This window comes from Sulfitobacter sp. R18_1, from assembly GCF_017743915.1.
GTDB classification, from domain to species: domain Bacteria; phylum Pseudomonadota; class Alphaproteobacteria; order Rhodobacterales; family Rhodobacteraceae; genus Sulfitobacter; species Sulfitobacter faviae.
In genome coordinates this window covers 55,832-109,446 of the sequence record NZ_JAGHRG010000004.1, presented here as the reverse complement: position 1 = coordinate 109,446, position 53,615 = coordinate 55,832, and the positions used below count along the sequence as shown (strand labels likewise).

General features: G+C 64.3%; 61 protein-coding genes and 1 riboswitch (2 of these 62 running past the window's edge). Of the genes, 26 read left to right on the top strand and 35 right to left on the bottom strand.

The annotated features are described in order from the left end of the window. The 4 genes from J7392_RS09885 to J7392_RS09870 all read right to left on the bottom strand — a co-directional run. Positions 1-397, bottom strand: the 5' portion of a protein-coding gene (locus J7392_RS09885; protein ID WP_209217399.1) for a class II glutamine amidotransferase. It extends 539 nt beyond the left edge of the window; 397 of the gene's 936 nt are visible here — the first part of the coding sequence; its start codon is at positions 395-397; its stop codon lies beyond the left edge, outside the window. A gap of 164 nt (positions 398-561) precedes the next feature. Continuing rightward, on the bottom strand, positions 562-849 hold the full coding sequence (locus J7392_RS09880) for an SH3 domain-containing protein (protein ID WP_209217398.1): 288 nt from the start codon (positions 847-849) through the stop codon (positions 562-564). 60 nt (positions 850-909) lie between these two features. Then, positions 910-3,306 (bottom strand): PAS domain S-box protein, encoded by a 2,397-nt coding sequence (locus tag J7392_RS09875; protein ID WP_247744532.1) that lies wholly within the window; start codon positions 3,304-3,306, stop codon positions 910-912. 211 nt (positions 3,307-3,517) lie between these two features. Continuing rightward, positions 3,518-4,666: an alpha-D-ribose 1-methylphosphonate 5-triphosphate diphosphatase gene (locus J7392_RS09870; RefSeq protein ID WP_209217396.1), complete on the bottom strand. Its 1,149-nt coding sequence runs from the start codon at positions 4,664-4,666 to the stop codon at positions 3,518-3,520. Between the two features lie 47 nt (positions 4,667-4,713). Here J7392_RS09870 and J7392_RS09865 point away from each other — a divergent pair, with 47 nt between their 5' ends. After that, positions 4,714-5,391: a DUF1045 domain-containing protein gene (locus tag J7392_RS09865; protein WP_209217395.1), complete on the top strand. Its 678-nt coding sequence runs from the start codon at positions 4,714-4,716 to the stop codon at positions 5,389-5,391. On the opposite strand, the gene phnN is transcribed toward J7392_RS09865, so the two are convergent. Genes phnN through phnG form a run of 7 tightly spaced genes read right to left on the bottom strand, consistent with a single transcriptional unit; the run spans position 5,367 to position 10,453 of the window. After that, positions 5,367-5,915, bottom strand: a complete 549-nt coding sequence (gene phnN, locus J7392_RS09860) for a phosphonate metabolism protein/1,5-bisphosphokinase (PRPP-forming) PhnN (RefSeq protein WP_209217394.1) — start codon at positions 5,913-5,915, stop codon at positions 5,367-5,369. The genes J7392_RS09865 and phnN overlap by 25 nt on opposite strands. Continuing rightward, positions 5,912-6,595, bottom strand: coding sequence for a phosphonate C-P lyase system protein PhnL (gene phnL / locus J7392_RS09855; protein WP_209217393.1), 684 nt, complete (start codon positions 6,593-6,595; stop codon positions 5,912-5,914). The genes phnN and phnL overlap by 4 nt, the downstream gene beginning before the upstream one ends. A gap of 52 nt (positions 6,596-6,647) precedes the next feature. Further along, the gene (gene phnK, locus J7392_RS09850; RefSeq protein WP_007117460.1) at positions 6,648-7,418 is read right to left on the bottom strand and encodes a phosphonate C-P lyase system protein PhnK; all 771 of its coding nucleotides are present in this window, start codon (positions 7,416-7,418) and stop codon (positions 6,648-6,650) included. Further along, positions 7,415-8,284 carry an alpha-D-ribose 1-methylphosphonate 5-phosphate C-P-lyase PhnJ gene (locus J7392_RS09845; protein ID WP_209217597.1) on the bottom strand — a complete coding sequence of 290 codons (870 nt, stop codon included), beginning with the start codon at positions 8,282-8,284 and terminating at the stop codon, positions 7,415-7,417. Before J7392_RS09845 ends, phnK begins: the two co-directional genes overlap by 4 nt. Positions 8,285-8,331: 47 nt before the next feature. Next, positions 8,332-9,435 carry a carbon-phosphorus lyase complex subunit PhnI gene (locus J7392_RS09840; protein ID WP_209217392.1) on the bottom strand — a complete coding sequence of 368 codons (1,104 nt, stop codon included), beginning with the start codon at positions 9,433-9,435 and terminating at the stop codon, positions 8,332-8,334. After that, positions 9,435-9,995 carry a phosphonate C-P lyase system protein PhnH gene (gene phnH / locus J7392_RS09835; RefSeq protein WP_209217391.1) on the bottom strand — a complete coding sequence of 187 codons (561 nt, stop codon included), beginning with the start codon at positions 9,993-9,995 and terminating at the stop codon, positions 9,435-9,437. Before phnH ends, J7392_RS09840 begins: the two co-directional genes overlap by 1 nt. Beyond that, a complete protein-coding gene (phnG, locus tag J7392_RS09830; RefSeq protein WP_209217390.1) occupies positions 9,995-10,453 on the bottom strand; it encodes a phosphonate C-P lyase system protein PhnG in 459 nt (152 codons plus the stop codon). Before phnG ends, phnH begins: the two co-directional genes overlap by 1 nt. A gap of 101 nt (positions 10,454-10,554) precedes the next feature. Here phnG and phnF point away from each other — a divergent pair, with 101 nt between their 5' ends. After that, positions 10,555-11,268 carry a phosphonate metabolism transcriptional regulator PhnF gene (gene phnF / locus J7392_RS09825; RefSeq protein ID WP_209217389.1) on the top strand — a complete coding sequence of 238 codons (714 nt, stop codon included), beginning with the start codon at positions 10,555-10,557 and terminating at the stop codon, positions 11,266-11,268. Here the strand turns inward: phnF and J7392_RS09820 are convergent. The 5 genes from J7392_RS09820 to phnC form a co-directional block, all read right to left on the bottom strand. After that, positions 11,265-11,879, bottom strand: a complete 615-nt coding sequence (locus J7392_RS09820) for a chloramphenicol acetyltransferase (RefSeq protein ID WP_209217388.1) — start codon at positions 11,877-11,879, stop codon at positions 11,265-11,267. The genes phnF and J7392_RS09820 overlap by 4 nt on opposite strands. Continuing rightward, the gene (phnE, locus tag J7392_RS09815) at positions 11,879-13,114 is read right to left on the bottom strand and encodes a phosphonate ABC transporter, permease protein PhnE (protein WP_247744545.1); all 1,236 of its coding nucleotides are present in this window, start codon (positions 13,112-13,114) and stop codon (positions 11,879-11,881) included. Before phnE (J7392_RS09815) ends, J7392_RS09820 begins: the two co-directional genes overlap by 1 nt. Before the next feature lie 65 nt (positions 13,115-13,179). Further along, positions 13,180-14,058 (bottom strand): phosphonate ABC transporter, permease protein PhnE, encoded by an 879-nt coding sequence (gene phnE / locus J7392_RS09810; RefSeq protein ID WP_209217386.1) that lies wholly within the window; start codon positions 14,056-14,058, stop codon positions 13,180-13,182. Between the two features lie 73 nt (positions 14,059-14,131). Continuing rightward, entirely contained in the window at positions 14,132-15,040 is a 909-nt protein-coding gene (gene phnD, locus J7392_RS09805; RefSeq protein WP_209217385.1) for a phosphonate ABC transporter substrate-binding protein, read from the bottom strand. Between the two features lie 45 nt (positions 15,041-15,085). Further along, complete coding sequence (phnC, locus tag J7392_RS09800; RefSeq protein ID WP_209217384.1) at positions 15,086-15,880, bottom strand: phosphonate ABC transporter ATP-binding protein; 795 nt, start codon at positions 15,878-15,880, stop codon at positions 15,086-15,088. 431 nt (positions 15,881-16,311) lie between these two features. Between phnC and J7392_RS09795 the strand changes: the two genes are divergently transcribed. The 6 genes from J7392_RS09795 to J7392_RS09770 all read left to right on the top strand — a co-directional run bounded on the left by J7392_RS09795 (position 16,312) and on the right by J7392_RS09770 (position 18,685). Beyond that, a complete protein-coding gene (locus tag J7392_RS09795; RefSeq protein ID WP_209217383.1) occupies positions 16,312-16,566 on the top strand; it encodes a hypothetical protein in 255 nt (84 codons plus the stop codon). Continuing rightward, on the top strand, positions 16,563-17,324 hold the full coding sequence (locus J7392_RS09790) for a ChaN family lipoprotein (RefSeq protein ID WP_209217382.1): 762 nt from the start codon (positions 16,563-16,565) through the stop codon (positions 17,322-17,324). The genes J7392_RS09795 and J7392_RS09790 overlap by 4 nt, the downstream gene beginning before the upstream one ends. Positions 17,325-17,335: 11 nt before the next feature. Further along, positions 17,336-17,653, top strand: coding sequence for an antibiotic biosynthesis monooxygenase (locus J7392_RS09785; protein WP_209217381.1), 318 nt, complete (start codon positions 17,336-17,338; stop codon positions 17,651-17,653). Positions 17,654-17,813: 160 nt separating this feature from the next. Next, positions 17,814-17,990: a hypothetical protein gene (locus tag J7392_RS09780; protein WP_209217380.1), complete on the top strand. Its 177-nt coding sequence runs from the start codon at positions 17,814-17,816 to the stop codon at positions 17,988-17,990. A 5-nt stretch (positions 17,991-17,995) separates the two neighbouring features. Beyond that, a complete protein-coding gene (locus J7392_RS09775; protein ID WP_082851946.1) occupies positions 17,996-18,160 on the top strand; it encodes a hemin uptake protein HemP in 165 nt (54 codons plus the stop codon). Between the two features lie 96 nt (positions 18,161-18,256). After that, positions 18,257-18,685 carry a YqaA family protein gene (locus tag J7392_RS09770; protein ID WP_209217596.1) on the top strand — a complete coding sequence of 143 codons (429 nt, stop codon included), beginning with the start codon at positions 18,257-18,259 and terminating at the stop codon, positions 18,683-18,685. A gap of 3 nt (positions 18,686-18,688) precedes the next feature. On the opposite strand, the gene J7392_RS09765 is transcribed toward J7392_RS09770, so the two are convergent. Next, positions 18,689-19,210, bottom strand: a complete 522-nt coding sequence (locus J7392_RS09765) for a cell wall hydrolase (protein WP_209217379.1) — start codon at positions 19,208-19,210, stop codon at positions 18,689-18,691. A 181-nt stretch (positions 19,211-19,391) separates the two neighbouring features. On the opposite strand from J7392_RS09765, the gene J7392_RS09760 reads away from it, so the two are divergent. Next, the gene (locus J7392_RS09760; RefSeq protein WP_209217378.1) at positions 19,392-20,081 is read left to right on the top strand and encodes a UTRA domain-containing protein; all 690 of its coding nucleotides are present in this window, start codon (positions 19,392-19,394) and stop codon (positions 20,079-20,081) included. A 33-nt stretch (positions 20,082-20,114) separates the two neighbouring features. On the opposite strand, the gene hutU is transcribed toward J7392_RS09760, so the two are convergent. Genes hutU through hutI form a run of 4 tightly spaced genes read right to left on the bottom strand, consistent with a single transcriptional unit; the run spans position 20,115 to position 25,334 of the window. Beyond that, entirely contained in the window at positions 20,115-21,782 is a 1,668-nt protein-coding gene (hutU, locus tag J7392_RS09755) for a urocanate hydratase (protein WP_209217377.1), read from the bottom strand. Then, on the bottom strand, positions 21,779-22,579 hold the full coding sequence (gene hutG / locus J7392_RS09750; RefSeq protein WP_209217595.1) for an N-formylglutamate deformylase: 801 nt from the start codon (positions 22,577-22,579) through the stop codon (positions 21,779-21,781). Before hutG ends, hutU begins: the two co-directional genes overlap by 4 nt. 11 nt (positions 22,580-22,590) lie before the next feature. Continuing rightward, entirely contained in the window at positions 22,591-24,129 is a 1,539-nt protein-coding gene (gene hutH, locus J7392_RS09745; RefSeq protein ID WP_209217376.1) for a histidine ammonia-lyase, read from the bottom strand. Continuing rightward, positions 24,126-25,334: an imidazolonepropionase gene (gene hutI, locus J7392_RS09740; RefSeq protein WP_209217375.1), complete on the bottom strand. Its 1,209-nt coding sequence runs from the start codon at positions 25,332-25,334 to the stop codon at positions 24,126-24,128. Before hutI ends, hutH begins: the two co-directional genes overlap by 4 nt. A gap of 85 nt (positions 25,335-25,419) precedes the next feature. Between hutI and J7392_RS09735 the strand changes: the two genes are divergently transcribed. The 4 genes from J7392_RS09735 to J7392_RS09720 all read left to right on the top strand — a co-directional run bounded on the left by J7392_RS09735 (position 25,420) and on the right by J7392_RS09720 (position 29,535). Beyond that, the gene (locus J7392_RS09735; RefSeq protein ID WP_209217374.1) at positions 25,420-26,778 is read left to right on the top strand and encodes a formimidoylglutamate deiminase; all 1,359 of its coding nucleotides are present in this window, start codon (positions 25,420-25,422) and stop codon (positions 26,776-26,778) included. A 109-nt stretch (positions 26,779-26,887) separates the two neighbouring features. Beyond that, on the top strand, positions 26,888-27,106 hold the full coding sequence (locus J7392_RS09730) for a hypothetical protein (RefSeq protein WP_209217373.1): 219 nt from the start codon (positions 26,888-26,890) through the stop codon (positions 27,104-27,106). A 120-nt stretch (positions 27,107-27,226) separates the two neighbouring features. Beyond that, positions 27,227-28,216: an ROK family protein gene (locus J7392_RS09725; RefSeq protein ID WP_209217372.1), complete on the top strand. Its 990-nt coding sequence runs from the start codon at positions 27,227-27,229 to the stop codon at positions 28,214-28,216. Between the two features lie 47 nt (positions 28,217-28,263). After that, positions 28,264-29,535, top strand: a complete 1,272-nt coding sequence (locus J7392_RS09720) for a glycerate kinase (RefSeq protein ID WP_209217371.1) — start codon at positions 28,264-28,266, stop codon at positions 29,533-29,535. Positions 29,536-29,558: 23 nt separating this feature from the next. Here the strand turns inward: J7392_RS09720 and J7392_RS09715 are convergent, their stop codons facing one another. From J7392_RS09715 to J7392_RS09690, 6 genes are all read right to left on the bottom strand, one after another. After that, on the bottom strand, positions 29,559-30,647 hold the full coding sequence (locus J7392_RS09715; protein WP_209217370.1) for a Zn-dependent alcohol dehydrogenase: 1,089 nt from the start codon (positions 30,645-30,647) through the stop codon (positions 29,559-29,561). A gap of 72 nt (positions 30,648-30,719) precedes the next feature. After that, positions 30,720-31,940, bottom strand: coding sequence for a TCR/Tet family MFS transporter (locus J7392_RS09710; protein WP_209217369.1), 1,221 nt, complete (start codon positions 31,938-31,940; stop codon positions 30,720-30,722). A gap of 120 nt (positions 31,941-32,060) precedes the next feature. Beyond that, positions 32,061-32,864 carry a 3-oxoadipate enol-lactonase gene (pcaD, locus tag J7392_RS09705; RefSeq protein ID WP_209217368.1) on the bottom strand — a complete coding sequence of 268 codons (804 nt, stop codon included), beginning with the start codon at positions 32,862-32,864 and terminating at the stop codon, positions 32,061-32,063. Between the two features lie 169 nt (positions 32,865-33,033). Beyond that, positions 33,034-34,005, bottom strand: coding sequence for a threonine/serine dehydratase (locus tag J7392_RS09700; RefSeq protein WP_209217367.1), 972 nt, complete (start codon positions 34,003-34,005; stop codon positions 33,034-33,036). Continuing rightward, positions 34,002-34,823 (bottom strand): alpha/beta hydrolase, encoded by an 822-nt coding sequence (locus J7392_RS09695; protein ID WP_209217366.1) that lies wholly within the window; start codon positions 34,821-34,823, stop codon positions 34,002-34,004. The genes J7392_RS09700 and J7392_RS09695 overlap by 4 nt, the downstream gene beginning before the upstream one ends. Further along, positions 34,823-35,509, bottom strand: a complete 687-nt coding sequence (locus J7392_RS09690) for a haloacid dehalogenase type II (RefSeq protein WP_209217365.1) — start codon at positions 35,507-35,509, stop codon at positions 34,823-34,825. The genes J7392_RS09695 and J7392_RS09690 overlap by 1 nt, the downstream gene beginning before the upstream one ends. A gap of 194 nt (positions 35,510-35,703) precedes the next feature. Here J7392_RS09690 and J7392_RS09685 point away from each other — a divergent pair, with 194 nt between their 5' ends. After that, complete coding sequence (locus J7392_RS09685) at positions 35,704-36,141, top strand: peptidylprolyl isomerase (RefSeq protein ID WP_209217364.1); 438 nt, start codon at positions 35,704-35,706, stop codon at positions 36,139-36,141. 97 nt (positions 36,142-36,238) lie between these two features. Further along, complete coding sequence (locus tag J7392_RS09680) at positions 36,239-37,354, top strand: class I SAM-dependent RNA methyltransferase (RefSeq protein ID WP_209217363.1); 1,116 nt, start codon at positions 36,239-36,241, stop codon at positions 37,352-37,354. A gap of 184 nt (positions 37,355-37,538) precedes the next feature. Here J7392_RS09680 and J7392_RS09675 read toward each other — a convergent pair whose 3' ends face one another. Together J7392_RS09675 and fabB are read right to left on the bottom strand one after the other, a co-directional pair. Then, positions 37,539-38,330 carry an enoyl-ACP reductase gene (locus J7392_RS09675; RefSeq protein WP_209217362.1) on the bottom strand — a complete coding sequence of 264 codons (792 nt, stop codon included), beginning with the start codon at positions 38,328-38,330 and terminating at the stop codon, positions 37,539-37,541. Between the two features lie 9 nt (positions 38,331-38,339). Continuing rightward, complete coding sequence (gene fabB / locus J7392_RS09670; protein WP_067261394.1) at positions 38,340-39,569, bottom strand: beta-ketoacyl-ACP synthase I; 1,230 nt, start codon at positions 39,567-39,569, stop codon at positions 38,340-38,342. Between the two features lie 163 nt (positions 39,570-39,732). Here fabB and J7392_RS09665 point away from each other — a divergent pair, with 163 nt between their 5' ends. Both J7392_RS09665 and J7392_RS09660 read left to right on the top strand, forming a co-directional pair. Beyond that, complete coding sequence (locus J7392_RS09665) at positions 39,733-41,112, top strand: NAD-dependent succinate-semialdehyde dehydrogenase (protein ID WP_209217361.1); 1,380 nt, start codon at positions 39,733-39,735, stop codon at positions 41,110-41,112. Positions 41,113-41,178: 66 nt separating this feature from the next. Continuing rightward, entirely contained in the window at positions 41,179-41,781 is a 603-nt protein-coding gene (locus J7392_RS09660) for an SDR family oxidoreductase (RefSeq protein WP_247744530.1), read from the top strand. Positions 41,782-41,840: 59 nt separating this feature from the next. Here the strand turns inward: J7392_RS09660 and fabA are convergent, their stop codons facing one another. Next, positions 41,841-42,350 carry a bifunctional 3-hydroxydecanoyl-ACP dehydratase/trans-2-decenoyl-ACP isomerase gene (gene fabA / locus J7392_RS09655; RefSeq protein ID WP_067261401.1) on the bottom strand — a complete coding sequence of 170 codons (510 nt, stop codon included), beginning with the start codon at positions 42,348-42,350 and terminating at the stop codon, positions 41,841-41,843. 163 nt (positions 42,351-42,513) lie between these two features. Here fabA and irrA point away from each other — a divergent pair, with 163 nt between their 5' ends. Further along, the gene (gene irrA / locus J7392_RS09650) at positions 42,514-42,933 is read left to right on the top strand and encodes an iron response transcriptional regulator IrrA (protein WP_209217360.1); all 420 of its coding nucleotides are present in this window, start codon (positions 42,514-42,516) and stop codon (positions 42,931-42,933) included. 31 nt (positions 42,934-42,964) lie between these two features. On the opposite strand, the gene J7392_RS09645 is transcribed toward irrA, so the two are convergent. The 4 genes from J7392_RS09645 to J7392_RS09630 form a co-directional block, all read right to left on the bottom strand. Next, positions 42,965-43,582: a class I SAM-dependent methyltransferase gene (locus J7392_RS09645; protein ID WP_209217359.1), complete on the bottom strand. Its 618-nt coding sequence runs from the start codon at positions 43,580-43,582 to the stop codon at positions 42,965-42,967. A gap of 1 nt (position 43,583) precedes the next feature. Then, a complete protein-coding gene (pssA, locus tag J7392_RS09640) occupies positions 43,584-44,363 on the bottom strand; it encodes a CDP-diacylglycerol--serine O-phosphatidyltransferase (protein WP_067261404.1) in 780 nt (259 codons plus the stop codon). 10 nt (positions 44,364-44,373) lie between these two features. Beyond that, the gene (locus tag J7392_RS09635) at positions 44,374-45,066 is read right to left on the bottom strand and encodes a phosphatidylserine decarboxylase (protein ID WP_209217358.1); all 693 of its coding nucleotides are present in this window, start codon (positions 45,064-45,066) and stop codon (positions 44,374-44,376) included. Positions 45,067-45,397: 331 nt separating this feature from the next. Further along, complete coding sequence (locus tag J7392_RS09630) at positions 45,398-46,267, bottom strand: hypothetical protein (protein WP_209217357.1); 870 nt, start codon at positions 46,265-46,267, stop codon at positions 45,398-45,400. Between the two features lie 122 nt (positions 46,268-46,389). Here J7392_RS09630 and miaB point away from each other — a divergent pair, with 122 nt between their 5' ends. Further along, positions 46,390-47,694, top strand: coding sequence for a tRNA (N6-isopentenyl adenosine(37)-C2)-methylthiotransferase MiaB (gene miaB / locus J7392_RS09625; RefSeq protein WP_067261470.1), 1,305 nt, complete (start codon positions 46,390-46,392; stop codon positions 47,692-47,694). A 55-nt stretch (positions 47,695-47,749) separates the two neighbouring features. Here the strand turns inward: miaB and J7392_RS09620 are convergent, their stop codons facing one another. Continuing rightward, entirely contained in the window at positions 47,750-48,094 is a 345-nt protein-coding gene (locus J7392_RS09620; protein WP_209217356.1) for a hypothetical protein, read from the bottom strand. Between the two features lie 424 nt (positions 48,095-48,518). Here J7392_RS09620 and J7392_RS09615 point away from each other — a divergent pair, with 424 nt between their 5' ends. From J7392_RS09615 to metK, 7 genes are all read left to right on the top strand, one after another. Continuing rightward, complete coding sequence (locus tag J7392_RS09615) at positions 48,519-49,094, top strand: OmpA family protein (RefSeq protein WP_209217355.1); 576 nt, start codon at positions 48,519-48,521, stop codon at positions 49,092-49,094. Between the two features lie 13 nt (positions 49,095-49,107). Beyond that, a complete protein-coding gene (locus tag J7392_RS09610) occupies positions 49,108-49,431 on the top strand; it encodes a hypothetical protein (protein ID WP_197470808.1) in 324 nt (107 codons plus the stop codon). A 147-nt stretch (positions 49,432-49,578) separates the two neighbouring features. After that, positions 49,579-50,568 carry a PhoH family protein gene (locus J7392_RS09605; protein ID WP_209217593.1) on the top strand — a complete coding sequence of 330 codons (990 nt, stop codon included), beginning with the start codon at positions 49,579-49,581 and terminating at the stop codon, positions 50,566-50,568. Further along, positions 50,543-51,088 carry an rRNA maturation RNase YbeY gene (gene ybeY, locus J7392_RS09600; protein ID WP_209217354.1) on the top strand — a complete coding sequence of 182 codons (546 nt, stop codon included), beginning with the start codon at positions 50,543-50,545 and terminating at the stop codon, positions 51,086-51,088. Before J7392_RS09605 ends, ybeY begins: the two co-directional genes overlap by 26 nt. 27 nt (positions 51,089-51,115) lie before the next feature. After that, positions 51,116-52,018 (top strand): hemolysin family protein, encoded by a 903-nt coding sequence (locus tag J7392_RS09595; protein ID WP_067261410.1) that lies wholly within the window; start codon positions 51,116-51,118, stop codon positions 52,016-52,018. Continuing rightward, positions 52,015-53,514 carry an apolipoprotein N-acyltransferase gene (gene lnt, locus J7392_RS09590; RefSeq protein ID WP_209217353.1) on the top strand — a complete coding sequence of 500 codons (1,500 nt, stop codon included), beginning with the start codon at positions 52,015-52,017 and terminating at the stop codon, positions 53,512-53,514. Before J7392_RS09595 ends, lnt begins: the two co-directional genes overlap by 4 nt. A 31-nt stretch (positions 53,515-53,545) precedes the next feature. Continuing rightward, positions 53,546-53,594, top strand: a riboswitch (SAM-SAH riboswitch). A 4-nt stretch (positions 53,595-53,598) separates the two neighbouring features. Further along, positions 53,599-53,615, top strand: the 5' end (the start) of a protein-coding gene (metK, locus tag J7392_RS09585) for a methionine adenosyltransferase (RefSeq protein WP_209217352.1). The gene runs 1,165 nt beyond the window's last position; the window shows 17 of its 1,182 coding nt (coding positions 1-17); it begins with the start codon at positions 53,599-53,601; its stop codon lies off the right edge, out of view.

Genomic DNA, 53,615 nt, shown 5'->3' with positions numbered 1-53,615 from the left:
GTTCGCGCTGCAATTGCCGCCAATGGGGCAGGGCGCCGTTCTGGGCGATGATCCACGGCGTATGGTCAAAGGAGAACGGGTGGCAGTTCTCATCGGCCTGCACTACGCTGGCGTCATAAGAGGCCGCTCGGATATGCGACAGTAGCGTGTGCGCCTGCAAGCTGGGGATCACCGATTTGGCGTTGTCGTCGTGAAAGGCGGCCTTGGGCCGGTGGTAGCGCAGCGGCGCTTCGGGATGCAGAAGATGGTCGCTCCAGGCGGCGAAACCCCATCCAGCCAATTGCAGGCTTGGGTGCAGTTCCGGGTCGAGGCTTTGGTTCAGCAGGCTGTTCTCAGGCGCAAGGAGCAGCGACTCGATTGGCAGTTCAGGTCCGATATAGGCGAGGAAGCGGCACATGGTTTTCCTTACTCTTGAGATATTTCAGCGACTTCGAAAAAGGGTGTGAAGGGCTGAGATAGAGCAAGGCGCGAGAAAATCGACTTAGGACGCGGCAGCGCGGTCAGGGCGATGCGCCCGTCGGCTGGGGGCGGCCCTGCAAACGGGCCACCCGAGGTCATAAATCAGATGTCAGAGATATAATCCGCCGAGACATAGCCCTGCACCTCAGGCGCATCGGCGAGTGAGACGCGGCACCACAATTGTCCGATCTCGGTCACGCAGTCGCGGCGGTTCAGGACGGTGCCGTCGGGCAGCCCCATGATGATCCCGAAGTCCAAGCCCGGCCCGGACCGCAGTTTCAAAAGCTCATCCGGCCCGGTGCGGTGGACCATGACGCGGTCACTGGCCACGCCCGCGCAACCAGCGATGAACATAGCGGTGGAAACGGCTGCGAATGTAATGCTGCGCATGATCTGCCTCTCTTTTGTTTTCTTTCTCATAGATCGAAAACCGGGCTGATCCTAGCCGCCTTATTCCGCCGCCGCCTTGCACTGCTCCAACGCCCGTTTTAACGAATGTTCGTCATAGGGTTTCATCAAGCTGACATAGCGCGCCGCCTCTGAATCGCCTTCGGCATATTCCCGCGGATCGGCACCCGAGGCGATGATCACGGCGATCTCGGGGCGCAGCTGCGTCACATGCTGCACCAGTTCCATGCCGGAGCCATCGGGCAGGCCAAGATCGGTGAACATGACATCAAACCGCTCTGCCTGAAGGCTGCGTTCCGCGGCGGCGACGCTGTCGGCCTCGGTCACGGCATAGCCCAGATCAGAGAGCATATCCGCCGTGGCCATGCAGATCAGCGCATCGTCTTCGACCAACAGCACCTTCGGCGCGTCATCGGCGCTCGGCGCGGTCTCCGCCACTGTCGGGGCGGTGTCGGCGCTGGTTTGGCGCGAGAGGATCTCATGGATTTTCAGCGCCAGCCGTTCGCGGGTGTAGGGTTTGCTCAGCAGATCGACCCCTTCGTCGAGCCTTCCGGCATGAACGATGGCGTTTTGCGTGTAGCCCGAGGTAAAGAGCACGCCGACATTCGGCAGATGCGCCTTGGCCTCGCGGGCAAGCTCGGGGCTGCGGATTTTGCCGGGCATGACCACATCGGTGAACAATAGGTTGATCTGCACCCCGCTTTTGACGATCGCCAGCGCGCTGTCCGCATTCTCGGCGGTAAGCACGCCGTAGCCAAGATCGCGCAGTTGATCGACAGCAGTCTCACGCACGGCGGCATCGTCTTCGACCACGAGGATCACCTCGCCACTGCCGGTGGGCGTGTCGGTGGTGGCGGGCAGCGGGGCGCTTTCCTCCTTGCGCTGTGTGCGCGGCAGGTAGACCCGCACGGTCGTGCCTTGGTTCTCTTCGCTGTAGAGTTTGATATGACCGCCGGACTGTTTGATGAAGCCGTAAACCATGCTGAGGCCAAGCCCCGTGCCTTCGCCCGTGTCTTTGGTGGTGAAGAAGGGGTCAAAGACCTTCTCCATGATCTCCGGTGCGATGCCTGCGCCGGTATCAGTGATCGCCAGCATGACATATTGGCCGGGGGCCACATTCGGGTGGCTTTGGGCATAGGCGTCGTCAAGTGCGGCGTTGCCCACTTCGATTGTCAGCTTGCCATGGTGGGCCATCGCGTCGCGCGCGTTGATCGCAAGGTTCAGGATCACGTTTTCCAACTGCGCCGGATCGACAAGACAGTTCCACAGTCCGCCCGAGATCACCGTCTCGACCTCGATCCCTTCGCCAAGGGTGCGGCGCAGCATGTCGTCCATGCCCCGCACCAATCGGCCAAGGTTTTGCGGCTTCGGCTCCAAGGGCTGCTGCCGCCCAAAGGCGAGCAGTTGCGCGGTCAGCTTTGCGCCGCGCGACACCCCCGCCATGGCGTTGTCGACAAACCGCCGCTTGGCGTCGCTCTCGGCCAGTTCCTTTGACAAAAGCTGAAGGTTGCTGCCCACCACCTGAAGCAGGTTGTTGAAGTCATGCGCAATGCCGCCAGTGAGTTGGCCCACGGCTTCCATCTTTTGCGCCTGTACCAACTGCGCCTCAAGCCGGTCCCGTTCGGCCATGGCCTCTTCGACCTTGGTTTTCAGCGCGTTGTTGAACTCAATCTCGGCATTGCGTGCGCGCAGTTCTTCGCGCAGGTCGCGGACCTCGATCACGGTGCCCACGGTCTTGCCCGTCTCATCCTTCATCGGCGAGGCGGTGAAGCCCACGGGGTAGAAACTGCCGTCCTTATGGACAAAGGTTTCCTCACCCTGCGTTTGGTGGTTTTCCGGAAAAGCGCGGTCGATGGCGCAGTCTTCGATCGGGAAATGCCGCCCGTCGGGGTGGGTGTGGTGGATCACGTCATGCAGCGGTCTGCCGACGGTTTCCTCGAATTTATAGCCGGTCAACTCTTCGGCTGCGCGGTTCATGAAGACGCATTGCTGTTTGTCGTCCATCATGAAGATGGCCATCGTGGTGTTGCTCAGGATCGCGTCCAGCCGGGCCGAGACTTTGGTCAGCGCCGCGTTGGTCTCTTTCTGTTTGGTGATGTCCTGAATGGCCGCGTAGAGGACCGTGTCATTCTCAGTCACGATCAATTGCAGATGGGTCAGCACGCTATAGCGCGACCCGTCCTTGCGCTGGTGGATCGTCTCATATTCCAGCGTCGCCTTCTCACCGCTCAGCAGCGGTTGTACGAGTTCCAGAAACGCCTCGCGCGAGAGTTCGGGCTTGATGTCCCAAGCCGCCATGCCGCGCAGCTCTTCCATCGAATAGCCAAGGTTCTCCCGCGCGCCGCGATTGGCGAGGGTGAATGTGAAATCTTCGACTGAAAACAGGTAAACTTCGCTGGCCGCATCTTCGACGATCTGGCCAAGGCGATCACTCGCCAATCTGAATGCTTCTCGCACCATTTTCCTCAAACTTGTCGGCCATGATGACCGGCTAAATTGTTACTGCAAGATGCAGGTTTGTTTAACCTAGCCTTATGGAGCGACAAGACGAGGGCAAAAAGCCACATTCGTACAAGGGGCGGGTTTTTGCGCAGATCAAAGGGAGGGGCACCCGCCGCGACCGGCGGATGCGCAGGGGGGCAGGGCGCGGTCACGCCACGCGGTTGCCCATGGCATAGACCGAAGCCAGGATCGGCGCGTCTTTCATGATGTCAAAGAGGATCAGATCGGCCCGCGCGCCCAGAGCGATCTCGCCCCGGTCGGTCAGCCCTACATGATGCGCGGGCGTGCGGGTCACGGTGGCGAGCCCGCGGGCCATATCGCCCCATAGGTTGCCCAGTTGCACTGCGCCCAGCAAAAGGGCTGCGGGTACATAGTCGGACGACAGGATATCGAGCAGGTCCAGTTCCGCCAGTTCCTTGGCCGCAACATTGCCCGAATGCGAGCCGCCGCGCACGAGGTTGGGCGCGCCCATGATCGTGGCGATGCCTTGGGCATGGCACGCCTCTGCCGCTTCGCGGGTGGTGGGGAATTCGGCCAGCCGCACGCCATGGGCATGGCTGGTCGCGACCTGTTCGGCGGTGGTGTCATCATGGCTGGCCAGCGCCGCACCATAGCGCGCCGCCGCTGCCACCGCAGCCGCTTCATGTTTCGCCCCCAGCCGGTCCTGCAACCCATGTAGGAAGGTGACGTAATCGCCGAAATCCTCCCGCGGCAGGCCGTTCTTGCCGCAGACGTAATCCTCGAACTTTTGCACGTCGCGGAATTGCCGCTGGCCGGGGGTGTGATCCATCAGGCTGACGATGCCGACCTTGTCGTCGGGGCCAAACTCGGCCAGTTCCTCTTCCAGCGTTTCCGAACAGATCTCGGCGCGCAGGTGGATATGGTGGCTGATCGCCAGCGCCCCGCTGTCGCGCATCATCAAGATCTCATCGGCCATGTCGCGGGCGTATTTTCCGTAACGTTTGCGCCCTTCGTCCGAGAGGATCGATCCCACCCGGATCGCGTCGAAAACCGTGGTGATCCCGGTGCCCGCCAGTTCGCGGTCATGGGCGATGATTGCGGCACGGTGCGGCCAGTCGACCTTGGGCCGCGGCTTTATGTGGCGCTCTAGGTTGTCGGTATGCAGCTCCACCAGACCGGGGGCGACGTAGCGGCCCTCGCAATCGATCGCCCCTTTGGGCAGGGCGGTGCCTTCGGCGATATCGGCGATCACCCCGTCGCGCAGCACCACGCTGCCGGGGATCACCGCATCGGGCAGGATGATTTTAGCATTGGCGAGAATGGTTTCTTTTGTCATGTGAAGGTCACGCTTGTTGCGCATCTATGGATGCAGGGAGAAGATGAATGAAGTTCGACCGCTACGCGATCTATTACACGCCCAAGGGCGCATTGGCCGAGGCTGGGGCCGCTTGGCTGGGGTGGGATTTGGCGCGCGGGCGTGCCGTGGCGCATCCTGAGGTCGCGGGGCTGGACGTGGCCGCGCTGACCCAGACGCCGCGCAAATACGGGCTGCATGCGACGATCAAACCGCCGTTCGTACTGGCCGAAGGCGCATCGGCTGACGGGGTGCTGTCCGAGTTCGAGGCGCTTTGCACGCGGCTCGCGCCCGTCACGCTGGATGGGCTGGCGCTCACCCCGCTGGGCCGGTTTCTGGCGCTGACGCCCGCGGGGGACACCGCCGCGCTCAACGCCATGGCCGCCGAGGTGGTGCGCGGCCTCGATACTTTCCGCGCGCCGCCGACCGAAGCCGAACTGGCCCGCAGGCGTCAGGCCAATCTGACCCCGGTGCAAGAGGCCAACCTCAGCCAATGGGGCTATCCTTATGTGATGGAGGCGTTCCGCTTTCACATCACCTTGACCGGCAAGCTGCCCAAGGCCGATCTGCCGCAGGTCACCGCAGCGCTCGCCCCCTATATCACGCCGCATCTGCCGCAGCCCTTCGTGCTGGACAGCCTGACGCTGGTGGGGCAGGCCGAAGACGGTATGTTCCACGAGGTTCACCGCGCGGCCCTTTCGGGATAAAACGCCGCCAGCGCCTGCGCCACGGTCTGCTTCAGCGGGCCGGAGTTGTCGATCTCGATGGCGGCGATATGGTCGGGCAAGTCCCGCTCGGCCCGGGCCAGCCGGGCGGTGATTTCCGCTTCGCTTTCGCGCCCACGGCCCCGCAGCCGCGCGGCCAGCACTTCGGGCGCGGCGGTGAGCGACAGCACCTCGAACCGGTCAAACCTGAGCTTCGCTTCGGTCAGCACCGCGCGCGAGAGATTGGCCAGCACGTCGCGCCCCTCGACCAGCGCCATATCGACCGCGATGGGAATGCCATAGCGCAGCCCATGCGCGGCCCAGCTGAGGGCAAAGGCGCCTTCCGTCTCCAGTCGCAGGAACGTGTCCTCGTCGATCCCGTCGAAGTCTTCGCTGCCTGCTTCGCTGGGCCGGGTGATGGCGCGGCGGGCGAGGAAGAGGTCGGGCTGCGCCTCGGCCAGCGCTGCCATCACGCTGTCCTTGCCCACGCCCGATGGCCCCACCACCGCGATGAAACGCCCGCTCATGCGGCCAGCCCGGGGGTGAAGCGGGTCACGTCCACTTCGCGGTCGCAGATTTGGTCGCGGGCGGCTTCGTCATGGAAGATGCCCAAGATCGCCGTGCCGCGGGCCTTGGCCTCTTCGATCAGCGCCAGCACCGTGGCGCGGTTGGTGGCATCAAGGCTCGCCGTCGGCTCGTCCAGCAGCAGGACGGGGTAGGGATGCGCAAAGCCGCGCGCGATGTTCACCCGCTGCTGCTCCCCGCCGGAAAAGGTCGTGGGGCTGAGCTGCCAAAGCCGTTCGGGGATGTTGAGTTGTGCGAGCAATTCTCCGGCCCGCGCCCGTGCCTCGGCCTCACTGCTGCCCACCGCGCGCAGCGGCTCGGCCACGACATCCAGCGTTGCCACCCGTGGCACGACGCGTAGGAACTGGCTGACATAGCCCAGCACATGACGGCGCAGCTCCAGTATCTCGCGTGGGGCGGCTTGAGCGACATCCAGATCGCCCACCATGATCCGGCCCGAGGCGGTCAGGTAGTTGCCATAGATCATCCGCATCAGCGTCGATTTCCCGGCGCCCGAAGCCCCGGTCAGCGCCACGCATTCGCCGCGCGCCACGGTCAACTCACCACCGCGCATCACCGGGATCACCGCAGCGCCCTGATTATGCAGGGTGAAGGATTTGCTTACATTTTCCACGCGTATCATGGTTTAGCCTTGCTCGGTATAATTCTGAAATTGAATGGTTTTCTTTGCATGTTCACACCTGTAGCACGCTCGAGACCAAAAGCTGCGTATAGCCGTGCTGCGGGTCGTCGAGCACCTGATCGGTCAGGCCGGTTTCCACCACATGGCCATCCTTCATCACCATCAACCGATCAGCCAAAAGCCGCACCACCGCCAGATCATGGGTCACGATGATGGCGCTCAGCCCCATCTCGCGCACAAGCCCGCGCAGCAGGTCGAGCAGCCGCGCCTGAACGCTCACGTCCAGCCCGCCTGTGGGTTCATCCATGAAGACCAGCCGCGGCCCGGTCACGAGGTTGCGGGCGATCTGCAAACGCTGCTGCATCCCGCCAGAGAAGGCCGAGGGCCGGTCGTCGATCCGGTCCTCGTTGATCTCCACCCGGCCCAGCCAATCGGTGGCGCTGGCGCGGATGTCGCCGTAGTGTCGCGCGCCCACGGCCATCAGCCGCTCACCCACATTGCCGCCTGCGCTGACGTTCATGCGCAGCCCGTCGCGGGCGTGCTGGTGGACAAAGGCCCAATCGGTGCGCGACAGCATTCGGCGCTCCGGCTCGCTCATCGTCACCGTGTCGCGCAGCCCATCGGCACGGGTGTCGAAACGCACCGCCCCGCGATCCGGCGTCAGATGCCCCGCCAGCGTGTTCAGCAGCGTCGACTTGCCCGAGCCGCTTTCCCCGACGATCCCCATGACTTCACCGGGGTAGAGGTCAAAGCTGACATCGGTGCAGCCGATCCGCGCGCCATAGAATTTCGCGATGTTTTCAACTTGCAACAAGGGGGTCATGCCATGCCCTCCACCACAGGTGCCGCATCCGCGCCGCGATGCCCGGCGGCCTGACGGGCCGCGCAATAATCGGTGTCGGAACACATGAACAGACGCCCGCCTGCGTCATCGACGATCAACTCATCCAGATAGCTGTCTTCGGCCCCGCAGAGGCCGCAGGGATGGTCGGCCTTGCTCGCCTCGAAGGGGTGGTCCTCGAAATCCAGCGACACGACCTGCGTATAGGGCGGCAGCGCATAGATCCGCTGCTCGCGCCCCGCGCCGAAGAGTTGGATCGCGGCCATTTCCAGTTTCGGATTGTCGAATTTCGGGATCGGCGAAGGGTCCATCACATAGCGCCCCTCGACCTTGACCGGATAGGCATAGGCCGTGGCAATCGCGCCGTGTTGGGCGATGTCTTCGTAAAGCTTCACATGCATCAGCCCGTATTCCTCCAGCTCGTGCATTTTGCGGGTCTCGACCTCCGAAGGCTCAAGAAAGCGCAGCGGTTCGGGGATCGGCACCTGATAGACCAGCACCTGATCCTCGCGCAGCGCGGCTTCGGGGATGCGGTGCCGGGTTTGGATGACGCTGGCCTCGGTCGTGGCTTCGGTCACCGCGACGCCAGCGGTCTTTTGGAAAAAGCGGCGGATCGAGACGGCGTTGGTCGTGTCATCCGCCCCTTGGTCGATCACCTTGAAGGTATCCTCGGGCGTCAGCACCGCGGCAGAGACTTGTACCCCGCCGGTGCCCCAGCCGTAAGGCATCGGCATCTCGCGGCTGGCAAAGGGCACCTGATAGCCCGGGATCGCCAGCCCTTTCAGGATCGCGCGGCGGATCATCCGTTTGGTCTGCTCGTCCAGATAGGCAAAATTGTAGTCGTTCATGCCCCGGTCCTCATGCCTGTCTTGGTCACTCTGTGTCATGGCAGGGTTCATTCCGCGGCCTCCCGTGGTGCGTCTTGCGCCGCCGCTGTCGCCTCGCGGCGCAGTTTGCGGATCAGTTCGAGTTCGGATTGGAAATCGACGTAATGGGGCAGTTTAATATGCTCCAAGAACCCTGTCGCCTGAATGTTGTCGGCGTGATAAAGCACGAATTCCGCGTCCTGCGCCGGCGCGCCGAGGTTGTCTTCGCCCAACTCCTCCCAACGCAGGGCCCTGTCCACCAGCGCCATCGAGATCGCCTTGCGCTCGGACATGCCGAAGACCAGCCCATAGCCGCGGGTGAACTGCGGCGGCTCGGTCTTGGAGCCTGCAAATTGGTTCACCGTCTCGCATTCGGTCAGCTCGACCTCGCCGATCTCAATGGCGAAGCCCAGTTCGGGAATGTCCATTTCGACCGCGACTTTGCCGATGCGCAGTTCCGCGACGAAAGCGTGGTTGCGCGCATAGCCGCGTTGCGTGGAGTAGGCCATGCCGAGGACGAAGCCTTCGTCGCCGCGGGTCAGCGCTTGCAGGCGCAGGTCGCGGGTGGCGGGCAGTTCCAAGGGCTCGCGGGTCAGGTCGCGCGGCGGGGTCTTGCTGTCCGTGTCGCGCTGCATCAGCCCTTCGCGGTCGAGGAATTCCATGATGTGCGGCGTCTCCGCGGGCGGTTCGGCCTCGGACGCTTCGGGGGCCGGGGGCACCTCACCATCGGCGGCGAGTTTGAAATCCAGCAGCCGGTGCGTGTAGTCGAAGGTCGGCCCCAAGACCTGCCCGCCCGGCGCATCCTTGAAGGTGGCCGAGACGCGGCGGTCGCAGGCCATGCTGCCGGTGTCCATCGGACGCGAGGCCCCGAAACGCGGCAGGGTGGTGCGATAGGCGCGGATCAGAAACACCGCTTCGATCAGATCGCCCCGCGCCTGTTTGATCGCCAGCGCAGCGAGGTCAGGATCATAGAGCGAGCCTTCGGCCATCACCCGGTTCACCGCCAGCGTCATCTGTTCGCGAATTTGCGCGACGCTGAGTTCCGGCACCTTTGCGTCACCGCGCCGCTCTTCGGCAAGCCATGCGTGGGCGTTGTCGATCGCCCGCTCGCCGCCTTTTACCGCTACATACATCAGGACACCTTTGTGCTTCGGGGCAGCGCCGCCAGACGGTCGCCGCAGGTGAAAATGAAATCCAACCCACGCGGGAAGAACGCCGCGTTTTGTTGGAAGGCGGCGCGCTCGGGCAGAGACAATGCCGCGCAGTCTTTGATGCCGGGGCCGGAGAGGGTCGCGCCATCGCCGCGCAGATCATCCACCTCGACGATCAGCGTGGCAGAGCGGTCGGGGTAGGCGGCGGTCCCGAGGGGGAAGTCGCCGCGGGGCAGGTCGTCCCAGGCGCCCAAGGCGAAATGCGCCGCAGTTGCGGGGGCGAAGGGCGCGCCGGTGTGGAAGGTGATCCAGTCGCGCAATTCGGGCCGGTCGAAGCCGGGGGCAAGGTAGAGCGGCGTTTCGGGGTCGCAGAGCGTCAGCAGGACGACCCCGGCGGCGGTGGAGAGACCCGCAGGCGGTTCGGCCCCGGTCACGCTGTTGATCTCACCCGGTTTGGCCATGGCGTTCATCACGGCGCGAAAGGCAAAAGCGGCGTCTTTGGGCGCGTCGCGAAACCCACCTGTCAGCGATAGGCTCTGCATCAGTCTTCTCCTCTGACCATGGTGAAAAAGTCGACCTTGGTGGCGGCGGCCTTGGCGGCACGGCTGGCGCGGCGCTGGCCCTCGATCTCGGCCAGCGGGTCGAGCAGTTTGGCGCGGACCTCATCCGCCGCATCGCCCTGCATCAGCGCGTCGGTAAGGGCTGCTTGCAGCGCCTTGTCGCGGCTGCGGCCCTGCACATAGGCGTGGCCGTCTGCCCCATCCGTCAGCCGGACCGAACAGCGCGTGACCGACATCTCGCCCATGTTGAAGGCATCGCCCACAGCCCCCATTCGGCCCCGCAGCATGACGCCGCCGATCTCGGGCGCGCGAAGCATCTCATGAGCGGGCAGGGGGCCGAAGCCCTCCCATAGCCGGGCGAGATCGCGGGCCTCGGCCCGTGCGAGCAGGCCCATCCACGCCTGCCTGTCGCGGGTTTTTTCCTTGGTTTCAACCGTCATCTAGACACCTTGTGCATTTGTCTAATTTACTATACAACTAGACAAGTATTAGCCGCTGGCCTTCCGCTGGCGCAAGCTTGGATATGTGAAACTTCTGCGACATGGCCCGTACTGCGATCTGGAAAACCATCACCGCCGCCCTGACCCATGACATCGCCGCGGGGAAATACGCCCCCGGCGACCGGCTCCCGACCGAGGCGCAGTTGGCGGCGCGCTTTGGGGTCAACCGCCACACGGTGCGCCGCGCGATCAGCGACATGAACGAGAGCGGGCTGACCTATAGCCGCCGGGGGGCGGGGGTCTTCGTGGCGCAGCGGCCCACGGATTATCCCATCGGCAAACGGGTGCGCTTTCACCAGAACCTCGCGGCGGCGGGGCGGGTGCCAGCCAAGGAGGTTTTGACCTTGGAGACCCGCGCCGCCTCGGCCCATGAGGCCGCGCAGTTGGGGCTGGAGGGCGAGGCGCAGGTGCATGTCTATGAGGGTTTGTCGCTGGCCGATGAGCAGCCCATCGCGATCTTTCGCAGCATCTTCCCCGCCGCGCGGTTTCCCGATCTGTTGGCGGCGCTTGAGGCCAGCCGTTCCGTTACCACCGCCTTGGCGCAGGGCGGGGTGGCGGATTACACCCGCGCCTCGACCCGGCTGACGGCGAAACTTGCCACTGCCACGCAGGCGCTGCATCTGCGGCTGTCCGAAGGCGCGCCGATCCTGCGCTCGGCGGGGATCAATGTGGACCCCGAGGGCGTGCCGGTGGAATACGGGGTGACTTGGTTCGCGGGTGACCGGGTGACGCTGACGCTCAACCCCGGCGACTAACCGTATTTCTCCAAAAACGCCTCGGCGGGGAGGGTTTGAAAGTCCTTGAGCGATGCTTGCAGCCGGTCATGGGGCCAATCCCACCACGCCAATTCCTCCATCCGCGCGGCGATGCTTTCGGAAAAGCGGCGGCGCAGCGGTTTGGCCGGAATGCCGGCGACGATCATATAGGGGGCGACATCGCGGGTGACGATGGCCCCGCCCGCTACCACCGCGCCGTGGCCGATGGTTACCTCGGGCCGGACCTGCGCGCCGTGGCCCAACCATGTGTCATGGCCAATCACCGTGCGGCGGCTGCGGCGCAGGGCAAACCAGTCGGCGTCATCCTCGGCCCCGTCGAAGTAATCCCCGGCGCGGTAGTGGAAGTGGTGCAGGCTGGCCTTTTCCATCGGGTGATCGGTAGCCCCGATGCGCACGCTGGCGGCGATATTGCTGAACTTGCCGACTTGCGTGTTGGCGATGTCGCACCAGCGGTCGCAATAGGAGTAATCCCCGATCTTGGAATGGGCGAGGCGCGTGGCGCGCCCGATCTCGACATAGCGCCCGAACTGCGTGTCAGTCACTTCGCAGTCCGGGTGAAGGAAGGGCGCATCCGCTTTGAGACGCGCCATCAGTGGCCCGCCTCATTGCCCGCAATCAGCTTGCGGCGCAGCCAGCCCGAGAAGCTGTCCATCGCCACGACCATCAGAATGATCAGCACGATGTAATAGCTCACCTCTTCCCAGTCTTTCTGGGTGATGATGGCTTGGGTCAGCAAAAGGCCGATGCCGCCGCCGGTGATCGCGCCGATGATGGTGGCAGAGCGGGTGTTGGACTCCAGATAGTAAAGCACTTGGCTCAGCAGAACCGGGGTGATCTGCGGGATAACGCCAAAGCGGTAGCGCTGTACGGGAGTGGCCCCGGTAGAGGCGATGCCCTCGATCTGCTTGTCGTCCACATTCTCCAGCGCCTCGGAAAAGATTTTGCCGAAGGTGCCGGTATCTGTCAGCAGGATCGCCAGCGAGCCGGTGAGCGGGCCGGGGCCAAAGGCACGGGACAGCACGATGGTCCAGATCAGCCCGTCGACCCCGCGCAGGAAGTCAAAGAGCCGCCGCGCGGCAAAGCGCAGCGCGCCAAGCGGAGAGAAGTTCTTGGCCGCCAAAAACCCCAGCGGCAGGGCGATCATCGCCGCGCCAAAGGTGCCGAGGAAGGCCATGAGAACGGTCTCGACCAGTGCCCAAGCCACATCGCCGTGACGCCACATCTTATTGGTCCAGAAGTCCTGCCAGATCGCGCCATATTCACCGCTGCGCAGCAGCTCAAGCGGGGACATGCCGTGATAGGGGCTGTCGAGCGTGAAGAAGAACAGCTCCCACCCATTGAAATAGCGGAACACTTCGGCCCGGTTGCGGGTGATCGTCAGACGGCCTGCCTCCGTGGTCACGGCAAGACGGTTTTTCGAGGCGTTGACCCACGCGGGCAAGGGGCCATCGGGCAGGGTGGCGTTGACGCCGCTGCGCCCCGGCGTGGCGGTGATCAGCCCGTAGCCCGGCACGTCATAGCGCACCTCTGGCCCCAGTTCGACGGTATGGCCGTTGCCCAACTCGACGCGGGTCGTCTCGCCCAAGGTGACCCAATCGGGGGCGGTGCCGGGGGCATAGCGGCCCTTGCGCTCCCCTTCAATGGCGATTTCCATCTCGCCGTTGCGGTTGTCGCGGGCGACATGGGTTTTGTAGCTATAGCTGTCGGCCACCAGCGTCTTCATGTTCGACACGTTGATGCGATCGCCCAGCCCTGCCACGTCGAAGGCAAAGAAGACGTAAGTGAGATAGGCAAGGATCAGCCCCGGCGCGGCAAGGCTCGCCATGCGTTTGCGCCGGAAGCTGCGGCTGGCGACCTGCTGAGCGGGGAGGGTGGAAGCGGTAAGGTCGGTCACAGGATGGCTCCCTTGTCCTTATAGGCGCGGCCATGGGTCAGCCGATCGCGGAAATGGCTTGAGACTTGGTCGACGATGATGATGGTGCCGAAGAGCAGCAGAAAGATCGCCGCCGCCTCGTCGAATTTGCCTTGGCCCCAAGACATCGTGTTGCGCAGGTCATAGCCGATGCCGCCTGCGCCGACGAAGCCGAGGATGGCCGAGGCGCGGATATTGATCTCGAACCGCAGCAGCGCATAGGAGAGGTAGTTGGGCGCGACCTGCGGCACGACGCCAAGCACCATGCGTTGCAGCCAGCCCGCCCCGACAGAGGCAAGGCCGTCGACAGGTTTAAGAGAGGCGTTCTCGTTCACCTCGGAAAAAAGCTTGCCGAGCGCGCCCACGGTATGCAGCGCGATGGCGATCATCGCGGGCACCGGGCCGCCGCCCAGAAGGAAGATCAGCACCAGCGCGACGACGATCTCAGGCACCGCGCGCAGCACGTCCAGCAGGCGGCGCAGGGGCGCCACGAGCCACGGGGCCGGGGCAAGGCCGCGGGTGGCCAGAAGGGCAGCAAAGAAGGCCAGCAGCGCGCCGATCAGCGTGGCGGCCCCGGCGATGTTCACCGTCTCGATCAGAGAGGGGAGGTATTTTACGAAATAGCCGGGCAGCAGATGGATACGCTCCCAAGCTTCGCCCAGTACATCGGCGGGGAAGTCAAAGATATTGGGCAGCCCGTTCCAGAACCCGCCTGCGTTGCGGGCATTGGCGGTGCCGAAACCGCCGATCAGCAGAGCCAGGAAAACGACCAGCAGGATCATGTTCATGACCCGTTTTTGTCGGGTCTGGGCAAGGTAATCCGCCGTGATCTGCGGTGCGGTGGTGGTCTGGTGCATCTGTCGTCCCCCTATGACGACAGGCCCCGACAATCGTTGTCGGGACCTGCCAGATGTCTTGTAATCGCTGCGATCAGTTGGATTTCGCCTTGCGCGCTTCGACGATCGAGACATAGGCGTCATGCGCGATCGGATCGAAGCCAAGGCTCTCGCCCGCGGCCACGCCATAGGCGCAGTCGGCGTCCATCTCGTGCAGCTCATCCACCAGTGCGGTCATGGTCGTTTTGACCTCTTCGGGCAGGGCCTTGCGCAGCACGACCGGGCCTTCGGGGATCGGCTTGGAGCGCCAGATTTCCACCAGATCGTTCATGTCGACGAGGCCCGCGTCCACGGCTTTGCGCAGCGCGCCGGAGTTGTAGCCGTCTTCCCAGTTGCCCTGACCGTCGGCCCATGTCACGCCGCCGTCGACGTCACCGTTGTTGACCGCCACGATGGTCTGCTCATGGCCGCCGGTGAATTTCACTTCGCCGAAGTAATCGCCGGATTCCATCGTGGCACCAGTGGTCTGGGGGATTTCGATGGAAGGGATCAGGTAGCCGGAGGTGGAGTTCGGATCGCCAAAGCCAAAGACTTTGCCCTGCATGTCTTCGAGGCTCTCGATGCCCGCGTCTTTGCGCGCAAAGCCGATGGAGTGATAGCCGTAGGAGCCATCGAGGTTGATCTTGACCAGCACCGGCTCGACCGCTTCGGGGTCTTGCAGATGCACGGCGGCATAGGCCGAGGCACCGAGCCATGCCATGTCGAGCGTGCCGCCCAGCAGACCTTGGATCACGCCGTTATAGTCGGCAGGGGCAAAGAGTTTGGCCGGAACGCCAAGGCGCTCTTCGGTGTAGCCGCGCAGACATTCGTAGGAGTTCATCCGGTCCTGCGCGTTTTCCCCGCCGAGGATGCCGATGCGGAATTCGTCGATCTCGGCACTTTGGGCCATGGCGGTGCCTGTGAGGGCCGTGGTTGCCAAGGCGGCGGCGATGAGCTTTTTCATTGTGTCGTCTCCGTTTGCAAAAAATGCCCTTTGGGGCGGGTCGTGTCAGGCTGGCACTTTGTCCAGCGTTTCGATCTCGGTTGAGGTGGCGGCTTCGGAAAAGCTGCTGTCCGCACCGTAGATTTCGCGGGCCATGCCGGTGGTCAGCTGCTCGGGCGTGCCGTCAAAGACGATCTTGCCGTCGCGCATCCCGACCACGCGGTCGCAGTAGCGGCGCGCGGTATCCAGCGTGTGAAGGTTGGCGATGACCATGCGGCCGTCTTCCTCGTGAATGCGGCGCAGCGATTGCATCACCACCTGCGCGTTCATCGGGTCGAGGCTGGCGATGGGTTCATCCGCCAGAATGATCTGCGGGTCCTGCATTAGGGCGCGGGCGATGGCCACGCGCTGTTGCTGCCCGCCGGAAAGCGCCTCGGCCCGTTTGGGCGCGTGCTGCGCGATGCCCAGCCGGTCGAGGATTTCGATGGCGCGGGTGATGTCGGCATCGGGGTAGAGGTTGAAGATGCTGCTCAGCGTCGAGCGACGGTTGAGCGTGCCGTGCAGCACGTTCGATACCACATCCATCCGCGGGACGAGGTTGAACTGCTGAAAGATCATCGCGCATTCCGCCTGCCAGCCACGCCGGGCCGCGCCGCGCAGGGCGGTCACATCGCGCCCTTGAAACAGGATTTGTCCCGAGGAGGCATCGGTCAGCCGGTTGAGCATCCGCAGCAGGGTGGATTTCCCCGCGCCGGAGCGCCCGATGATTCCGATCATCTGCGGCTTGTCGACCTTTAGGTTGGCGCGGGCCACCGCTGTGTTCGCGCCGAATGTTTTGGTCAGTTCAGAAATGACGAGCATAAGTCCCCCGGGGTTTGCGGGGCGAGCTATCGCAGTGGTGAGTGTCACGAATGTTTAAGTTTGACGAAGCTTTTGTAACGCGTCCCTTTTTGCGGAACGGCTGCCTAAGCCTGCGCGTTTGTGCTGGTTTCATAGGCGCTTGTGCGATGCCGCCGCCGCTGCGCAGGGCGCAAAAGAGGGGGCGTGCGGGGGTCAAAGAGTCGGTGGAACGCAATAAAACAAGGGCCTGCGAAATAGAGCTTGCGGAACAAACTGCGCGGATTAATGCTTTCTCTCTTAAGGCGGTTCAGATAGGGCCGCATCTGGTCAGGCCGCGCAATTGGCGCAGCCACCGGTACGATCTCTGGCCGGATCACCGCGCGCGCAGTGTCCTCCACCCGCGCCCCCTATGGTGAGACAGGCCCCCGACAAGCATTCAAAGGAGCGCGTTCATGGACGCCCAAGTTATCGCATTTCTGATTCTGCTGCCGATCACGCTGGTTTTCGTCTACGCAGGCATCCACGAGTTTCGGCGCTACAAAAGCGAGGGCAAGGCGAACTACGGGTTGGTCTTTGACGAGGAAAGCGGCACCACCCATGTCAGCGGCATCGCCGAAGACGAAGACCCGTTCGACCCCGAAGACTTTGACCCCAACGATTACAACGACCCCGAAATCAAAACCGACACGGATGAGCGCAAATCGTGAGCGCGAAGCGTCTTTGCGCCGCGCTGCTGTTCTGGCTGGCGCTGCCCGCGAGCGCTGACACCCCCGCCGAGATCGTGATCTTGGGCGAGGTGCATGACAATCCCCATGCCCATCTCGAACAGGCCGCTGAGTTAAAGGCGCTGCGTCCTACGGCTGTGGTGTTCGAGATGCTCACCGCCGAAGAGGCGGCAAAGGCCGACGCCGATCGCAGCCAGATTGCGCAGGCTTGGGTGGCGAGCGGATGGCAGTACTTCGATATCTATGCCCCCATCTTTGACGCTTTGGGAGACGCCCGCATTATCGGTGCCGCCGCCCCGCGGGAGGCTGTGCAGCGCGTGTACCGCGAGGGGGCAGCCGCGCTCTTCGGGCCTGAGGCGGCGCGCTTCGGCCTTGACCAACCCTTGCCGGAGGATCAGCAGGCCGCGCGGGTAGAGTTGCAATTCGCCGCCCATTGCGAAGCCATGCCGCGCGAGATGATGGGCGGGATGGTCGCCGTGCAGCGCTACCGCGACGCCACCTTCGCCCGCGCCGCGCTCGACGCGCTCAAAGCCTACGGCCCGCCCGTGGCGGTGATCACCGGCAATGGCCACGCCCGCACCGACTGGGGCATTCCCGCCCTCATCGCCCAAGCCGCGCCCGAGGTCACGACCCACGCCATCGGCTTTGTAGAGGCCGAGACCGCGGTGCCTTTCGATGAGACCCGCCTCATCCGGCCCGCCGAGCGCGACGACCCCTGCAACGCCCTGATCGAGAACTAAAGGACTGGCCCATGTATCTTGCCATGAACCGTTTCACCGTCTTGCCCGAGAATGCCGCCGCTTTCGAAGCGCTTTGGTTGAACCGCGAAAGCCACCTGAAGGAGAGCGAGGGCTTCGTGTCCTTCCACATGCTCAAAGGGCCGGAGGCGGAGGGGGCGATCCTCTATGCCTCTCACACCGTTTGGGAGAGCGAGACGCATTTTCGGGCTTGGACCACCAGCGATGCCTTTCGCGCCGCCCATGCGCGGGCGGGGCAGACCCGCAAGCTGCACGAGGGTTCACCGCAGTTCGAAGGCTTCAGCGCCATTCAGAAGATCGACGCGGAATAACGCGGGAGGGCTGGGGTTTCTATACTTGACTAAAATAATCGGATTAAGTAGCCGTTAAAGGAACCCGGGCGTTTCGCCGGGGTATGAACGACTTTACGCTGAAACCGTCCAAGCCACCGCGCGTCGGGAGCCCGGATGTCAATGGAAAGGAGCCCGCCCCGTGAAGACACCCGTGACCACGCCCGAGCCAATGGCCCATGCCCGGCTACAGACCCCATCCAACAACAGCTGGCGCGACATCGCGCTTGGCAGCAACGATGCCGCCGCCTGCGACGGTTTTGGGCTGGAGCATCTCATCGATCTGCAACGCGCCCGCCAAATGGGAGAGATGGCATGAGCCTGATGCAAAAACTGCCCGATCCATCGCCCGCCGCCCAACCGGCCCAAGAGGCTGTGCATGATGCCCGCGCCTTGGTGCCCAATGGCTCGACCGCGAATATCGTCTTGGACGGCCAGACCTATACGCTGCGCATCACGCGGGCGGGCAAGTTGATCCTGACCAAATAAGCCTGCGCGCTTTCCCAAAGCGCGGCTTGCCCTGTGGGCGCGGCGTCTTTACTGACGCGCCATGCCCCGCCGTCTTTGCCCACTTTTGCCGCCGACATGCTGGCCCTGCTGAGCCTGTTCTTCGCGGCGCTGCTGGCGGCCACCCTGATCCCCGCGCAATCCGAAGCGGTGCTTTTGGGGCTGATGTGGTCGGGCGCTCATGCCACGGCGCTTCTGTGGCTGGTGGCGACGCTGGGGAATGTGCTGGGATCGCTGCTGAACTGGTGGCTGGGTCGCTACCTTAGCCATTTCGCCGATCACCGCTGGTTTCCCTTTTCGGCCAAGCAGATGGCCCGCGCCTCTGGCTGGTATCGCCGTTGGGGCTATTGGAGCCTGCTGGCCAGTTGGGTGCCGATCATCGGTGATCCGCTGACCTTGGCCGCGGGCATGTTGCGCGAACCGCTTTGGCGGTTTTTGCTGATCGTCACGCTTGCAAAGGGCGGGCGTTACCTTGTGCTGATCCTGATCGCCCGCGGGGTTTTGTGACCCTTATTGCGGGGTGATCCCTTCGAGTGGCGGCAGCGGGTTGGGCGCGGTCACAAGATGGGCGCGGCGCTTTTCGTAAAAGGCGTTGCCGCCCGCCGTCACCACATAATGCATGTTGTTGTAGTTCGCTTTGTACCACGCCGCGTGAAAGAATCTGGCGCGGGTGACTTTCGGGTGCCGCTCCCCCTGAAGCACCGCCAGTGCCGTGGCGCGGGCCAGCGGGGCGCCGCGGTCGGTCATCGGTTTCGTCATCACGCCGGGGGCGAATTGATTGGGCTGACCGACCACACCGCAGACCGTGTTGGGGAAGGCGTCGGAGTGGACGCGGTTCAGCACCACCGTGCCCACGGCCACCATCCCGTCGCGGCTGGAGCGGTTGGATTCGAAATACATCGCGCGGGCCATACACTCCACCTCATCCGCCGGGACCGCGACGACTTCGGTCTGTTTGCCACCGCAGGCGGCGAGCAGGCCAAGGCCCAAGAGCAAAGCGGCAGTGCGGATTTTCGGGGGCTGAACGCGCATGGGCGGCCTTTCTGGCTGAGGGGGCAGGTGGGACGTAATTTTCCAGCAAACGCGGGCAGAGGCAAGACCCGCGCCCGGCTCAGGCGGTATCCCTCCGGGCCGGGCGCGCGGGGGCGCTTGGGCCGGGGATTGATCTAGTGTAATGCTTGGTAAAACAGTCATGATCGCAGCAGGCCGCCCTATGAAAGTCACCTACCGGGATGTGAAAACCGACATCCTGTCAAAGATCACCAAGGGCGAGTGGCCGTTGGGCAGCCTTGTGCCCAATGAGGTCGATCTGGCCGAGACCTATGGCTGCGCCCGGGCGACGGTCAACCGCGCCATGCGCGAATTGGCCGAAGAGGGGTTCATCGAACGGCGGCGCAAGGCGGGGACGCGGGTGCGCATGGCCCCCCTGCGGCAGGCCCGTTTCGACATTCCGCTGGTCCGGGCCGAGATCGAAGAGAAGGGCGCCGACTACCGGTATTCGCGGGTCAGTCACGCGATTGAGCCTGCGCCCGACTGGCTGCGCGCCCGGCTCAAACTGGACGCGGGGAGCGAGGCGTTGCATCTGGTCTGCATGCATTACGCCGATGGCGATCCCTATCAATTTGAGGACCGTTGGATCGACCTCGCCACCCTGCCGCAGGCGCGGGAGGAGAGTTTCACCGATGTCGGGCCTAACGAATGGCTGATCTCGGCCATTCCCTTTTCGGATGTGGAGATCAGCCTCTCCGCCGGTCTGGCCGATCAGCGGCTGAGCGAATACCTCGCCTGCGGCTTGGGCGATCCGGTCTTTACGGTCGAGCGGTCCACATGGTGGGAGGGGCAGGCGGTGACCTATGTGCGGCTGTCCTACCGCCCCGGCCACCGCCTGACCACGCGCTATTAAGCTGCCGCCGCCGCGGGTGGGCGGCGGCAGCGCTTAAAGGATACCCGGCAGGTTCAGCCCGTGTTCGCGGGCGCAATCGCGCGCTTCGTCATAGCCCGCATCCGCATGGCGCATCACGCCCGTCGCCGGGTCGTTCCAGAGCACCCGTTCGATCCGGCGGTCGGCGTCCTCGGACCCGTCACAGCAGATCACCATGCCCGAGTGCTGCGAGAAGCCCATGCCGACCCCGCCGCCGTGATGCAGCGACACCCAAGTCGCCCCCGAAGCGGTGTTCAAAAGCGCGTTCAGCAACGGCCAATCCGACACAGCATCCGAGCCGTCTTTCATCGCCTCCGTCTCGCGGTTGGGCGAGGCGACGGATCCGCTGTCGAGGTGGTCGCGGCCAATCACCACCGGCGCGCTGAGTTCGCCTGTGCGGACCATCTCATTGAAGGCCAGCCCCAGCTTGTGGCGCACGCCCAAGCCCACCCAACAAATCCGTGCGGGCAGCCCTTGGAACGAGATACGCGACCGCGCCATGTCGAGCCAGTTGTGCAGATGCGTGTCCTCAGAGAGGATTTCCTTCACCTTGGCGTCGGTCTTGTAGATATCCTCAGGATCGCCCGACAGCGCCGCCCAGCGGAAGGGGCCGATGCCGCGGCAGAACAGCGGGCGGATATAGGCGGGCACGAAGCCGGGGAAGTCGAAAGCGTTCTGCAAGCCTTCCTCTAGCGCCATTTGGCGGATGTTATTGCCATAGTCGACCGTGGGGATGCCCGCGGCGTGGAAATCGACCATCGCCTGCACCTGCACCTTCATCGAGGCGCGGGCGGCTTTTTCGACCGCTTTGGGATCGCTCTCACGTTTTTCGCGCCATTCGCCCATCGTCCAGCCCTGCGGCAGGTAGCCGTTCACCGGGTCATGGGCCGAGGTCTGGTCGGTCACGATATCGGGGCGGACCCCGCGTTTCACCAGTTCGGGGAAGACATCGGCGGCATTGCCCAGGAGGGCCACGGACTTCGCTTCGCCCGCGGCGGTCCAGCGGTCGATCATCGCCAGCGCCTCATCAAGGCTGTCGGTCTTTTCATCGACGTAGCGGGTGCGCAGGCGGAAATCGATGCTGTCGGGATTGCACTCCACCGCAAGACAGCAGGCCCCGGCCATGACCGCGGCCAAGGGCTGCGCGCCGCCCATGCCGCCCAAGCCCCCGGTCAGGATCCATTTACCTTTGAGGTCGCCGCCATAGTGCTGGCGGCCTGCTTCGACGAAGGTCTCATAGGTGCCCTGCACGATGCCTTGGCTGCCGATGTAGATCCACGATCCGGCGGTCATCTGGCCGTACATCGCCAGACCCTTCTTATCGAGTTCGTTGAAATGGTCCCAATTCGCCCAATGCGGCACGAGGTTGGAGTTGGCGATCAATACGCGGGGCGCGTCCTTATGGGTTTGGAAGACGCCCACGGGCTTGCCCGATTGCACCAGCAGTGTCTGGTCTTCTTCCAAGGCGCGCAGGGAGGCGACGATCTGGTCGTAGTCTTTCCACGTCCGCGCCGCGCGCCCGATGCCACCGTAGACGACCAGCTCATGCGGGTTCTCGGCCACGTCGGGGTGCAGGTTGTTCATCAGCATCCGCAGCGGCGCTTCGGTCAGCCAGCTTTTCGCCGAAAGCTCGGTGCCGATGGCGGGATAGACGTCACGGGTGTTCTTGCGCGGATCGCTCATGCTGTGCCTTTCAGGGTAGGGGCCAGTGCGGCCAGAGTTGTCAGGATATCGGTCAGATGCACGCGCAGCCGCGCGGCCTTGTCGGGGTCATAGGGCCAAGGCGAAGCCTCGGCGCCGAGGTAGCTGCTTTGCGCCAGTTCCATCTGGATCGCGTGGACCCCTTCGGCGGGGCGGCCATAGTGGCGCGTGGTCCAGCCTCCCTTGAAGCGTCCGTTGCTGACGGACGTGTAGCCGAGTGCGGCGGCGCAGATCTTTTCAACAGCGGCTTCAATCTGGGGCGCGCAGGTGGTGCCGAGGTTCGTGCCGATGTTGAAATCGGGCAGCGGGCCGTCAAAGAGGAAGGGGATCAGCGAGCGGATCGAGTGGCAGTCATAGAGGATCGCGACCCCGTGCAGGTCGCGAACGCGGGCCAGTTCAGCCTCAAGCGCTGCGTGATAGGGCGCATGGTATGCCACGCGGCGGGCCTCAACCTCGGCTGTGTCGGGCGGGGTGGTCCAGATGTCCTGCCCGTCGAAATCCGTCAACGGCACCAGCCCGGTGGTGTTCTGCCCGGGGTAGAGCGATGCGCCAGAAGGGTCGCGGTTGGCGTCGATGACATAGCGGTGGAAGGTGGCGCGCACCGTGGTCGCGCCGGGCAGCAGCCCGTCGTAGAGCCGGTCGATATGCCAGTCGGTATCCGCCAATTCCCGCCCGCGCGGATTTAAGTCGCGCCGGATGGCCTCGGGCAGGTCAGTCCCGGTATGGGGCAAGCCGAGCACGATGGGGCTGTCGCCGCGGGTGATCTCGACGGGGGTGATCTCAGCGGGGGTCATGTGGAAAGCCCCGGCATCTCGCAGGCGGCGGCACGGGTGATCTCACCGCCCGCCACCATCCGTGCCGCGCGTTCCAGATCGGGGGCGAGGTAGCGGTCCTCCTCCAGCGTCGCGACCTCTTCGCGGACCCGCGCGACCACCCGCTGCAACGTCTCGCTGGTGGCCAGCGACGCGCGAAAGTCGATGCCCTGCGCGGCGCAGAGCAGTTCCACCCCAAGGATGCGGTTCAGGTTCTCGACCATTTGCCCCAGCCGTCGCGCGCCATGGGCGGCCATGCTGACGTGATCTTCTTGGTTGGCCGAGGTCGGCGTGCTGTCGGTGACGCAGGGATTGGCAAGATGTTTGTTCTCGCTCATCAGGGCGGCGGTGGTGACTTCGGCGATCATATAGCCGCTGTTGAGGCCGGGGGTCGGCGTCAGGAAAGGCGGCAGGTTGAAGCTGAGCACCGGGTCCACGATCAGCGCCACTCGGCGCTGCGCGATGGCGCCGATCTCGGCCAGGGCGAGGGCGATCATATCGGCGGCGAAACCCACCGGCTCGGCATGGAAATTCCCGCCCGAGACGATGAGGTCCGCCCCCGTCAGCACCAGCGGGTTATCGGTGGCGGCATTGGCTTCGACCTCCAGCGTGGCGGCGGCCATGCGCAGCACGTCCATCGCCGCCCCCGTCACCTGCGGCTGGCAGCGGATGCAATAGGGGTCTTGGACACGGGCATCATTCGCCACATGGCTTTCGCGGATTTCTGAGCCATTGAGCAGGGCGCGCATCGTCTCGCCCGCTTCGATTTGGCCCCGGTGGCCGCGTAGGGCGTGAATTTCCGGTTGCAGCGGCGCGGTCGAGCCCATGATCGCATCCGTCGACAGGGCCGAGATCACCAGCGCCGAGGTCGCGGCCTGCCATGCGTCGAACAGCCCCGCCAGCGCGAAGGCGGTGGAGAATTGCGTGCCGTTGATCAGCGCCAGCCCTTCCTTCGGGCCGAACTCCAACGGGGTGAGACCCGCAGCGGCCAGCGCCGCGCCGCCCGTCATGACGCGACCCTCGAACTCTGCCTCGCCATGGCCCATCATCACGGCGGCCATATGCGCCAAGGGGGCCAAATCGCCCGAGGCGCCGACCGACCCTTGGGCCGGGATCACCGGGGTCACGCCCCGCTCAAGCATGGCTTCGATCAGGTCCACGACCGCCAGCCGCACGCCCGAGGCACCGCGCCCGAGGCTCAGCAGTTTGAGCGCCATCAAGAGCCGCGCATGGCCGCGCGGGATCGCGGGGCCGACACCGCAGCAATGCGACAGGATCAGGTTGCGTTGCAGTGCCGCCGTATCCTCCGCCGCGATCTTGACCGAGGCGAGCTTGCCGAAACCGGTGTTCACGCCGTACACCGCATCCTCGCCCGCCACGGCCCGAGCGATGCGGGCATGGGCGTCTTCTATTGCGGGGCGGCAGGCGGGGTCGAGCCGCACCGATGCCTCTTCGCGGTAGATGCGGACCAGATCGTCCAAAGTGGCCGCGCCGGGGGTGAGGGTCAGGGTGGTCACGATTGGCCTCCGAAAATGCGGGAATGAAGCGGGTTGAAGCCGATGCGATAGGCAAGCTCAGCCGGGTGTTTAATGTCCCAAACGGCGAGGTCTGCGCGCAGGCCGGGGCGGATCATGCCGCAATCCGCCAGCCCGAGCGCGCGGGCGGCGTGCTGCGTTGCGCCGCGCAGCGCTTCTTCCGGCGTCAGGCGGAACAGGGTGCAGCCCATGTTGAGCGTCAGCAGCAGCGAGTTCAGCGGCGAGGAGCCGGGGTTGATATCCGTCGCCAGCGCCATCGGCACGCCATGGCGGCGCAGCAGGTCGATGGGCGGCGACTGGGTCTCGCGCAAGGTATAGAAGGCACCGGGCAGCAGAACGGCGACGCTGCCCGCCTCGGCCATCGCGCTCACGCCGCTCTCGTCAAGGTATTCGATATGATCCGCCGAGAGCGCGCCATAGGAGGCCGCGAGCCGCGCGCCGCCCAAGTTCGACAATTGCTCGGCATGGAGTTTCACCGGCAGGCCCAATTCCCGCGCCAGGTCAAAGACCCGTGCGATCTGGGCGGGCTGAAAGGCGATGCCCTCGCAGAACCCGTCGACCGCGTCGACCAGCCCTTCGGCATGGGCGGCGCGCAGGGCGGGGAGGCAGACATCGTCGATATAGGCATCCGCGCGGCCTGCGTATTCGGCAGGCACCGCATGGGCGCCGAGGAAGGTGGTGGAGACGCGGATCGAGCGCTGCTGGCCAATGGCGCGGGCGGTGCGCAGCATGCGCAGCTCGGTCTCGATATCCAGACCATAGCCGGATTTCACTTCGATGGCCGTGACCCCTTCGGCAATCAGCACGTCGACGCGGCGCAGGGCATCGGCCAGCAACTCTGCCTCATCGGCGGCGCGGGTGGCGGTGACGGTTGAGACGATGCCGCCCCCGGCGCGGGCGATTTCCTCATAGCTGGCCCCCTCGAGCCGCATCTCGAACTCTCGCGCGCGGTCGCCGCCGTGCACGATATGGGTGTGGCAATCGATCAGCCCGGGGGTGACGAGGCGCTGACCTAGCGATTCGGCGGGCAGGGCGCGGTAGCCTTGCGGCAGATCACCGCGCGGGCCGACCCATGCGATCTGGCCCTCGGCAATCGCGATCGCCGCATCTTCGATCAAACCATAGGGCTGTGGGCCATCCATCGTCGCCGCCGTGAGGTCGACCAAGACCCGATCCTGCGCTGTCATCCTATCGCCTCCTCCTAAGGTTTCGCTTTTCTACATCGGTTTTATTTGATATATGTCTATACATAAAAAAGCAGAGGGCCGTCAAATGATTTTCGCTACACATGCAAAACTGCCGCAGGGATGGGCGCGTGACGTTCGGATCACGGTTGCCGATGGGCGGGTGACGCAGGTTGAGACCGGGCAGGTCCCGCAGGCCGATGACACCCGTGTCGACACCCTGCTGCCCGCGCTGGCCAATCTGCACAGCCACAGCTTCCAACGCGCCATGGCCGGGATGACCGAGACGCGCTTGGCCGGGAAGGACAGTTTCTGGACATGGCGCGATTTGATGTATCGCTTCACCGCCCATCTGACGCCCGCGCATATCGAAGCCATCGCGGCCTTCGTCTTCCTAGAGATGCAAGAGGCCGGTTTCGCCAGCGTGGGAGAGTTTCACTACCTCCACCACCAACCCGATGGCACGCCCTATGACGATCTGGGGGAGCTATCGGCCCGGATCGCGGCGGCGGCAGCACAGACGGGGATCGGGCTGACCCACCTGCCGGTGCTCTATACTTACGGCGGTGCGGGGCAGCAGCCCTTGCAGGCGGGGCAGGCGCGTTTTGGCAATGAGGTGGCGCGCTTCGTCGCGCTGGTTGAGCAGGCGCAGCGGGCGGTGCGGGACCTCCCCCCCGATTGCCGCGTCGGCATCGCGCCCCATTCGCTGCGCGCCACCGCCCCGGCGGAATTGGCCGAGGTGCTGGCCGCCCATCCCGATGTGCCGGTCCATATCCACATCGCCGAACAGCCCAAAGAGGTCGCGGATGTCTCCGCTTGGCTTGGCGCACGCCCGGTCGAGTGGTTGCTGGCCAATGCCGAGGTGGCCGAGAACTGGTGCCTGATCCACGCCACCCATATGACGGAAGGTGAGACCGCTGCCATGGCCCGCAGCGGCGCGGTGGCAGGGCTTTGCCCGGTGACGGAGGCCAATTTGGGCGATGGGCCGTTCAACGGGCCGGGTTACCTCGCCGCCGGGGGGCGGTTTGGCCTTGGATCGGATTCCAACGTGTTGATTTCGCTGACCGAGGAGCTGCGCACGCTGGAATATTCCCAGCGTCTGCGGGATTTGGCACGCAATGTGATCGTGGCGGGTGAAGGTTCGGTCGGGGCGGCGCTCTACACAGGCGCGGCGCGTGGCGGGGCCCAAGCGCTTGGCCGGGGCCGGGGTGAGATCGCGGTCGGCGAGTGGGCCGATCTCGTGGCGATCGACAGCCAAGACCCGGCGCTCTGCGCGCTGCGGCCTGACCAATTGCTCGACGGTCTGGCCTTTGCCGCCAAAGACCGGGTGGTGACCGATCTGTGGTCAGCGGGCCGCCATGCGGTGACGGGCGGGCGGCACCGGCAACGGGATCGGATCGTGGCGGGTTACCGTCGCACCATGGCAGAGGTGATGGCGCTTTTGTGAAACCTTCCCTTTTCGGGAACTTTGGCGCGGCCTGCCGGGTTGGCCCGGTAACGAGGACCGCGCGAAGTGCTGCGCGGCGCAGCCCGAAGACAGCGAAAGGGAGCGGATCATGAGTCCACCAGACACGAACCTCAAAAAACAGGAAAGCCGTCACAAATGGCCCCTGATCGGCATGGCGCTTGTGGTGATCTTTGGCGTCGGGATCATCGTCTATTGGACGGGCGAGGAAGTCGCCACCGCGCCCGAGACGGAAGAAGAAGTGATCGTCGACGAGGAAAACGTCATCGAGGGCGACGATGAAGCATCGGTGCCGATCGCCCCTGATTGATCCAAACAGACAGCACCCAAACACGAAACCCGGAAGCTTCGGCTTTCGGGTTTTGTTGTTTGACCTTGGCCGCGCGGGCGGGCCATCTTGCACCGGTATCGAGGGCAGCGGGGCAGGCACATGTGGTATTTGGTAGGGGACATCGGCGGCACCAATCTGCGCCTCGCAGCGGTAGACCCCGCGGGGGCGGTGGTGGAACGCCGCACCCATCCCACCGACGGGCTGACCACTTTGCCCGATGCCTGCGCGACGCTTTGTGCCGAGATGGGCCGCCCGCCCGAAGGGGTCGCCATGGCGGTGGCCGGGGTGGTTGTCGACGGGCAGGTGCGGATGACCAATGCAGCGCGCAGTATTTCGCGGGATGATCTGGCGCGGGCCTGCGGTTTGGACCCCTCCAAGGTGCTGCTGCTCAATGATTTCGAGGCGGCGGCTTGGTCCTTGGCCACGCTGGATGCGGAGAAAGTGACCTATCTTCAGGGCGGGCCCGAACCGCAACCGGGGGCGCGGGTGATCATTGGGCCGGGGACGGGCCTTGGCGTTGGGTCTTTGGTCTGGCAGGGCGCGCGGCCCACGGCGGTGCCGGGCGAAGGCGGGCATCTGCGGCTCACCCCCCACAGCGCCGAGGAAGTGGCCTATTTCGAAGCCCTGATCGCGCTTTGGCCCGAGGTACAGATGGGTGAGGGGCTGGCGGTCGAGGCCGAGGCGATCCTGTCGGGCACCGGCATGCCCTATTGGTATCGCGCCATCGCCTCCGCGCGGGGCGAGGCGGCGCATTCGGAAGGGGCGGCGGCGATTTTCGCGGCGGCCAAGGCCGGAGAGGACACGAGCGCCTGTCGCGCAGTTGCCTTGATGGTGCAGTATCTTGGCGGGGTCGCGGGGGATCTGGGCTTGGTCATGGGCGCGCGCGGCGGGGTCTTCATCACGGGGGGCGTGGCGCAGCAGAACCCGTGGATGCTGGATGACAGCTTCCGCGCCGCCTTCAACGCAGGGGGGCGGCACAGCAAATGGCGCGCGGCGATGCCTTTGGGGCTGTGCAGCGACCCCGACTTTGGCCTGCTGGGCGCGCGCAACTGCCTGTTTGTCCAGCACGAACGCCCCCTGCCGGATTGACAGCAGGCACCGGGCCGCCATGATCGCCGCAGCAGTCGGAGTGCCCTATGCCCAACCTCAATGACCCTAAACGCCAGTTCTTGGCCGAATTGTTCGATACCGCCGTCGCCGCCGCCGATCCGCATTTGATCCTGAAAGACCGGCTGCCGCCGCCGCCCAAGGGGCGCACGGTGGTGATCGGTGCAGGCAAGGGGGCCGCGCAATTGGCGCAGGCGTTCGAGGCCATCTGGCCGCACCCCTATGATGGCGTCGTGGTCACCCGCTACGGCTATGGCGCGCCTTGTCAGCGGATCAAGGTGCTGGAGGCCGCCCATCCCGTGCCCGATCAGGCCGGGATCGAGGCTGCCCGCGCCTTGCAGGATGCGGTGCAAGGTTTGGGGCCGGAGGATCAGGTGATCGCGCTGATCTGCGGCGGCGGCTCATCGCTTTTGCCCGCTCCGCCCGAGGGGCTGACGTTGGAGGATTTGCAGGCTTTGAACGCGGCGCTTCTGGCCTCGGGCGCGCCGATTTCGGTCATGAACGACATCCGCAAGCAGTTCAGCACGGTCAACGGCGGACGTCTGGCGGAATTGGCCCATCCCGCGCGGGTGGTGAGCCTTGTCGTCTCGGATGTGCCGGGGGATGATCCGGGGGCCGTGGCCTCTGGCCCCACGGTGCCGGGGCGGCGTACTGCGGCGGCGGTGTTAGAAGAGGTGGCCGCGCGGGGGTTGGAACTGCCGGAGCGCTGCATGACGTTTCTGGAAAAGGCCGCCGCGCAACCGTTGCAGGACGCGCCGAGCACGACGCAGACCCATGTCATCGCCTCTGCGGGTCTGTCCCTCGCTGCGGCGGCCAAGGCCGCGCAGGCGCGGGGGGTGAATGCGTGGATCCTGTCGGACGCGATTGAGGGTGAGGCGCGGGAGGTGGCGCTGGTCCATGCGGCCCTCGCCCGGCAGGCGCAGGAAAGCGGTTTTCCCCATCCCGCGCCGCTGGTGCTGCTTTCGGGCGGGGAGACGACGGTCACCCTGCGCCACAAGGGGCGCGGCGGGCGGAATAGTGAGTTTGCGCTGTCCCTCGCGCTGGCGCTCGAAGGGCAGGAGGGGATCACGGCCTTGGCCGCCGATACCGATGGTATCGACGGGTCAGAGGATAACGCGGGCGCCTTCGTCGAGGCGGGCACGGCGGCTGCGATGCGCGCGGCGGGGGTGGATCCGCGCGGCGCTTTGCAGCGCAACGATGCTTTCGGGGCCTTCGAGGCGATAGATGCACTGTTTCACACTGGCCCCACCGGGACCAATGTGAATGATTTTCGCGCTCTTCTGATCGGCGATCTGCCGTAGCGTCCGCTCGCCTCAGGGCCGATTTAGGACCGGTCGAAGACGATCACATTGCGCCGCGCGGCCCCGGTCTTGGTGTCGGCAATCGCCTCGTTGATCTGATCCAGCCGCCAGCGGCCAGAGATCAGGCTGTCGAGTTGCAGGCGGCCCTGAAGATAGAGGTCGACCATCCACGGAATGTCGCGCTGGATCACCACATCGCCCATTTTGGAGCCGACCATGCCTTGCCCTAGGGCGGCGAGGACCACTGGTTCATAGCTGGCCTCGGCCCCGCTGTGGGGCATGCCGACCATGATCACCCGGCCTCCGGCGGCAAGGTAGCGCGGCGCGGTTTCATAGGCGGGGATCGCGCCCACGGTGACGATCACGGCATCCGCCCCGCGCCCCATGGCCTTGAAGGCCGCGCGCCACGGTTTCGCCTCGGTCGCGAGCACGGTGTCGGTCGCGCCGAATTCGCGGGCAATGGCGAGTTTGTCTTCGATCATGTCGACCGCCACGATCCGCCGCGCGCCTGCGATGCGCGCCCCTTGGATGGCGTTGAGGCCGACCCCGCCCGCGCCGATCACCACCACGTCTTGTCCCGCCCGCAGGCCCGCCGCATTGACCACGGCGCCGACGCCGGTGATCACGCCGCAGGCGATCAGGCAGGCGGCGTCTTTGGGGATGTCATGCGAAATTTTCACGACCTGCGACCGGTCGACGACGACCTTCTCGGCGAAACCGCCGGTGTTCATCGCTTGAACGAGCGGTGTGCCCTCTGCCGTTTGCAGCGGCCCTTCGGGCGCTTGCGGGGTTTCGCAGATCGTCGGCTGGCCCGAGGCGCAGTTGGGGCAGCTGCCACAGGCGCGGATCAGGGTGACCACCACGCTGTCGCCTTCGGCCAGACCCTGCACATTCGGCCCCACCGCGCTGACCCGGCCTGCGGCCTCATGCCCATAGACGGCGGGCAGAGTACCGCCCCAGCCGCCTTCGGCAAACAGAATGTCGGAATGGCAGATCGCCACGGCATCCAAGGTCACTTCAACCTCGCCCGATTGCGGTGCCTTGATGCGGATGTCTTCGACGCTCAGCGGTGTGTCAAAGGCATGGCAGACGGCGGCTTTGATGGTTTGCAATGGCCTGTCCCTTTCTTTCAATTTTCGCCAGCCTGACGCGGATGGGCCGGTGGCGCAAGACGGGGAATGGGCCTACTGCGGCGAAGTTTCACCTTGTGACGTGGGGGTAGGGCGGCTGGCAAAGATCGCCAAGCCGCCAAGGGTCAGCAAGAGCGCCAGCAGGAAGGGCGCGCCGGGCAGGTAGAGCGCAGCTTCCGGCGCGGTGAAATAGGCGAAGACTGCGGTCATCGTCAGCGGCGAGATGATCATCGCCAGCGCGGTGGAGGAACTGAGCGCGCCATGCAGCTCCCCTTGCGCATCGGCGCTGACGCGGGCCGACATGATGCCTTGAAGCGCGGGCGGGATCACCCCGGCCAGCGCGGCGAGCGGGGTCATGATCAGCGCCCAAGTGCCCGAGGTCAGCACGGTCAGCGCGGCAAAGGCGGCAAGGGCAAAAACATGGCCCAAGATCACCGTGGCGCGGGCGCCCAAGCGGCGGATCACGGGGCCGATCAAGGCGCCTTGGACAAGCGCCATCAACACGCCGAAAAGGCCCAGTGACAGGCCGATCATCGTCGGCGACCAGCCAAAACGCTCGACCCCGAAATAGGCCCAGACCGCCGGATAGGCGGCAAAGCCCACATGGTAGATGAAATAGACCGCAAGCAGCCTGCCAACCTCGGGCAGGCGGCCAAGGGCGCGCAGCGCGCCCAGCGGATTGGCCCGCCGCCAGTCGAAGGCGCGGCGTTGCGTCGGGGGCAGGGTTTCGCGCAGCACGGCCCAGCCAAGCGCCGCATTGCCCGCCGCCAGCAGCGCTGCCGCCCAAAAGGGCGCACGGGTGCCATATTCGCCCAAGACGCCGCCCATCAGCGGCCCCAGAACAAAGCCCGCGCCAAAGGCCGCGCCGATCAGCCCGAAACGCGCCGCACGGTCCTGCGCCGGAGAGATATCGGCCATATAGGCTGAGGCCGTGGCATGGGTCGCCGCCGTGATGCCCCCTACGAGCCGCCCGATCAGCAGCAGCCAGATGCTGCCCGCCAGTGCCATCACGCCATAGTCCACCGTCATCACGATCAGCGCCAGCAGCAGGACCGGGCGGCGGCCAAAACGGTCGGAGAGCCCGCCCAGAACCGGGCCGAAGAGGAATTGCATCGCCGCAAAGCCCGTGGCCAGCACGCCGCCCCAAAGGGCCGCATCGCTCAGCCCGCCGCCGCGAACTTCGCGGATCAGGTCGGGCATGACGGGCAGGATCAGGCCGACGCCCATAGCATCGATCATCACCGTCACAAGGATAAAGATCAGTGGCAGCGGCATTCGGTCAGATGTGGTCCGCGTAGGGGCCAAAGGCAAGGGCGGACGTCGCGATAGGGCGCGAATGCGGCGCGCGTTGCAGGCGTTTGGCTCGCTCGCTGCCGGAGACACCTGCCGCCACGATCAGCCCTGCGCCTTCGGTATATGCCCGACACTGGCGAGGAAATCGTTCAGCGTTTCGGCGTATTCCTGCGGTTGCTCGACACAGGGCAGATGGCCCGCGCGGCGGATCAGTTTGAATTTCGAGGCAGGGATCAGGTCCATCAACTCGCGCACCAGATCGGGCGGGGTGGAGCCGTCTTCCGAACCTGCGATGCCAAGCGCGGGCAGGCGCAGGCCGGAGGTCGGGGTCATGAAATCACTGTGCGAAATCGCCGCCGAACAGCCCGCATAGCCCGCGTCGGGCTGCCGCGTCAGCATGTTGCGCCAGAGCGCCAGTTCCGGCGTGGCGCGGAACCCGGTCGAGAACCAACGCTCCATCACCGCATCGGCAAGGCTTTCGATGCCGCCCTGTTCCACCGCCGCGATCCGCGCATCCCAGATGTCGCGGTTGCCGATCTTGGTGGCGGTGTTGCTCAGCACCAGCGCGCGGATCATGTCGAGCCGTTTCACCGCAAGGCCTTGCGCGATCATCCCACCGATCGACAGGCCCACGAAGACGCAGTCGCGCACCTGAAGGTGGTCGAGCAGCCGCTCGGTGTCGGTGATGAGCGAACCCATAGAATAGGGCGCGGGCGGGCAGGACGACAGGCCATGGCCGCGTTTGTCGAAGCGGATGATGCGCAGACCGGACGCGAGCAGCGGCAGGATCGGGTCCCACAGGCGCATGTCGGTGCCGAGCGAATTGGCGAAGACCACGGGCGCGCCCTCCTCGGGGCCGTCGACACGATAGTGCATTTGCACCTCGCCGGTGTCGAAAATCTGCATGGGGGTCTCCTGTGAGCGGCGTTGAGGGTGCAGCATATCGTGCGAACGCGGGAGGTCAAAGTGTAGGGCTTCAGCTAAGGACCGCCCGGCCGTAGGCCGGGCAGCGCCGACCCGCCCCCCTGGGGCGGCGCTTTCAGCACCACCCCGCGGGTCGGCGCTGCCCTAATCGTTACCCCAGCGTCTGCAGCGCGCGGGCGAACATATCCGCATCAACGTTCCCGCCGGACATGGTGACAATCACATCATCACCCTCGATCTCTTCGCTACGGAATAGCGCTGCGGCAAGCGCCACGGCACCGCCCGGCTCGGCCACAACCTTCAACCGGTTGAACGCATGACCCATCGCCTGCAATGCCTCCTCATCACTCACCACCAGTCCCGGCCCTACAAGCCGCTGCATGATCGGAAAGGTCAGCTCCCCCGGCGCAGGCGTGACGATGGCATCGCAGATCGAGCCGAGCGCCTTCGCATTCCGCTCGATCTGGCCGGAAACCAACGAGCGGGCGGCATCGTCAAAGCCTTCCGGTTCCGCCGGGCGCACGCGGAACCCCGGCGCCTCGGCCTCCAGCGCCAGCGCGATGCCGGAGGTCAGGCCACCGCCGCCGCAGCAGACGATCACCTGGGCCTCTTCGATCCCGGCCTCGGCGGCCTGCTGGGCGATTTCCAGCCCTGTGGTGCCTTGGCCGGCGATCACCTGCGGCTCGTCATAGGGTTTGATCAGCGTGAGCCCGCGTTCCTCAGCCAAGGCCGCACCGATCTCCTCCCGGCTCTCATTCGCGCGGTCATAGAGTACCACCTCGGCGTCATAGGCGCGGGTGTTGGCGATCTTCAGGCGCGGGCTGTCCTCGGGCATGACGATCACGGCAGGCGCGCCGTGCATCTTGGCTGCCAGCGCCACGCCTTGGGCATGGTTGCCGCTGGAATAGGCGATCACCCCCTTGGCGCGCTGCGCGCTCGGCAGGGCCGACAGGGCCGACCACGCGCCGCGAAACTTGAAGCTGCCAGTATGCTGCAAACACTCGGGTTTGACCCAGACCCGGCGGCCCGCGATCTCGTCCAAAAACGGGGAGTTCAAGAGCGGCGTGCGCCGCACATGGCCCTTGGCGCGGTCGCCGGCGGCGCGGATCATGTCGATGTTCATTTGATTTGTCCTATCCATTCGTGCAGCGCGGCGAGCGCTTGGGGTTCGTCGAGAAAGGGCACATGGCCGCGGTCCGGCACTTCGGCCGCGATCATATCGGGGCGGCGGGCCTGCATCTGCATCAGCGTCTCGCGGCTAAACAAGGTGGAATTGGCCCCGCGGATCGTGACCAGCGGCAACCCTTGCAGCGCATCGAAGAACGGCCAAAGGTCAACAGCCTGCTGACCTGCGGCGGCCACGGCATCGCGCAGATGCGGATCATAGGTGATTTTCAGCCCATCGTCGGTCGCCCTGTAGTGACGCTTGACCTCCTCAAGCCAGCGGCTCTCGGGCACGCCCTGAAACTCGGGGAAGGCGCGGGCCATGGCGGCGGCGGCTTCTTCATAGGTTTTGGCGGCGGGGTTGCGACCGAGATAGCCCATGATGAATTCAACGCCCTTGGGGTCAAGCTCGGGGCCCACGTCATTCAGCGCCACGCCCAAAAGGTGATCATGGGCGATCATCGCCAGCGCCATGGCATTCAGCCCGCCACGCGAGGTGCCGATGAGGGCGACCTGTTCCAGCCCCAGATGCGCGAGCAATTCCAACACGTCGCGGCATTCCACCGAGAGCGTGTAGTTCCGCCAATTCGCGTCGAAATCCGAGCGGCCCCGCCCGCGGTAGTCCATGCGGATCAGCCGGTGATTAGCCAAATGCGGGGCGAGGTAGTCGAAATCCGCGCCGGTGCGGGTGAGACCGGCAAGGCAGAGGATCGGCAGGCCGCGGCCCTCATCCGTGTAATGCAGCGACAGCCCGTCGGAGGTGGTGAAACGCGGCATTACAGCCCCGCCAATGCGGGAATGCCGCTCAGCTCGCGCAGCTGATGCGCGGGTTTCCACGGCAGCCGGTCCACCGGATCGCCGCCCCGGTTTACCCATGCGGTGGTGAACCCATAGCCCGTCGCCGCCGCCGCGTCCCAGCCGTTGGAGGACACGAACAGCACCTCGTCCTTGGCACAGCCGAAGTGTTCTCCGACAAGGTCATAGACCGACGCATGCGGTTTGAAGACGCCGACGCTTTCGACCGAAAGCGAGACATCCAACAGATCACCGATTCCCGCCGATTGCACCGCCCCGTCCAGCATCGCAGGGGCGCCGTTGGACAGGATCGCAGTGTTCAGGCCCCCGTCTTTCAGCGCGCGCAGCATGGCGGGCACCTCGTCATAGGCGCGAAGCTCCCAGTAAAGCGCCAGCAGGCGCGCGCGCAGGGCAGGGTCATCGGCGAGGTTCATCTTCTCGAGCGTCCAATCCAGCCCCTCTTGGGTGACTTGCCAGAAATCATCATGCGCCCCGGTCACGGCTCTTAGCCATGAATACTGCAACTGCTTGAGACGCCAGTGTTCTGCCAGTTCCGGCCAAGTCTCGGCGATGGCGGCGAAAGCGGGTTCGGCTGCGGCCTCACGGGCGGCGGCGGCCACGTCGAAGAGGGTTCCATAGGCGTCGAAAACGCAGGTCGTGATGGGCATCTGACAGGCTCTCCCTTTCCGTGTCGCGGCAGAGTGGCATGCAGGCGCGGCGGCGAAAAGGGGCGAATTCCGCGATCGACCCGGACGGGGGGTTTACTCTCGGGGTCACAATCTTCATGCTGTCGCGGAATTTGGAGCACCCGCGCAGATACGCGGCCTCCTTCCTTTTTCCCCCTACAAATTGGAGACACCCGATGGCTGAGGTCAAATCCGGCGACACAGTACAGATTCACTATACCGGCACGTTGAAAGACGGCACCACATTCGACAGTTCCGAGGGCCGCGACCCGCTTGAGTTCGTCGTGGGTTCGGGCCAAATCATCCCCGGTCTCGACAGCGCGCTGCCCGGCATGACCGAGGGCGACAAGAAGGTCGTTCAAGTGCCCAGCGACGAAGCCTACGGCCCCGTGAACCCCGAGATGCGTCAGGCCGTGCCGCGCGAAGGCATCCCGGCGGACATCCCGCTTGATCCCGGCACGCAGCTGCAGATGCAGACGCCCGAAGGTCAGGCCCTGCCGGTGACCGTGGTTGAGGTTGACGAGACCACCGTCACGCTCGACGCCAACCACCCGCTGGCGGGCAAGGACCTGCAGTTCGACATCGAACTGGTCAAGATCGCTCCGGCGGCCTGATATTGGTGGCCGGGGGGCTTCCCCCCGGCATGCCCCAAAGACGTCTCCGGCGTCTTTTCCCCTCGCACGCCCGCGCATTGGCGCTTATGCAGGGGCCATGGATACCCCAGATACATTCGAGATTTTCCTTGTCTGCCCGCCCGGGCTTGAGGATTTGCTCTGCGCCGAAGCGCAGGAAAAAGGTTTTGCCGGGGCTGAGGCCCAGCCCGGCGGCGTGACCGTTCAGGGCGGCTGGCCCGAGGTCTGGCGCGCCAATCTGGAGCTGCGCGGTGCCGCACGGGTGCTGGCGCGGATCGGCGGTTTCATGGCCTTCCATCTGGCGCAGTTAGATAAACGCTGCCGCAAGTTCCCCTTCGGCGACGTGCTGCGGGCCGATGTGCCGGTGAAGGTGCAGGTGACAACCAAGGCGTCGAAGATCTATCACGCCGGGGCGGCAGCCCAACGGGTCGAGACGGCACTGCGCGAGAGCCATGGCATCACTGTCGATGCCGAGGCGGCTCTGGTGCTGAAGGTCCGCATCCACGACAATCAGGTGACCTTCAGCCTTGATACCTCCGGCGAGGCGCTGCACAAGCGTGGCCACAAGGAGGCCGTGGGCAAGGCGCCAATGCGCGAGAACATGGCGGCACTGATGCTGCGGTCCTGCGGCTATGCGCCGGGCGAGCCGGTGGTCGACCCGATGTGCGGCTCGGGCACGTTCCTGATCGAGGCCGCCGAGATCGCGGCGGGGTTGAAGCCCGGGCGCTCGCGGCGCTTCGCCTTCGAGGATCTGGCGAGTTTCGATGCCGGGGCGTGGAACGCGATGCGCGCTGCGGGGGAGGTGGCCGAGCCTGCTGTGCGGTTCCACGGCTCTGACCGGGACGCGGGCGCGGTGCGCATGAGCACGGCCAATGCCGACCGGGCCGGGGTGGGGGCGTGGTGTCAATTCACCTGCCACGGGGCAGGGGAGGTGCAGCCGCCCGAAGGCCCGCCCGGGCTGGTGATCGTGAACCCGCCCTACGGCGGGCGGATTGGCAACAAAAAGCTGCTTTATCCGCTCTATGGAACGCTGGGCGAGACGCTGAGGGCGCGGTTCCGTGGCTGGCGTGTCGGGCTGGTGACCTCGGAGCCGCCGCTTGCGAAGGCGACCGGTTTGCCGTGGAAGGGGCAGGGGCCGGCGATTGCCCATGGCGGGATGAAGGTGTGGCTCTGGCAGACAGAGGCGTTGCGGTAGAGGCTGCCACTCGGCCCGGAATCAAGCCGCAGGCGCCGGGCCATCGCCTGCCCGCCCGGACGGGTAGGCGATTTGGTGAGGCTGGACGCGACTTGGCGAAGTCACGTCACGGCTGAACCATAAAGTGGCAAGGTCCAGCCGTTGGCTCGCCCACCCGCGGGCAGGCGATGGCCCTCGTGCTTCGTTACAGATGCTCCGCCTGCGGCATCCCCAGCACGTGGAAGCCGCCATCCACACGGATGATCTCGCCGGTCGTGCAGGCGCCTGCGTCGGATGCCAGATAGACCGCCGTGCCGCCCACAGCCTCGAGCGTCGCGTTGGACCGCAGCGGCGCATTCTGGTCCGTGTGCTTGTAGGTCTTGCGCGCGCCGCCGATGGCAGCCCCCGCCAGCGTCTTCATCGGACCCGGCGAGATCGCATTCACCCGGATGCCTTCCGGCCCCAGATCATTCGCCAGATAACGCGTCGCACTCTCCAGCGCCGCCTTGGCTACGCCCATCACGTTGTAATTCGGCGTCACTCGGTTCGAGCCCATGTAGGTCAGCGTCATCAGCGTGCCGCCGTTGTCCTTCATCAGCGGATGCGCCCGGCGCGCCACGTCGATGAAGGAATAGGCCGAGATATCCATGGAGTTTTTGAAGTTCGCCCGGCTGGTGTTCAAAAACCGCCCCGTCAACTCGGATTTGTCCGAAAAGGCAATGGCATGCACGACGAAGTCGATCGTCGGCCAACGCGCGCCCAACTCCTCGAAGGCGCGGTCGAGCGAGGCATCGTCGGTCACGTCCACATCGACCATGAAGTCGGAACCGACGCTCTGCGCCAGCGGCTCCAGCCGCTTGCCAAAGGCTTCGCCCTGATAGGTAAAGGCCAGTTCCGCCCCGGCCTCGGCCATCGCCTTGGCGATGCCCCAGGCGATGGAGCGTTCATTGGCCACGCCCATGATGAGGCCGCGTTTTCCTGCAAGCAATCCAGACATGCCCAGCCCTCAGCCTTGGTATTTCGACAGGATCATCGACCCGTTGGTGCCGCCGAACCCGAAGGAGTTCGTCATCACCGAGTCGAGGCCCGCGTTGTCGACCCGCTCCAACGCGATTTCGGAGGGATCAAGCGCCGGGTCGAGGTTTTGCACGTTGATCGACTTGGCGATGAAATCGTTGTCGAGCATCAGCAGCGAGAAGATCGCCTCCAGCGCGCCGGCAGCGCCCTGCGCGTGGCCGGTCATCGACTTCGTCGAGCTGACGGGCGGGGTGTTGCCTTGCCCAAAGACACGGCGCACCGCTTCGATCTCGCCCACATCGCCGACGGGGGTCGAGGTGCCATGGGCGTTGATGTAGCCTACCTTGCGGCCCTCGGGCAGGGTCTCCAGCGCCAGACGCATGGCGCGCTCGCCGCCCTCGCCCGAAGGCGCGACCATGTCATGCCCGTCGCTGGTGGCGGCATAGCCGGTCACCTCGGCGTAGATTTTTGCACCGCGCGCCAGCGCGTGGTCGAGGTCTTCCAGCACCAGCATGCCGCCGCCGCCGGAGATCACGAAACCGTCGCGGTCCGCGTCGAAGGCGCGGCTCGCCGTCTCGGGCGCGTCGTTGTATTTGGAGGACATCGCGCCCATGGCGTCGAAGAGGCAGCTCAGCGTCCAGTCCAACTCCTCGCCGCCGCCGGCGAACATCACGTCCTGCTTGCCCAGCATGATTTGCTCGGCCGCGTTGCCGATGCAATGCAGCGAGGTGGAGCAGGCGGAAGTGATCGAATAGTTGATGCCCTTGATCTTAAAGGCGGTCGAAAGGTTCGCGCTGACGGTCGAAGACATGCACTTGGGCACGGCAAAGGGCCCGATGCGCTTGGTGGCGCCGGTGTCTTTCACGATGTTATGCGCGGCGAACATGGCCGAAGTCGACGGCCCGCCGGAGCCTGCCACCAGACCGGTGCGCGGATTGCTGATCTGCGCCTCGTCGAGACCCGCATCCTTGATCGCCTGATCCATGGCGACATAGGCATAGCCCGCGCCCGGCCCCATGAAACGCAAGGTGCGCTTGTCGATGTGATCGGCCAGATTGATCTTCAGCGTGCCGGCGACGCGGCTGCGGAACCCGTGTTCGGCCATCTCCGGGCTGGCTTCGATCCCGGAGGTGCCGTTTTTCAGTGCTTCGAGCACTTCTTCGGCGTTGTTTCCGATGGATGAGACAATCCCCAACCCTGTGACGACGACGCGGCGCATGCGCAGCACTCCTTTGTTTTGGCAGCCCCGGTGTATGCCAGCACGCCCATACGGCGCAAGCGGTTTGCCGATCCTCTGCGCGCGAAGGGCGCGGTCAAGGTTCTGTGATGGAACGGTGCAGTGGCAGGCGGTGTTGGCTTCACGAGACATAAAGGAGATTAGAATGCCAAAGATTAATACGGTAAATCCCGCCACCGAAGAGGTGCTCGACACCTATGACGTGATGTCCGAAACCGAAGCGACCCAAGCGGTCGAGGCAACGCATGAGGCGTTCAAGGAGTGGCGCAAGCTGACCCATGCCGAACGCGCGCCCTATCTGAAAAAGATTGCCGAGAAGCTGCGCGAAAATAAGGAAAGCCTGTCGGAACTGATGACCAGCGAGGTCGGCAAGCTCTACAAAGACGGGCTGACCGAGGTCGAACTCTGCGCGCAGATCTTTGAATATACCGCTGAGAACGGCCCCGACATGCTGCAGGATGAAGAGCGCAAACACGCCGGCGGCAAGAAGCGCGGTGTGGTGACCTATCAGCCCATCGGCGTGATCTATCAGATCCAGCCGTGGAACTTCCCCCTCTACCAGCCTGTGCGCGTGCTGGCCGCGAACCTGATGACCGGCAACGGCTGCGTCCTGAAACATGCGGAAATCTGCACCGGCAGCGGCTTGCGTTTGAAAGAGATCTGCGAAGAAGCGGGCCTGCCCAAAGACCTGTTCAACGTTATCATCATCGACCACGATACCTCCGACAAGCTGATCGGCCATAAGCTGGTACGCGGCGTGACCATGACCGGCTCTGACAGCGCGGGCAGCCATATCGGGTCGGAGGCCGCGAAACATCTCAAGAAATCCGTGCTCGAATTGGGCTCGAACGACGCCTACCTCGTGCTCGACGACGCCGATATTGAAACGGCGGTGAAATTCTCGACCATGGGGCGGCTTTATAACAACGGCCAGACCTGCGTCTCGGCCAAGCGTTTCATCGTGACCGAGAAGAATTACGACGCTTTCGTCAGCGCCTATGTCGATGCGATGAAGGCGATACCGATGGGTGATCCGATGGACGAGGATACGAAACTCGGGCCGCTGTCGAGCCAAGAACAGTTCGAATCCGTACGCGATCAGGTGAACGAAAGCGTCGAGAAGGGGGCCAAGGTGCTCTGCGGTGGCGAAGTGCCCGACCGCACGGGTGCCTATTATCCCGCGACCGTTCTGGCCGAGGTCAAGCCGGGCATGCCAGCCTATGACGATGAAATCTTTGGACCCGTCGCCTCGGTCATCCGGGCGAAGGATGACGGAGACGCGATGCGCATTGCCAATGACAGCCGCTATGGTCTGGGCGGCGGCATCTTCTGCACGGATGAAGAGTACGCCCTGCGCCTTGCGCGGGATGAGTTCGACACCGGCATGGTGCGGATCAACAACTTTGGCGCCGCCGATCCGAATATGCCCTTCGGCGGGGTGAAGAATTCCGGCTACGGGCGCGAACACGGCGGCTTTGGCATGAAAGAGTTCGTCAACGCCAAGTCGATTTTCCTGCCGTCGTAACCGGCAAAGGGCGGGCGGCGCGAAATGCCGCTCGCCCGTATCAAACTAAATTCCGAGAGGTTCCACATGACCATGAAAGTACTTGTCGCCGGTGCGACCGGCAAAACCGGGCGTCTGCTCGTCAGTGAATTGAAAGACCGCGGGGCCGAGCCCATCGCACTGGTGCGCGACAGCTCCGATACCTCTGTCCTGCCCGAGGGCACCGAAGAGCGGAAAGGCGATCTGACCAACCTGCAAACGGGTGTGTGCGACGGTGTCGACGCCGTTGTTTTTGCCGCCGGATCAGGCGGCAGCACGGGGCCGGAGATGACTGAGAAGGTCGACCGCGAAGGCGCGCAGCGTCTGGTCGATCTGGCCCGCGAGGCCGAGGTCGACCGCTTCGTGATGCTGAGTTCGGTGGGCGCCGATAATCCGCCTGAGGATCATGAGATGACCCATTACCTCAAGGCGAAACAGGCGGCGGATGAACATCTGCAAGCCTCCGGCCTGACCCATTCGATCCTACGGCCCGTGGCGCTGACCGATGACCCCAAGACCAATGCGGTCAATCTGGGCGAGGGTGTCGATCAGCAGGGCGAGGCGCATCGTGCCGATGTGGCAGCCGTATTGGCCGAGGCCGCTGTGACCGGGCGCCATGACGGTAAGGTGCAGGAAATGCAGACGCTTTGAGCGACAATGCAAAAGGGGGCCGCGTGGCCCCCTTTTAATATCCGTAAAGTCGCAGCGCTTCAGCTCTCGCTAAGGGCGACTTTCATGTCTTTCACTTGATAGATCACCTCGCCATCGGCTTCGACGATGCCGTCAGCCACGCCCATTGTCAGGCGGCGGGTTTGGATCGCCTTGGTGAAATCAATCTTATAGGTGAGCATCTTGCGGTCCGGACGCACCATGCCGGTGAGCTTCACCTCGCCTACGCCAAGCGCATAGCCGCGCCCCTGCCAGCCACGCCAGCCGAGGTTGAAGCCCGTGAGCTGCCACAGACCGTCAAGGCCAAGGCAGCCGGGCATGATCGGATTGCCGGGGAAATGGCATTCAAAGAACCACAGGTCCGGGGTGATATCGAACTCGGCGGTGATATGGCCCTTGCCATGGGCGCCGCCATCGGCCGAGACATCGGTAATCCGGTCCATCATGAGCATCGGCGGGGCGGGAAGCTGTGCGTTGCCGGGGCCAAAAAGTTCACCGCGGGCGCATTTCAGCAGATCTTCCTTGTCGAAACTCGTGGGGTAGTCGGCCATCCTGCGGCTCTCCTGCTGCTCTGTTATAACATCCGGCCCCGTTTAGCACTCCGCCGCCGCGTGCCGCAAGGGCGCGGCAGGGACGCTGCGACGATTGGTGCAAGGTTTTCAATTGAAAACCGGGGATTTCCTCCTTTATATGACCCTGAAAGGCAGGGAACTGATGTCCGCAGAGGTACAAGAGGTCGGAACGCGCTGGTTGGCTCAGGCCGGGCTGCGCCCCACGCGCCAACGTGTCACGCTGGCGAGCCTTCTGGTGGGCGATGGGCAAGACCGCCACGTCACTGCCGAAAGCCTGTTTGATGCGGCCAAGGGGCAGGGCGAAGCCGTGTCGCTCGCCACGGTCTATAACACGCTGCGGGCGTTCTGCGATGCCGGGCTGTTGCAGGAGGTGACCGTGGATGGATCGAAAAGCTATTTCGACACCAACACCCACGATCACCCACATTTCTTTTGGGAAGACGACAGCAAGCTGACCGATGCACCCTCGGAAGAGTTGGTGATCTCGCAGCTTCCTGACGCGCCCGACGGGGCCGAGATTGCCTCGGTCGATGTGGTGATCCGGCTGCGCCGGAAGACCTGAACCGGCGGGGCACGCCCCGCCGCCTGCGTGATCAGCCGCGTTTTCGCAACACTAGGAAGGTCATCATGCCCATGGGCGGCAGGGCGCGTTCGTCTTCGACCTCCAGCGCGTCTTGTTGCAGCACGGTTTCCATCTCGAAATCAGAATGCCAGCCGAGCGTATTCGCAAAGGGGGCCGAGACTTTTTCCAGAAAGCCCAGCACCCCCGTGGTGCGCATGAAATGGTTGGCGATGACCACCTGACCACCGGGTTTCAGCACGCGGGCGATTTCCTCCATCACGCGCTCGGGCTCGGGCACCACGGAGAGCACATGCATCGCGGCAACCGTGTCGAAACTGGCATCGGGGAAGTCGAGGTCGCGCGCGTCCATCTGGCGCAGGTCAGCTACATGTTGCAGCCTTTCACGGGTGACGCGCTGGCGGGCCTTGGCGAGCATCTCGTCGCTGAAATCAATGCCTGTGACGGAGAGGTTCGGCGCGTAGTGGGGCAGGGACAGGCCGGTGCCGACACCCACTTCGAGGACAGAGCCGCTGCCCTTGTTGATATGGGCCACGACATGGCGGCGACCGCCACTGGTCAGCGCGCCGAAGGTCTTGTCGTAGATCGGTGCCCAACGGGCATAGGATGTCTCGACCGCCTTGATGTCCATTTCAATTCCTTTTGGTTAAACTCGTTTTCCGTGCTCTCAAAAGCCCCCAGATCACCATGCCGATATAGGCCAAGCAGAGCACGACGAGCGTGGTCCAAGCGTAGGTGGCCAAGGCAGCGGCGAAAATTGCCACGCCCACCAGCAGGTATTTCACATGGCGTCGGGAGACTTTGGTGGTTTTGAAAGACCATGTGGGGATGCGGCTGATCATCAGAAAACCGATCAGCACCATATGCAGGCAGATCATCCAATCCGGCAGAATGGGCCGGTTGTGAAAGGCAAAGGACAGGGTCATCGGCAAGAGCACCAGCAGCGCGCCCGCGGGCGAGGGGATGCCGGTGAAGAAGGAGCCGGATTCGCCCACCGCATCGCCGTTCTTGGCCTTGGCCGCTTCGGCCTTGTCGTTGACGTTGAACCGCGCCAGCCGCACCACGCAGCAGACCGCGTAGACGAGCACGGAAATCCAAGCCGCGCTGCGCATGTCTTGCAGCGCCCAGAAATAGAGGATCAGCGGCGGGGCCACGCCGAAGTTCAAAAAATCGGCCAGCGAGTCCAATTCCGCCCCCATCGGGCTGGAAGACCGCAAGAGCCGCGCCAGCCGCCCGTCCAACCCATCCAGCACGCAGGCCAAAAGGATCAGTTGCACCGCCAGCACGTAGTTGCCCTGCACCCCAAAGCGGATCGCCGAAAGCCCTGCGCAAATCGCGGTGATCGTCAGCGCATTGGGCAGAAGCTGGATCAGCGCAAGGTCCGCGCCGGTCTTTTCAGAAGGGGGGCGCATGGGGTTTTTCCTAAAGCGGGGCGGTCTCTATGACCGGCTGTTTCAACTCGGCCAGCACGGTTTCCCCGGCGACCATGGTCTGCCCGATACGCACCATCGGGTCGACGCCTTCGGGCAAGTAAACATCTAGCCGAGAGCCGAAGCGGATCAAGCCGAAGCGTTCGCCGGTCTCAAGCCCGTCGCCGGATTTCACGAAGCAGACGATGCGCCGCGCCACGAGGCCCGCGATCTGCACCACGGCGATGTCGCGCCCGTCGTCCATGCGGATGCACAGGCTGTTGCGCTCATTGTCGGCGCTGGCCTTGTCGAGCGAGGCGTTGAAGAACTTGCCCGGCCGGTAGGCGACGGCCTGCACCTTGCCCGCGACGGGGGCGCGGTTGATGTGGCAGTTAAAGACGCTCATGAAGACGCTGACGCGGGTCAGCGGCACATCCGGCATCCCCAGCTCGGCGGGCGGCACCGCAGGCTCGATGAGTGAGACGATGCCGTCGGCAGGGCTGACGATCAGGTCGGGCCGGTCGGGGGTCACACGCTCGGGGTCGCGGAAGAAGTAGTAGCACCAGATCGTCAGGCCCACGCCGATCCAGCCGAGGACTTCTTCGATGGCGAAGAGCACCAGCGTGACAGCGGCGAAGATCGCCACGAATTTGATGCCCTCGCGGTGCATCGGTTTGATGAATGTGTCGAGCAAGTTGACGGCCATCGGACCCTCCCGTTCAGGCTGTCTTCCGTCATAGGTGCATAGCGGGTGAGTGCAAGGAGGTTTTGGACGGGCGCGGGTTTTGGGCGGTTGCGGGCTGAACGGTGAGGGTAGCGGATACCGGCGGCGTCTTGTCCATGCGTCGAAAAGGTTAGCCACCATGCGCTGAGGGTGTCGCCCTCCCTGGTGGGCGATGAGCGGTCGCGTGGTGTGGGGCGGTCATTCTGGACCCTGACGGGGCCGTATGCCGAAACGTTGCAAGATCGCCCTCCGGGGGGAGGGAGGGCGATGCCCGGTGTGCCACCGGGCGGGTCAGTTAAAAGGGGGGAGCCAGTCAAAACCACTGCCCCGGCTCCATCAAACCCAGATCCATCAACTGCCGGGAATGCCACTCGAACGGCTCGGAATTATGCCACTGGAATGTGGGGATGTCATAGCGGCTGCCGGGATTGCGCTTCAGCGCCTTGGCCGTGCGGAACGAGCAGATCGCCGACGTGACGTTGTGATGCCACTCGCAAGCGTAGGTGTTGTATTCCTCGTCGTTGAACGTGTGGTCGCCGCGCAGCTTCAGCCCCGGTTTGGCGCGAAACAGCGGAATACGGTCGATCTTGCGGCTGTGCGGCGGCACATGCTCCTCGAACCGCCAGCGCAGCCCGCCAAAGAAATCAAGCTGCCGTTCCTTGGGATGCCCCTGCCGGGCCGCATCCTTGCGCGCCAGCGCGTAATAGCCCGAGCGGTCCAAATGCGCCTGCTCGAGTGAAACGGCATTGGGGTGTTGCTTCAGGTCTAGCGCATAGAGGTCCACCACATAGGCCAGCATGGCTTCGCGCCGCTCTTCGCTATGAAAGGCCAGCAATTCCTTGACGTTGCGTGTCTCGCTGAAGGGGTGGAACAGGTATTCGGCGTTGTAGCAGTAATAAAGCCATTGCCCCGGCACCGCCGCGATCATGTGGTTCACGGCCCGCTCCAACGCGGCTTCGGCGGTGGTGTCATAGTCCACCCGCAGCACGCTTTCCTCTAGGTCGCGGGGCAGGTCGAAACCGGGGGGCATCAGCGCTACGACGCTGTCGAACCCCGCCTGCTGGTGGTGGCGCAGGGTGGTGTCGACCTCAACCTCATCCTCGACCAAGATCATGGCGATGGGGCCTGTGTTCAGCGCCGTGCGGCCCTCTTTGATAAGCTGGTCGAGATCGCGATACCGCATAGGCCCCCGCTGGAATTTGCCGCCGGTAAAGTCGGCCAATTCCGGGTGCATTGCAAGACGCGGCCACCGCTGTTAGACGACGCCATCTGCCCGAAATCCGTCAGAACCCTTGGATGCCCGCCATGACACAACCGAAAAAGCTGTTCATCAAGACCTATGGTTGCCAGATGAACGTCTATGACAGCGAACGCATGGCCGAAAGCCTTGGCGGTCAGGGCTATGTCACGACCGACCGGGCCGATGACGCGGATATGATCCTACTCAACACCTGCCACATCCGCGAAAAGGCGGCGGAGAAGGTCTATTCCGAACTGGGCCGCCTGAAGCCGTTGAAAGACGCGCGCCCCGATCTGAAGATCGGTGTGGCGGGCTGCGTGGCACAGGCCGAAGGCGAAGAGATCATGCGCCGCCAGCCTGCCGTCGATCTGGTGGTCGGCCCGCAAAGCTATCACCGCCTGCCCGAGATGGAGGCGAAGGTGCAGGGCGGGCAAAGCGCGCTCGACACTGATTTCCCGGCGGAAGACAAATTTGACCACCTCAAGGGCCGCCCCAAGGCGAAACGCGCCCCCGCCGCCTTCCTAACCGTGCAAGAGGGCTGCGACAAGTTCTGCGCCTTCTGCGTGGTGCCCTATACCCGCGGCGCCGAAGTCTCTCGACCCGCCGAAAAGGTGCTGGACGAGGCCCGCGATCTGGTCGAGCGCGGCGTGCGCGAGGTCACCTTGCTAGGGCAGAACGTCAACGCCTATCACGGCGGCATGACGCTCGCCGGGTTGATCCGCGCACTGGCCAAGATCGACGGGCTGGAGCGTATCCGCTACACCACCAGCCACCCCAACGACATGGGCGATGACCTGATCGCGGCCCATGGCGAAGTGCCCGAACTGATGCCCTATCTGCATCTGCCGGTGCAATCGGGCAGCGACCATATTCTGAAACGGATGAACCGCAGCCACACCGCTGAGAGCTACCTCAAACTGCTTGAGCGCATCCGCGAAGCGCGGCCCGACATCGTGCTGTCAGGTGATTTCATCGTCGGCTTCCCGGAAGAAACCGAGGCGGATTTTGAGGCCACGATGGAGCTCGTCCGGCAGGTGCGCTACGGCTATGCCTATTCGTTCAAATACTCCACCCGCCCCGGCACGCCCGCCGCCGAACGCCCGCTGGTCGATCCGGCTGTGGCCGACGACCGTTTGCAGCGTCTGCAAGGGCTGATCACCCAGCACCAGCAGGAAATCCAGCAGTCGATGGTGGGGCGCGAAGTCTCGGTTCTGGTTGAGAAGAAGGGCCGTCTACCCGGTCAGATGCTGGGCAAGTCGGAGTATCTGCATGCGGTGCATATCGAGGATAGCACGGCACAGATCGGTGACATCCAGCGCGTGCGGGTGACCGAGGCCAAGACGAACTCTCTGGCCGCCGTTCTGGTCTGATCCGCAGCCCCAAGGGGCCTGCAACGGGTGCGCGTCGCCGCGCACCCTTGGCTTGTCAGTAGTTGTGTTTGCGGTGCGATGCGGCATCCGCAAAGATCCGCTTCATCGTCGCTTTCAGCCCCTCGGGGTTGCCGACGAGTGTGTGATCCCGGCAGACCCGTTCGGCCACGGCATGGGCGGTGGCAAAGTCATAGCCCACGGCCACGAGGCTATCCACGAAGACCGAGTTTGGCCGGTCCCAGATCACGTCGTTCCACGGGCCGCGGTAGCAGCTGACGTGGATCACATTGCCCGTGGGATGGGCCACACCTTGGTTGTGATAGGCGTATTTCACACCCCCCGCAAAAGCGGGCAGGGCAAGCAGGCCGGTGACGGCGGTGGCGAGTAGCGTTTTCATCATAAGTTGGTCCCCCAGTTTTCATTGCAGCAATCAAGATCGGCAAAGCCGCGCGAAGTCCCACCCTCGCGATCCGATGGAAAGAGGTTTAGGTCTAAAGGTGCGGTTTTCAAGAAGATTCAATGGCAGGGGCTGGTGTTTGCGAACAATCCCAAGGGCTTGCGCGGGATTGTCGCCAAGCCGTCTCCAATGGCCTGTTTTCGGCGGTTCGGGGCAGGGTGAAATGGCCCCGCTCCGAAGCCCTTTTGCCGCTACCCCGCGGTGGATTCGTTGTAAGCCGCCAAGGTTCGGCCACAAAATGTTGATTTCACAGCTTCACAGCGAGACCGTTTTTACCTAACCTGACCCTATACTCAAAAGGCGCGGGTCCGGGGAGGGGTCGCATTTGCCAAAGATAAGAACCAGAAATTAGAATAGGACAAACGCTGTGGGACCCACTATTTCCAAAGCACTGCGCGCCATGGCCAGCCTGACGATGGCGGCGGCGCTGACCGTGGCCAGCACCCCGGTCGATGCGCAGACACCCTCGCAACAGGGCCGCGACAAGGGCGTTTACACGCCGACCATCTGGGTGGACCCGGATGGCTGTGAACATTGGGTTATGGATGACGGGGCCGAGGGCTATATGACCCCCCATGTCACCCGGCAGGGCATTCCGGTCTGCCGCCGCGGCGATGTCTGCGGCGTGATGGAGGCGGATCAGTTCTTTGCCACCGACAAATACAGCATCTCGCCGCAAGGCCGGGCGCGGCTGGCGAACTTCTTCCAATCGACCGGGGCGGTATCCTACATCATCACCGGCCATACCGACAGCCGCGCGTCGGACGCCTATAACATGCGCCTGTCCTACAACCGCGCAAATTCGGTCGCGCGTATCGCCAATCAAGTGGGTGCCAAGATCGCCGATGTGCGGGGCTATGGCGAACGGATGCCCGCCGTGCCGAACAATTCCGCTGCGAACATGGCCAAGAACCGCCGTGTCGAAATCATCTGCATTCGCTGAAGGGACCGTAAAAGTGATTAAGACAAAACTTCTCATGGTCACAGCCTGTGCCGTCGGCCTTTCGGCCTGTACCGATTACGAAGGCGGTCTGGGCCGGGGCTACCCTTCGGATAAGACCTTTGACCGGGGCATCGACAAAAAGCACCTAAGCAACCTTCAGGCGGGCATCTGGGTCGATCCCAACGGTTGCGACCACTGGATCATCGACGACGGGGTCGAGGGCTATCTTTCGGCGCGGCTCGATAAATTCGGCAAGCCGGTCTGCTCGGGCGTGGCGCCACCGACACACACCGCGGGCCACTTCAAGGGCGGCTCCAACATCAAAGACCCGAACTGACCTTGGCGGGCCATATTACAGACCCCGGGCCGGAGCGCGTTGCGCTTCGGCCCTTTTTGTCGCGACGGGTTGGTAAATCGATCCGGTCTGACTATTTCAACATTTAGTGCTTCACAAAGGATACGCGCATTGCCTTCAACTGATCTGATGACACCGGAAACCGCGGCCGAACGGGTGGTGGAATTTCCCGACAACCGCCTTTTGATCGACCTCTGCGGCGCCTATGACGCGCATCTGGCGGCCATCGAAAAATCGCTTGAGGTGCAGATCATAAGGCGCGGCAATCACCTGCAAATTCTGGGTGAGGGCGAGGCCGTGGAGAAGGCCGAGAGCCTGCTCAATGCACTCTATGTCCGGCTGGAAAGTGGCCGCGCGGTTGAACCTGCGGATGTGGACGGTCTGCTGCGTATGGGGAACTCCGGCGCAGGCACCGGCGTGCGTCAGGGTGACCAGCTTGAAATGCCGATCTCGGATGCAATCGAAATCCAGACCCGCAAGAAACGGGTGGAGCCGCGCACCGATGCGCAGAAAGCCTATGTGCAATCGCTCTTCGACAACGAACTGGCTTTTGGCATCGGCCCTGCGGGCACCGGCAAGACCTATCTGGCCGTGGCGGTGGGCGTGTCGATGTTCATCGGCGGCCATGTGGACCGGATCATCCTCAGCCGCCCCGCGGTCGAGGCGGGCGAGAAGCTGGGCTACCTGCCCGGCGACATGAAGGACAAGGTCGACCCCTATATGCAGCCGCTCTACGACGCGCTGAACGACTTTTTGCCGAGCAAGCAACTGGCCAAACTGCTAGAGGAAAAGCGCATTGAGATCGCGCCGCTGGCCTTCATGCGGGGCCGCACGCTGTCGAACGCTTTCGTGGTGCTGGACGAGGCGCAGAACGCCACTTCGATGCAGATGAAGATGTTCCTGACACGTCTGGGGCAGAACTCGCGCATGGTGATCACCGGTGACCGCACCCAGATCGACCTGCCGCGCGGGGTGCAGTCTGGGCTTCAGGATGCCGAGCGGTTGCTGAAGCAAATCCCCAGCATCAGCTTTAACTACTTCACCTCCAAAGACGTGGTACGCCATCCGCTGGTCGCCGCAATTATCGAAGCATATGAGGCCGATAGCGGTGCCGCTTGACGTGATGCTGGAAGATTTCGACATCGTGATCGAAGACGACCGCTGGGCGGCGGTCGACCTTGAAAAGCGCGCTCATGCCGCGGCGCGGGCTACCCTGGCCCACCTCGGTCTTGATGCCGAAGCGGCGGAGATGACCCTGCTGGCCTGCGACGACAGCCGCATCGCCGCGCTAAACGAAGACTTTCGCGGCAAAGCGCGGGCGACCAATGTGCTAAGCTGGCCTGCCGAGGAACGCGGGGCGGTCACCCCGGGCGGCGATCCGCTGCCTGTCGCCCCCGGCATTGACGGGATGCTCGAACTGGGCGACATCGCCTTGGCTTTCGAGACTTGCGCCGCCGAGGCCGAGGCGGCGGAGAAGCCGTTAGATGCCCATGTGACCCATCTCATCGTGCACGGGCTGTTGCATCTTCTGGGCTATGACCATGAAAATGACCCCGACGCGACGTTGATGGAGGGGTTGGAGCGCGAAATACTTGGCAAAATGGGTTATGATGACCCATATAAGGAAAATGGGCCTTGAGGGGCTTTGTAACACAGACGGGACCCAATGGGCGATACAGACGGATCATCTGACGCGGCGCAGAGCGCGCTGACAGATGAAGACAGACATGAGCAGCCGGATGATGGCGCGATGCGCACCGGTAATTTCTTTTCTCGGGTGTTCGAGGCGCTAAGCCCATCGGACAGCGAGGACGACACGCCAGAGACCTCGGCAGAGGCCGAGCGGCCCACGGGCCATGGCATGATGAACCTGCGCCGGATGCGGGTCGATGACGTGGCGATCCCAAAGGCGGATATCACCGCCGTGCCGGTCAGCGCCACGCTGGATGAGTTGGTCTCGGTCTTCAAGGAAAGCGGGATGACCCGCCTGCCGGTCTATGATGGCACGCTCGACACGCCCGTGGGCATGGTCCACCTCAAAGACCTTGCGCTAAACCACGGTTTCAACGGCAAAAACACCAAATTCGATCTGCGCACCCTGCTGCGGCCCTTGGTCTATGTGCCGCCGTCGATGACCATCGGCGTGCTGCTGACCAAGATGCAGGCCGAGCGGCGGCATATGGCGCTGGTGATTGACGAATATGGCGGTGTCGACGGGCTGGTGACCATCGAAGACCTGATCGAACAGGTCATAGGTGAGATCGAAGACGAACATGACGTCGATGAGGGCACCTATTGGACGGTCGAAAAGCCCGGCACTTATCTCGCGCTCGCCAAGACCCCGCTGGGGGATTTCGAGGCTGAGATTGGCCATTCCCTGACCGATCATGAGACCGTCGACGAAGAAGAGATCGACACGCTTGGCGGCTTGGTCTTCATGCTGTCGGGCCGCGTGCCTGCGCGGGGCGAGGTAGTTTTGCACCCCGACGGGCCGGAGTTCGAGGTGATCGACGCCGATCCGCGCCGCATCAAACGGTTGCGGGTCCGCACCCAAGGGGCCGGGGGATGAGGCAACGGCTGGCGATGCGGGGCCGGTTGCTGCTGGCCCCCCTCGCCGGGGCCATCGCAGCCTTCGGGCAAGCGCCCTATGAACTGCCTGTTTTGCTTTTTGCCGGGCTGGTGGCGGCGTTTTGGCTGTTTCGCGCGCAATCCGGCGGGCCAATGCGCGCGGCGCTTTTGGGCTGGGGCTTTGGCTTTGGCTATTTTCTGCATGCGCTGCAGTGGATCGTCTCGCCCTTCATGGTCGATGTGGCGCGGCATGGGTGGATGGCGCCTTTTGCGCTGATCCTTCTGGCCGCGGGCATGGCGCTGTTCTGGGGGCTGGCCTTTGGCCTCGCCCGTTGGATCGCGCCGAAACGCGGGCTGGCGCTGGCGCTGACTTGGGCGGCGGTGGAACTGCTGCGCGCCTATGTCTTCACCGGCTTCCCATGGGCCATGCCCGCTCAAGGACTGGTTGGCGTGATGGCGGGGCAGGGGCTCGCCTGGGTCGGCCCCTATGCGCTGAACCTCTGGCTATTCGCCATTGCCGCGATCTTGCTGCTGCGTGGCCCTTTGAGCCTGCGGTTGGGGCAGGGGGCGCTGGCCTTGTCGACGGTGCTGCTGTTGCTGTTGCCCCCGCAAGCGCCGCCCGCGGTGCTGACCGAGAACGTGGTGCGCTTGGTGCAGCCCAATGCCGCGCAACGCGATAAGTGGAACCCCGATACCTTTGAATTCTATTTCTCCCGCCAGCTCGACTACACCGCCGCCGCGCCGCAAGGCGAAGGCACGGCCCCCGATCTGGTGATCTGGCCCGAGACCGCGATCCCATGGTCGTTGGACATGGCAGGCAGCGCTTTGGATGAGATCGGCGCGGCCTCGGACGTGCCGGTGGTGCTGGGCGTGCAGCGCCGGTCGAACATGCGCTATTACAACTCGCTTGTTGTGTTGGACGAAGGCGGCGCGGTCGATCAGCTTTATGACAAACATCACCTCGTGCCCTTTGGCGAATATATGCCTTTGGGGGATCTGATGGCGCGTTTCGGGATCCACGGTCTCGCCGCGCAGGAGGGGAACGGCTTTTCCAGCGGGCCGGGCGCGCAGGTTTTGGATCTGGGGCCGCTCGGCGCCGCATTGCCCTTGATTTGCTACGAGGCCGTCTTTGCCCATGATGTGAACGCCGCGCCAGCGCGGCCGGCCTTTCTGATGCAGGTCACCAATGACGCATGGTTCGGCAAGGCCGCAGGCCCGCGCCAGCATCTGGCCCAAGCGCGGATGCGCGCGATTGAGCAGGGGTTGCCCATGGCCCGGGCGGCCAATACCGGCATCTCGGCGATGATCGACCCGCAGGGGCGGGTGATCGCGTCGCTGCCGCTCAATTCCGCAGGCTTCATCGACGCGCCGCTGCCGGCGCCGCTGGCGCCGACGCTCTACAGCCGCAGCGGTGATTTGCCTTTGATCCTGCTTCTGACCCTCTGCCTTGCCGGGCTTGCCGTGGCCCGCCGTCGCAGCCCGGGGAATGCCGATTGACCATCCACCAGCGGTTGTCTAAGCCGTTGGGAGAGCACCACAACGGCTTCCTGACGTGGTGCGTAATTTTTATTGGAGCACTACATGTCCCGTCAGAACTA

Bases quoted from the DNA above. Each gene is read 5' to 3' on its own strand.
- phnL (WP_209217393.1), bottom strand. From the start codon at position 6,595: ATGATACGCGTGGAAAATGTAAGCAAATCCTTCACCCTGCATAATCAG.
- phnG (WP_209217390.1), bottom strand. From the start codon at position 10,453: ATGACGGTTGAAACCAAGGAAAAAACCCGCGACAGGCAGGCGTGGATG.
- J7392_RS09675 (WP_209217362.1), bottom strand. From the start codon at position 38,330: ATGTCTGGATTGCTTGCAGGAAAACGCGGCCTCATCATGGGCGTGGCC.
- J7392_RS09630 (WP_209217357.1), bottom strand. From the start codon at position 46,267: ATGCGGTATCGCGATCTCGACCAGCTTATCAAAGAGGGCCGCACGGCG.
- J7392_RS09795 (WP_209217383.1), top strand. From the start codon at position 16,312: ATGGACGCCCAAGTTATCGCATTTCTGATTCTGCTGCCGATCACGCTG.
- ybeY (WP_209217354.1), top strand. From the start codon at position 50,543: ATGAGGCCGATAGCGGTGCCGCTTGACGTGATGCTGGAAGATTTCGAC.
- phnD (WP_209217385.1), bottom strand. From the start codon at position 15,040: ATGAAAAAGCTCATCGCCGCCGCCTTGGCAACCACGGCCCTCACAGGC.
- lnt (WP_209217353.1), top strand. From the start codon at position 52,015: ATGAGGCAACGGCTGGCGATGCGGGGCCGGTTGCTGCTGGCCCCCCTC.
- J7392_RS09775 (WP_082851946.1), top strand. From the start codon at position 17,996: ATGCAAAAACTGCCCGATCCATCGCCCGCCGCCCAACCGGCCCAAGAG.
- J7392_RS09665 (WP_209217361.1), top strand. From the start codon at position 39,733: ATGCCAAAGATTAATACGGTAAATCCCGCCACCGAAGAGGTGCTCGAC.
- J7392_RS09820 (WP_209217388.1), bottom strand. From the start codon at position 11,879: ATGGCGCGTCTCAAAGCGGATGCGCCCTTCCTTCACCCGGACTGCGAA.
- J7392_RS09690 (WP_209217365.1), bottom strand. From the start codon at position 35,509: ATGCCCATCACGACCTGCGTTTTCGACGCCTATGGAACCCTCTTCGAC.
- J7392_RS09700 (WP_209217367.1), bottom strand. From the start codon at position 34,005: ATGAACATCGACATGATCCGCGCCGCCGGCGACCGCGCCAAGGGCCAT.
- miaB (WP_067261470.1), top strand. From the start codon at position 46,390: ATGACACAACCGAAAAAGCTGTTCATCAAGACCTATGGTTGCCAGATG.
- phnC (WP_209217384.1), bottom strand. From the start codon at position 15,880: ATGCTCGTCATTTCTGAACTGACCAAAACATTCGGCGCGAACACAGCG.
- J7392_RS09720 (WP_209217371.1), top strand. From the start codon at position 28,264: ATGCCCAACCTCAATGACCCTAAACGCCAGTTCTTGGCCGAATTGTTC.
- J7392_RS09840 (WP_209217392.1), bottom strand. From the start codon at position 9,435: ATGTATGTAGCGGTAAAAGGCGGCGAGCGGGCGATCGACAACGCCCAC.
- phnF (WP_209217389.1), top strand. From the start codon at position 10,555: ATGGCCCGTACTGCGATCTGGAAAACCATCACCGCCGCCCTGACCCAT.
- J7392_RS09880 (WP_209217398.1), bottom strand. From the start codon at position 849: ATGCGCAGCATTACATTCGCAGCCGTTTCCACCGCTATGTTCATCGCT.
- J7392_RS09770 (WP_209217596.1), top strand. From the start codon at position 18,257: ATGCTGGCCCTGCTGAGCCTGTTCTTCGCGGCGCTGCTGGCGGCCACC.
- J7392_RS09785 (WP_209217381.1), top strand. From the start codon at position 17,336: ATGTATCTTGCCATGAACCGTTTCACCGTCTTGCCCGAGAATGCCGCC.
- J7392_RS09760 (WP_209217378.1), top strand. From the start codon at position 19,392: ATGAAAGTCACCTACCGGGATGTGAAAACCGACATCCTGTCAAAGATC.
- pssA (WP_067261404.1), bottom strand. From the start codon at position 44,363: ATGCGCCCCCCTTCTGAAAAGACCGGCGCGGACCTTGCGCTGATCCAG.
- phnE (WP_209217386.1), bottom strand. From the start codon at position 14,058: ATGCACCAGACCACCACCGCACCGCAGATCACGGCGGATTACCTTGCC.
- J7392_RS09870 (WP_209217396.1), bottom strand. From the start codon at position 4,666: ATGACAAAAGAAACCATTCTCGCCAATGCTAAAATCATCCTGCCCGAT.
- fabA (WP_067261401.1), bottom strand. From the start codon at position 42,350: ATGGCCGACTACCCCACGAGTTTCGACAAGGAAGATCTGCTGAAATGC.
- J7392_RS09660 (WP_247744530.1), top strand. From the start codon at position 41,179: ATGACCATGAAAGTACTTGTCGCCGGTGCGACCGGCAAAACCGGGCGT.
- J7392_RS09710 (WP_209217369.1), bottom strand. From the start codon at position 31,940: ATGCCGCTGCCACTGATCTTTATCCTTGTGACGGTGATGATCGATGCT.
- irrA (WP_209217360.1), top strand. From the start codon at position 42,514: ATGTCCGCAGAGGTACAAGAGGTCGGAACGCGCTGGTTGGCTCAGGCC.
- J7392_RS09730 (WP_209217373.1), top strand. From the start codon at position 26,888: ATGAGTCCACCAGACACGAACCTCAAAAAACAGGAAAGCCGTCACAAA.
- J7392_RS09695 (WP_209217366.1), bottom strand. From the start codon at position 34,823: ATGCCGCGTTTCACCACCTCCGACGGGCTGTCGCTGCATTACACGGAT.
- phnN (WP_209217394.1), bottom strand. From the start codon at position 5,915: ATGAGCGGGCGTTTCATCGCGGTGGTGGGGCCATCGGGCGTGGGCAAG.
- J7392_RS09765 (WP_209217379.1), bottom strand. From the start codon at position 19,210: ATGCGCGTTCAGCCCCCGAAAATCCGCACTGCCGCTTTGCTCTTGGGC.
- J7392_RS09620 (WP_209217356.1), bottom strand. From the start codon at position 48,094: ATGATGAAAACGCTACTCGCCACCGCCGTCACCGGCCTGCTTGCCCTG.
- J7392_RS09680 (WP_209217363.1), top strand. From the start codon at position 36,239: ATGGATACCCCAGATACATTCGAGATTTTCCTTGTCTGCCCGCCCGGG.
- fabB (WP_067261394.1), bottom strand. From the start codon at position 39,569: ATGCGCCGCGTCGTCGTCACAGGGTTGGGGATTGTCTCATCCATCGGA.
- J7392_RS09845 (WP_209217597.1), bottom strand. From the start codon at position 8,284: ATGAACGACTACAATTTTGCCTATCTGGACGAGCAGACCAAACGGATG.
- hutU (WP_209217377.1), bottom strand. From the start codon at position 21,782: ATGAGCGATCCGCGCAAGAACACCCGTGACGTCTATCCCGCCATCGGC.
- phnE (WP_247744545.1), bottom strand. From the start codon at position 13,114: ATGGCGAGCCTTGCCGCGCCGGGGCTGATCCTTGCCTATCTCACTTAC.
- hutI (WP_209217375.1), bottom strand. From the start codon at position 25,334: ATGACAGCGCAGGATCGGGTCTTGGTCGACCTCACGGCGGCGACGATG.
- phnH (WP_209217391.1), bottom strand. From the start codon at position 9,995: ATGCAGAGCCTATCGCTGACAGGTGGGTTTCGCGACGCGCCCAAAGAC.
- J7392_RS09685 (WP_209217364.1), top strand. From the start codon at position 35,704: ATGGCTGAGGTCAAATCCGGCGACACAGTACAGATTCACTATACCGGC.
- pcaD (WP_209217368.1), bottom strand. From the start codon at position 32,864: ATGCAGATTTTCGACACCGGCGAGGTGCAAATGCACTATCGTGTCGAC.
- J7392_RS09725 (WP_209217372.1), top strand. From the start codon at position 27,227: ATGTGGTATTTGGTAGGGGACATCGGCGGCACCAATCTGCGCCTCGCA.
- J7392_RS09595 (WP_067261410.1), top strand. From the start codon at position 51,116: ATGGGCGATACAGACGGATCATCTGACGCGGCGCAGAGCGCGCTGACA.
- J7392_RS09635 (WP_209217358.1), bottom strand. From the start codon at position 45,066: ATGGCCGTCAACTTGCTCGACACATTCATCAAACCGATGCACCGCGAG.
- J7392_RS09605 (WP_209217593.1), top strand. From the start codon at position 49,579: ATGACACCGGAAACCGCGGCCGAACGGGTGGTGGAATTTCCCGACAAC.
- J7392_RS09735 (WP_209217374.1), top strand. From the start codon at position 25,420: ATGATTTTCGCTACACATGCAAAACTGCCGCAGGGATGGGCGCGTGAC.
- J7392_RS09645 (WP_209217359.1), bottom strand. From the start codon at position 43,582: ATGGACATCAAGGCGGTCGAGACATCCTATGCCCGTTGGGCACCGATC.
- J7392_RS09865 (WP_209217395.1), top strand. From the start codon at position 4,714: ATGAAGTTCGACCGCTACGCGATCTATTACACGCCCAAGGGCGCATTG.
- phnK (WP_007117460.1), bottom strand. From the start codon at position 7,418: ATGACCCCCTTGTTGCAAGTTGAAAACATCGCGAAATTCTATGGCGCG.